This window comes from Flavobacterium sp. AG291 (assembly GCF_003350375.1).
Taxonomy (GTDB): domain Bacteria; phylum Bacteroidota; class Bacteroidia; order Flavobacteriales; family Flavobacteriaceae; genus Flavobacterium; species Flavobacterium suzhouense.
Genome location: NZ_QQAR01000006.1, coordinates 113,307 through 161,608, shown reverse-complemented (window position 1 = coordinate 161,608; position 48,302 = coordinate 113,307). Strand labels below are relative to the sequence as shown.

39 protein-coding genes (1 of these 39 only partly in view) are annotated in these 48,302 nt (G+C 37.5%); 19 read left to right on the top strand and 20 right to left on the bottom strand.

Going from position 1 to position 48,302, the window contains the following annotated elements; genetic code table 11:
* Positions 1-14 precede the first annotated feature (14 nt).
* Positions 15-6,074, top strand: coding sequence for a putative Ig domain-containing protein (locus DEU42_RS08680; protein WP_114757898.1), 6,060 nt, complete (start codon positions 15-17; stop codon positions 6,072-6,074).
* A gap of 1,411 nt (positions 6,075-7,485) precedes the next feature.
* Here the strand turns inward: DEU42_RS08680 and DEU42_RS08675 are convergent.
* Positions 7,486-8,196 carry a LytTR family transcriptional regulator DNA-binding domain-containing protein gene (locus DEU42_RS08675; protein WP_114757897.1) on the bottom strand — a complete coding sequence of 237 codons (711 nt, stop codon included), beginning with the start codon at positions 8,194-8,196 and terminating at the stop codon, positions 7,486-7,488.
* Between the two features lie 1,213 nt (positions 8,197-9,409).
* Here DEU42_RS08675 and DEU42_RS08670 point away from each other — a divergent pair.
* Together DEU42_RS08670 and DEU42_RS08665 are read left to right on the top strand one after the other, a co-directional pair.
* Entirely contained in the window at positions 9,410-10,090 is a 681-nt protein-coding gene (locus DEU42_RS08670) for a hypothetical protein (protein ID WP_233506646.1), read from the top strand.
* Between the two features lie 71 nt (positions 10,091-10,161).
* Complete coding sequence (locus tag DEU42_RS08665) at positions 10,162-11,247, top strand: glycosyltransferase family 4 protein (protein ID WP_114757895.1); 1,086 nt, start codon at positions 10,162-10,164, stop codon at positions 11,245-11,247.
* A 43-nt stretch (positions 11,248-11,290) separates the two neighbouring features.
* On the opposite strand, the gene DEU42_RS08660 is transcribed toward DEU42_RS08665, so the two are convergent.
* The 10 genes from DEU42_RS08660 to DEU42_RS08610 all read right to left on the bottom strand — a co-directional run bounded on the left by DEU42_RS08660 (position 11,291) and on the right by DEU42_RS08610 (position 24,817).
* A complete protein-coding gene (locus DEU42_RS08660; protein ID WP_114757940.1) occupies positions 11,291-12,265 on the bottom strand; it encodes an SDR family oxidoreductase in 975 nt (324 codons plus the stop codon).
* Positions 12,266-12,359: 94 nt separating this feature from the next.
* Positions 12,360-13,514 (bottom strand): glycosyltransferase, encoded by a 1,155-nt coding sequence (locus DEU42_RS08655; RefSeq protein WP_114757894.1) that lies wholly within the window; start codon positions 13,512-13,514, stop codon positions 12,360-12,362.
* Positions 13,511-14,041 carry an acyltransferase gene (locus tag DEU42_RS08650; RefSeq protein WP_114757893.1) on the bottom strand — a complete coding sequence of 177 codons (531 nt, stop codon included), beginning with the start codon at positions 14,039-14,041 and terminating at the stop codon, positions 13,511-13,513. Before DEU42_RS08650 ends, DEU42_RS08655 begins: the two co-directional genes overlap by 4 nt.
* A complete protein-coding gene (locus tag DEU42_RS08645) occupies positions 14,004-14,927 on the bottom strand; it encodes a glycosyltransferase family 4 protein (protein ID WP_158537864.1) in 924 nt (307 codons plus the stop codon). Before DEU42_RS08645 ends, DEU42_RS08650 begins: the two co-directional genes overlap by 38 nt.
* A 262-nt stretch (positions 14,928-15,189) precedes the next feature.
* Entirely contained in the window at positions 15,190-16,272 is a 1,083-nt protein-coding gene (locus DEU42_RS08640) for a glycosyltransferase (RefSeq protein WP_114757891.1), read from the bottom strand.
* 1,184 nt (positions 16,273-17,456) lie between these two features.
* Positions 17,457-17,990, bottom strand: a complete 534-nt coding sequence (locus DEU42_RS08630) for an acyltransferase (protein ID WP_114757889.1) — start codon at positions 17,988-17,990, stop codon at positions 17,457-17,459.
* Positions 17,974-19,404, bottom strand: a complete 1,431-nt coding sequence (locus DEU42_RS08625; RefSeq protein WP_114757888.1) for an oligosaccharide flippase family protein — start codon at positions 19,402-19,404, stop codon at positions 17,974-17,976. Before DEU42_RS08625 ends, DEU42_RS08630 begins: the two co-directional genes overlap by 17 nt.
* Positions 19,391-20,662: a nucleotide sugar dehydrogenase gene (locus tag DEU42_RS08620; protein ID WP_114757887.1), complete on the bottom strand. Its 1,272-nt coding sequence runs from the start codon at positions 20,660-20,662 to the stop codon at positions 19,391-19,393. Before DEU42_RS08620 ends, DEU42_RS08625 begins: the two co-directional genes overlap by 14 nt.
* A gap of 106 nt (positions 20,663-20,768) precedes the next feature.
* Positions 20,769-23,129 (bottom strand): GumC family protein, encoded by a 2,361-nt coding sequence (locus DEU42_RS08615; RefSeq protein WP_114757886.1) that lies wholly within the window; start codon positions 23,127-23,129, stop codon positions 20,769-20,771.
* A gap of 2 nt (positions 23,130-23,131) precedes the next feature.
* Positions 23,132-24,817 (bottom strand): polysaccharide biosynthesis/export family protein, encoded by a 1,686-nt coding sequence (locus DEU42_RS08610; protein ID WP_158537863.1) that lies wholly within the window; start codon positions 24,815-24,817, stop codon positions 23,132-23,134.
* A 380-nt stretch (positions 24,818-25,197) separates the two neighbouring features.
* On the opposite strand from DEU42_RS08610, the gene DEU42_RS08605 reads away from it, so the two are divergent.
* Positions 25,198-25,926: a LytR/AlgR family response regulator transcription factor gene (locus tag DEU42_RS08605; protein WP_114757884.1), complete on the top strand. Its 729-nt coding sequence runs from the start codon at positions 25,198-25,200 to the stop codon at positions 25,924-25,926.
* A gap of 762 nt (positions 25,927-26,688) precedes the next feature.
* On the opposite strand, the gene DEU42_RS08600 is transcribed toward DEU42_RS08605, so the two are convergent.
* A complete protein-coding gene (locus tag DEU42_RS08600) occupies positions 26,689-27,417 on the bottom strand; it encodes a tyrosine-protein phosphatase (RefSeq protein WP_114757883.1) in 729 nt (242 codons plus the stop codon).
* 341 nt (positions 27,418-27,758) lie between these two features.
* On the opposite strand from DEU42_RS08600, the gene DEU42_RS08595 reads away from it, so the two are divergent.
* The 13 genes from DEU42_RS08595 to DEU42_RS08540 all read left to right on the top strand — a co-directional run bounded on the left by DEU42_RS08595 (position 27,759) and on the right by DEU42_RS08540 (position 40,774).
* Positions 27,759-28,310 (top strand): hypothetical protein, encoded by a 552-nt coding sequence (locus tag DEU42_RS08595; protein WP_233506645.1) that lies wholly within the window; start codon positions 27,759-27,761, stop codon positions 28,308-28,310.
* A gap of 3 nt (positions 28,311-28,313) precedes the next feature.
* On the top strand, positions 28,314-28,949 hold the full coding sequence (locus tag DEU42_RS08590; protein ID WP_114757881.1) for a hypothetical protein: 636 nt from the start codon (positions 28,314-28,316) through the stop codon (positions 28,947-28,949).
* A gap of 15 nt (positions 28,950-28,964) precedes the next feature.
* Positions 28,965-29,759 carry a hypothetical protein gene (locus DEU42_RS08585; RefSeq protein ID WP_147278089.1) on the top strand — a complete coding sequence of 265 codons (795 nt, stop codon included), beginning with the start codon at positions 28,965-28,967 and terminating at the stop codon, positions 29,757-29,759.
* A gap of 5 nt (positions 29,760-29,764) precedes the next feature.
* Positions 29,765-30,763 carry a hypothetical protein gene (locus DEU42_RS08580; protein ID WP_147278088.1) on the top strand — a complete coding sequence of 333 codons (999 nt, stop codon included), beginning with the start codon at positions 29,765-29,767 and terminating at the stop codon, positions 30,761-30,763.
* Complete coding sequence (locus DEU42_RS08575) at positions 30,763-33,519, top strand: carboxypeptidase-like regulatory domain-containing protein (RefSeq protein WP_147278087.1); 2,757 nt, start codon at positions 30,763-30,765, stop codon at positions 33,517-33,519. The genes DEU42_RS08580 and DEU42_RS08575 overlap by 1 nt, the downstream gene beginning before the upstream one ends.
* 506 nt (positions 33,520-34,025) lie before the next feature.
* A complete protein-coding gene (locus DEU42_RS08570; protein ID WP_114757877.1) occupies positions 34,026-34,691 on the top strand; it encodes a winged helix-turn-helix domain-containing protein in 666 nt (221 codons plus the stop codon).
* A gap of 851 nt (positions 34,692-35,542) precedes the next feature.
* Complete coding sequence (locus tag DEU42_RS17615) at positions 35,543-35,728, top strand: hypothetical protein (RefSeq protein ID WP_233506644.1); 186 nt, start codon at positions 35,543-35,545, stop codon at positions 35,726-35,728.
* Positions 35,721-36,014: a hypothetical protein gene (locus DEU42_RS17610; protein WP_233506643.1), complete on the top strand. Its 294-nt coding sequence runs from the start codon at positions 35,721-35,723 to the stop codon at positions 36,012-36,014. Before DEU42_RS17615 ends, DEU42_RS17610 begins: the two co-directional genes overlap by 8 nt.
* 761 nt (positions 36,015-36,775) lie before the next feature.
* Positions 36,776-37,051, top strand: a complete 276-nt coding sequence (locus DEU42_RS08560; RefSeq protein ID WP_114757876.1) for a helix-turn-helix domain-containing protein — start codon at positions 36,776-36,778, stop codon at positions 37,049-37,051.
* A 401-nt stretch (positions 37,052-37,452) separates the two neighbouring features.
* Complete coding sequence (locus tag DEU42_RS08555) at positions 37,453-38,010, top strand: hypothetical protein (protein ID WP_114757875.1); 558 nt, start codon at positions 37,453-37,455, stop codon at positions 38,008-38,010.
* A gap of 190 nt (positions 38,011-38,200) precedes the next feature.
* Positions 38,201-39,019, top strand: coding sequence for an alpha/beta fold hydrolase (locus DEU42_RS08550; protein WP_114757874.1), 819 nt, complete (start codon positions 38,201-38,203; stop codon positions 39,017-39,019).
* Positions 39,020-39,079: 60 nt separating this feature from the next.
* The gene (locus DEU42_RS08545) at positions 39,080-39,826 is read left to right on the top strand and encodes a DUF434 domain-containing protein (RefSeq protein WP_114757873.1); all 747 of its coding nucleotides are present in this window, start codon (positions 39,080-39,082) and stop codon (positions 39,824-39,826) included.
* Between the two features lie 156 nt (positions 39,827-39,982).
* Positions 39,983-40,774, top strand: a complete 792-nt coding sequence (locus tag DEU42_RS08540; RefSeq protein WP_114757872.1) for an alpha/beta hydrolase — start codon at positions 39,983-39,985, stop codon at positions 40,772-40,774.
* A 63-nt stretch (positions 40,775-40,837) separates the two neighbouring features.
* Here DEU42_RS08540 and DEU42_RS08535 read toward each other — a convergent pair whose 3' ends face one another.
* From DEU42_RS08535 to DEU42_RS08500, 8 genes are all read right to left on the bottom strand, one after another.
* Entirely contained in the window at positions 40,838-41,674 is an 837-nt protein-coding gene (locus DEU42_RS08535) for a GIN domain-containing protein (RefSeq protein WP_114757871.1), read from the bottom strand.
* Between the two features lie 81 nt (positions 41,675-41,755).
* Positions 41,756-42,244 (bottom strand): nuclear transport factor 2 family protein, encoded by a 489-nt coding sequence (locus DEU42_RS08530; RefSeq protein ID WP_158537862.1) that lies wholly within the window; start codon positions 42,242-42,244, stop codon positions 41,756-41,758.
* A 52-nt stretch (positions 42,245-42,296) separates the two neighbouring features.
* The gene (locus tag DEU42_RS08525; RefSeq protein ID WP_114757869.1) at positions 42,297-43,025 is read right to left on the bottom strand and encodes a head GIN domain-containing protein; all 729 of its coding nucleotides are present in this window, start codon (positions 43,023-43,025) and stop codon (positions 42,297-42,299) included.
* A 16-nt stretch (positions 43,026-43,041) separates the two neighbouring features.
* Entirely contained in the window at positions 43,042-44,799 is a 1,758-nt protein-coding gene (locus DEU42_RS08520) for a PspC domain-containing protein (RefSeq protein WP_114757868.1), read from the bottom strand.
* A 2-nt stretch (positions 44,800-44,801) separates the two neighbouring features.
* On the bottom strand, positions 44,802-45,134 hold the full coding sequence (locus DEU42_RS08515) for a PadR family transcriptional regulator (RefSeq protein WP_114757867.1): 333 nt from the start codon (positions 45,132-45,134) through the stop codon (positions 44,802-44,804).
* A 60-nt stretch (positions 45,135-45,194) separates the two neighbouring features.
* On the bottom strand, positions 45,195-45,962 hold the full coding sequence (locus DEU42_RS08510; protein WP_114757866.1) for a GIN domain-containing protein: 768 nt from the start codon (positions 45,960-45,962) through the stop codon (positions 45,195-45,197).
* Between the two features lie 183 nt (positions 45,963-46,145).
* The gene (locus DEU42_RS08505) at positions 46,146-46,538 is read right to left on the bottom strand and encodes a hypothetical protein (protein ID WP_114757865.1); all 393 of its coding nucleotides are present in this window, start codon (positions 46,536-46,538) and stop codon (positions 46,146-46,148) included.
* Positions 46,538-46,990, bottom strand: a complete 453-nt coding sequence (locus DEU42_RS08500) for a DUF4870 domain-containing protein (protein WP_114757864.1) — start codon at positions 46,988-46,990, stop codon at positions 46,538-46,540. The genes DEU42_RS08505 and DEU42_RS08500 overlap by 1 nt, the downstream gene beginning before the upstream one ends.
* A 145-nt stretch (positions 46,991-47,135) precedes the next feature.
* On the opposite strand from DEU42_RS08500, the gene DEU42_RS08495 reads away from it, so the two are divergent.
* Positions 47,136-47,588, top strand: a complete 453-nt coding sequence (locus tag DEU42_RS08495; RefSeq protein ID WP_114757863.1) for a DUF4442 domain-containing protein — start codon at positions 47,136-47,138, stop codon at positions 47,586-47,588.
* 77 nt (positions 47,589-47,665) lie between these two features.
* A protein-coding gene (locus DEU42_RS08490) for a TIGR01777 family oxidoreductase (protein ID WP_114757862.1) crosses the window boundary here: on the top strand, positions 47,666-48,302 show its 5' portion. It continues 272 nt past the right edge of the window; only the first 637 of its 909 coding nucleotides appear in the window; the start codon lies at positions 47,666-47,668; its stop codon lies beyond the right edge, outside the window.

The following is a 48,302-nucleotide window of genomic DNA, read 5'->3' as shown; positions in this document are numbered from 1 at the left end:
GTAGGATAACACCGATGGGTTACAGTATTACCCCGTCACTTCCTTCTGGTTTAACATTTAGTGGTGTTACGGGTCAGGTGTCAGGTACACCTACGGCGTTAAAAGCCTCAACAGAATATACTATAACTGTTGATAATAATGGAGGAAGCGCTACAGCAAAAGTAATTATCGGAGTATTCTCAGCAACAGCAGTAACAACTGATGCTATAACAAACCTTACCTCCAATCAGGCGAAAATTGCAGCTACAGTGACCAATGCTGGCGGCTCATCCCAACTTACCAAGGGAGTTTGTTACGGATTTAGCCTCAATCCAACTATCAGTGACAGCAAGGTGCAAGATTCTAATTATGGGGCAGGTAGTTTTGAGGTAATTCTTAGCGGACTGGCAACAAATTCTCACTATTACATTAGAGCTTATGCAACCAATGAGCTTGGTACTAACTATGGCAATAATATTGAAATCAGGACATTTATGGAAGCACCAACATTAAACTATACAGGCAGTTCGGATTATACTATAAATATGACCATGGCGGAGCTATCTCCAACGGTTACAAGTATCCCGGGCTATGGGCTTCCGCTAACCCCCGAGAATGCATTGATAAGTACTTTTGCGGGTACTGGAAGTTCAGGTACAGCAGATGGTACCGGTACGGCGGCTAGTTTTGATACAATGAATAAAATAGTGTTTGATTCTTTGGGTAATGCTTATGTTGCCGATGGTAATAACAATAAGATCCGTAAGATTACCCCATTTGGTGTGGTTAGTACTTTTGCAGGTAGCGGATCTCCGGGGTCGGCTGATGGTATAGGTACAGCAGCGAGCTTTAATCGCCCTTTTGGATTAGCTATTGATGCTTCAGGCAACCTTTACGTTACTGATTATGATGGCAATAAGATCCGTAAGATTACCCCGTCGGGTGTAGTAAGTACCCTTGCAGGTAGCGGATCTCAGGGATCAGTTGATGGTACAGGTACTGCAGCTACATTCTATAATCCTTCAGGAATAGCCATTGACCCTTCGGGCAATTTATATGTTAGCGAGTATAGTAATAGAAAGGTTCGTAAAATTACCCCTTCAGGGGTTGTAAGTACCCTTGCGGGTAACGGGAGTTCCAGTTCAACTGATGGTACTGGTACAGCAGCAAGTTTCGCTATTCTGTTTGACATAACTTATGATGCTTTAACGAATAGCCTATATGTTACAGAAGGCGGCGGCTCACAGAGGATTAGAAAAGTAACGTTAAACGGTGTTGTAACGACCCTGGCAGGAAGCAGTGCCGGCTATGCTGATGGTACAGGCAGTGCCGCAGCATTTAATACCCCATTGGGTATTGTGTCGGATTCCAATGGTAATTTATATGTTAGTGATAATAGTAATAGAAGGGTAAGGAAAGTAATCGCTTCTACAGGCGTGGTAAGTACCATAGCGGGTAACGGTACTAATACCAGTACAGACGGAGTGGGTATTGCAGCACAGTTCTCTAATCCACGAGGTATTGGAATCAACCGTAGTGGAGAACTGTACATTGCGCAAAATTTCATTATCCGAAAGGTTACTCCTATGGGATATAGTATAACACCTGCACTTCCTATAGGCCTCAGCCTGGACAGGTTGACGGGTAAAATTTCTGGAACTCCTACACTTGCGTCTCCTATGACTACCTACAGTATAAAGGCAGAAAATAATGGAGGTTCAGCGACAGCAACGGTTAGCTTTAGGGTATCAGACGCGCCATCTCTTGCTTCATCGGTTTTCTGTGGCAGCAAGACAATTGCGGATCTTAATACATACTATGCTAATACGTCACTTGTTTGGTATATTTCAGAGGACGCTACTATAGCCCTTGAACAGGATTACAGCCTTACAAATAATACCTCTTCGTACAGTAAGTTACATACCCTTTATGCAGCCACGGTTTCTAATGGAGTAGAGAGTCAGCGTACAAAAGTAGAGGTAACTATAAACTCTCTTTTTGGGGTTTCTCTTGGTTCAATATCGGAGAGTTTTGTAGCAATTAATGTTAAGAAGTTCTCGATAGCATTTTCACCTTCAGGTCAATATAAATGGACGGTTCCGTCCGGCCTTACGGTCTTATCAGCTAATAGCCTTGGAAATGAGATTACAGTACTTATACCCGAGGGATTTGTTTCAGGGCAGGGAGTGGTTACGGTACGGGTTTATGATAGCTGCAGTGAGTCCTTGCTTTCGACCAGGACCATTACCGATGCAGTACCAGCATTAATAGGCACTGATATTGGGTGCTCATCTACCGCTGTTACCTATACGGTTTCCGCTGTTGCAGATGCAGCTTACAACTGGAGCCTGCCTTCAGGGATGTCTATTAATGGTTCTTCCTCTGGAAACAGTATTACTGTTGCAGTAGCAGATGGCTTTATATCGGGTACAGTAAGCGTGTCTATCACCACTCCTACAAAAACCTACAGTGCTTCCCTTGCAGTTAGTAGAGTTCAGATGCCTGCGGCTATCTCCGGCCCTGCAAATATCTGTGGAATAACTACTGCTAATTACAGTGTACCGGCAGTTAGCGGCGCCATTTCATATGTATGGACCCTTCCTGCAGGTATGACCGCCTCAGGGAACACGACAGGGAACAGCATTTCCGTTTCTATTGACAATGCGTCATTCTCTCAGGGTACTATAACGGTAAGAGCCGTAGGGGCATGTGGTAACAGTCCTGTACGTTCGCTCATCGTATCTAAAAATATACAGCCTGGAGCTATCAGGGGCGTCCAGAATATTTGTACCATGGGAACCAATGTGATCACTTTTTCAGGATCCCCTCTAACACTGTCTTCATCTATGGAAAGCTACATGATGTATGCCTGCGGCAGTATTAATGGCATCAGTACCTACAACTGGACAGCGCCAAGTGGGGCAAGTATCGTTTATGGTCAGGGTTCAAGCGTTATAGGAGTAGTTTTTGACAGTTCATTTGCGGGAGGGCAGCTTTCTGTTGCAAATGGATCAGCGTGTTCAGGAACTCCTTCTGCACGTACCTTGTCACTTACTTCTGCCTCAGGGGTAATTGCGGGTCCATCTGACCTTTGCGGCCTGACTACAGGTACCTATAGCGTGGATGCCGCAATAGGTTCTGGTTTTGTATGGACTGTTCCTTCATGGATGAGCATAGTATCTGGACAAGGTACTAACTCGATTAATGTTGCCTTTACCAATGTAGAGCAAAGCAATAGTGTTACTGTAAACTTTAGCCCTGCTTGCGGTACTTTAACTTCACTTTCAAAAGCCATTGGCTGCGCGTACGTTTCTTACATTGAGTCACCTGTCTGCGGTACGACTCTCCCTGGGGTTAATACTCTTATAATCGCCAAGTCGGTTGCGGGAGCGGAATCGTATAAGTTTACGGTAAATGACTCTAACAGTATCAGGGAGTATGTCTCAGCTACCAGAAGCTTCAAACTGACCAATCTGGCTGGGGAAATCCTGCTTGATACCGCGCATAATATTATTGTTTCGGTAAAAGTTAACGGGGTATGGTACCAGTCAGCGAAAGAATGTGTACTGAAAACTCCTTCACTTCCGGCATTAGTCAGCGCACAGTGCGGCTTCACGATGTCATCATTTGACCAGGCTATCACTTCAAATGTTATCCAGGGTGCTGAAGCTTATAGGTTCAAGGTTACAAGTGGAGAGCAAGAGGTTACTTATGAAACAGCAGCCAATAGTTTTGCGCTTTTGGAACTCCAGGGAATCAATATTTCAGCAGGAGCAACCTATACTGTTTCTGTTGCAGTGATGATCAATGGAATATATTCGGACTATGGCACTGAATGTGCTATAAATACTCCTGAACCATTATACACTCAACTTATAGATTCACATTGTAATGCAACTTTGAGTACTATAGATGCATATATTACTGCCACTGCTGTCCAAAAAGCTACTACTTATAAATTTAAGGTTATAGGCAATGGAACCAGTGGAGAATATGTGAGCGCAACCCGTCAGTTCAGGTTGAGTGACGTTAGTGGACTTTCTGTTAGTTATGATGATGATTATCAGGTAAGTGTAGCTGTAGGGGAGAATGGTGTCTATCATCCTTTTGGGTCTGTTTGTGTTGTAACTACTCCAGGTGTTGCGGTAACCAAACTTGTAGATTCCCAATGTAATGCTACTATGGCTTCTTACAATTCTTTTATTACTGCCAATAGTGTACCTCTGGCGACTTCATACAAGTTTAAGATAGTCGGGGGCGGAATAGATACCGAGTATACCAGCTCAGTGCAGCAATTTAAACTAACTGATATTCCAAACATAAATATTGTCCACGGCGCTAGCTATCAGATTAGTGTTGCGGTTGAACAAAATGGAGAGATGCTTGACTATGGTCCTGCCTGTACGATTACAACGCCAATGCTTTACACTCAACTTATCAGTGCGCATTGCAATGCTACGCTCGCCTCTAGTGATGCCTTCATTACTGCTAACAGTGTAACAGGAGCTACTACTTATAAATTTAGGATTGTTGGTTCGGGTTCTGATGTTGAATACATTAGTACGGTACGTCAGTTTAAGCTGACAGATGTACAGGGTCTGTCTCCGGCTCCCGGACAAACTTATCAAATTAGTGTTGCAGTAGGGCAGAATGGCAGTTATCATCCTTACGGTTCTGCCTGTACAGTTCAAACCCCAAATATCCTATATACCCAGCTTATCAGCGCACATTGTAACTCAACCCTTTCTGCATTTAATTCCTATATTACAGCCACTGCTGTAAGCAGTGCTACAGCGTACAGATTCAGAATTGTTGGTGAAGGTGTTGACAAAGAGTATACGAGCGCTATCCGTCAGTTCAGGCTGACCGATGTTGCAGATCTTGCGATAACATATGGACAGACTTTACAGATTAGCGTTGCGGTGGAGCAAGAGTCTCAATTCCAGCCATATGGCCCAGCCTGTACGGTAAGCACACCGCCAGCGGTCTACACTCAGTTAATCCCGTTACATTGTAACTCCACACTTTCAGCGGTAAATGCTTACATTACAGCTACAGCTGTAACCGCAGCCACATCTTATAAATTCAAGGTTGTCGGCGACGGCATTAACACAGAGTATATCAGCAGTGTAAGGCAATTTAAACTAACAGATATACCTAATGTTCCGATAGCAATGGGTGTAACTTACCAAATCAGTGTAGCTGTAGGTCAGAATGGTATATATCATCCATATGGAAGTACATGCAGTGTGACTACACCTGACTTATATACGCAGCTCATCAGTTCCCATTGTAATGCTACCTTAACGGCTATGAATGCATATATAACCGCGAATAGTGTATCCGGAGCTACTTCATATAAATTCAGGATTACCGGAAATAACATCGCTACCGAGTATATTAGCACGGTGCGCCAATTCAGGCTTACTGACATTGCGAATGTAAGCTTTGCTGGGGGCACAACTTACCAAGTTAGCGTAGCAGTAGGGCAGGCAGGTATCTATAATGATTTTGGTATAGCCTGTGCTATTACCACCCCTGCGGATACAGCAGCGCGTACATCGACATGCTTAAAGTATCCGGGAACTCTTGATAGCAGCATTTATTTTGAGAATATAGAGCAGGGTGACAGCTACCGCTTTATTGTCTTTGACGGTAGTCGGGAATATACATTGGAATCTTCAGTATTAGACTTCATCTTATCAGAAGTACCTGAGCTCGAAGTCCAATACGATATGGAATATAAAGTGAGTATATCGGTTCTCAAAGACGGTCAATGGAGTGATGTTATGGGAAGCTGCATCATAAGAACACCGGCGAAGGATGTTTTAGGAATGAGTCCGTCTGATGGTCAATACGATATCCAGATATATCCGAATCCTTATCAGTCTGAATGTACAGTCGCCATCCATACCGGGAGTGATCAGATGGTAGAAGTGACAATATTCGATACTGCAGGTAGGCTAATCTCGGCACAACATTTAACTCCTGCTAAAGAGATAAAAGTTGGAAATGGTCTCCCTTCGGGTGTATATACCTTTATTGTACGACAAGGTGAGTTGATAAGGATATTCAGAATCGTCAAAATAGAATAATTTTTAGTTTGTTTGTTTTATAAAGGCTATCCCTTTTTGGATAGCCTTTTTTTTTTAGAATATCGCATAGGATTAATATATCCTTGTTATTTAGGGCTTGGTGTTGGTTTGAGCAACATGATCAATAAATTTATAGTACTGTAATTCAGATTATTCCTATATAGTCTTTCCTTTTTAAAGCCTGACTTACAATTGGGATTATAATGGTTAGTAGCTTCTCTCCCTTTGCTAAACTTTTGTACTTTCTCAAAAGGCATCTGTTGTTCCAAATTTGATTGAATTGATGAATTTAGGATTTTAAACCATTTATTTCTCTGGAATGATCATTTATATCTTTAAGAATTCCTTTTGTTTATTGTTAAAACAATTTCTTAGTTATTAGTAGTAAAGCCTTTAATTTTGTGTCTAATGACTACGATCTATATCTTTCGGAAAATTCGTATTCGCAGATTTTATAAAGAGAGTTATTATTTATAGTTATGGCTATTTTTTCATTATTGAAGGTAATCTGTTGTAACTAGTTAAAAACCTCTATGGCTTAAATACTTTATGGAATCATAAGAAGTTTCTAATATATATATTAAATACTTGGTACGTCTTGACTAGTCATATGTGTGGGATGGCTGTAGGCTGTGTACCGATACTCCTCCTACAAGACAAATAGAATGATTTTAAAAATTTTTTAAAAGTTCCCTTCGGATGTCTTTTCTCTGTAAATCTGTAAAAGATTTCCCCCCGGAGAACAAGAGTAACGAAGCAAGTCTGTGGGAGGATGTTATTTACATGGTAGCTGATATATTTATAATTTATAAAGGGAAGAATCCAGTAATGGAAATCTTCTTTATAGTCTGATAATAGCTTTCTGGATTTTAATATTAGATATGAAGCGTTATTGAGATCTTTATAATTATGTTGTTTTTACATATTCCTGTTTACATGATACGTTATAATGGTTTTGGTGTGAAACTTCCTGGAAAAATAACTGGTGTAATATCTGCTTTTACAATCTTGCCTGCGTCAATCAAAATTCAGAATAAATTTTAATAGTTTTATTGATGTTGTTTTAAACTTATTTAAGTTGATTGCTACATATATTAGTATCTTTTAGGGATATACTAAAAAGAATTTATTTTATGTCCTTGATATGATTCTGTGATTGTATTCTAAGTAATTTGTCCGAAAACTGTTTGCTATTACGTCTCTTTTTCTTTACTTTAAATTTCATGTGAAGTAGTGCTACTCTAAAATTTATAGCTTACACATATTTTTCATTTATTTGCTGTTAAAAAAGGGTCATCTTATAGGACGATGACCCTTTGGTAATTAGTGATTCAGATCATAAGATATAGCAAATCAAATTAAATCACTTCGATTTTTGTTATTAGGTCATTTTTTAATAAATAAAGCATAGCTAACAGAAACGTTTGATGAATTGTTCGTAACCCAATTTTGACAACGCGAGTCTTTCACCTGAAGCTAAAATCATTTCATAACCTTCACTTCGAGTGATCTTATTTACCTGACCAACATTTACAATAAGAGTATTACTCATTTTTATGAATTTATTTTCAGGTAAAATTTGTTGAAATTCACTTAAGTTGCCTAACATATTTATGGTCTTTCCGTTGGATTTATGTATTTCGATGGACTGATCTATAGCTTTAAAATAACTTATTTCTTCGAAAGTTACGATTTCCAAATGTTGCTCTGACTCTGCAACAATATTCTTCTGTATCCCAAAAATTTGATAGTCCCTTTTTTTATATTCGGTTAAATTTTCACTATCGATATCCATATAGGCAAATGATATTAGTCTTAATAAGTCAATTAGTATGAGAGGTTTAACCATAATATATCGCAGGTTAGGTACCGGCCTGAGTATCCTTTTTGATGTCGTGTAAATAGTTTTGTTATTGACATCTTCATTAAAAATTTGAAAATCTATATTAGTAGTATCTAAATCTACAATTTTCATTACGTGTTCAGGCATCTTTTCCTTTAGAAAGCCGGGTACAGACGGATCGTAAAGAATTATTTTGAAAAAATATTTTTCCATTTCCATAACTTTTCTTTGAAGTTTTTTGTCATCACTGTAGATTAATAAGTTGTTTTCTTTTGGCATTTGTAATTATAAATTAAAGATTTAAGATTTTCGGAGTGCTTACCTTTAAATTAATATAGTACTATTAATTGATGATTAAGTTAGTTATAAATGCTGTTTAATACTATTTTTTTGTGTTACTATATTTATTTTTTAGTTATTTAAATTATAAATATATACACAGTCAGCTTTTTATAGAAGTAACTGGTTGCTATTATTTTGAAATTGTAAACTGTGCCTTGTTTGTTGTTTTTTAAAAATGAATTTAAATGACCAATTGTTAAATTGGTAAAAACTAATCTAAAAATGGGGATTGTGTTACTGCTGGTAGCAGCATCCGGTGGTAAAAAATAATATATGCAAATCTTAAGGCTTTTAACAATACTGTTTCCTGTTTTATAACATTTATTGATTTAATACTTTAAAGAAAGGATCCAATCTTTATATCACTTTATCACATCATTGTTACTTGTTATTAGCGATAGGCAAAGCGGGTGTCACATATTACAAAGGCGATGATTGTGTTTATTGTAACTGATAGTCATTACAATTGATATATTTTTACTGGATAATTAATAAAGTATCGAAAAGGTTCAGAAAATTAATATTTCAGGTATTTTAAGATTTTATTCAATAATTGTACAAGCAGTAGGAAATACATTATACATGACTCTTCTATGATTAATTGACCTTATAGTAATTATGTTGGAAATGTAATTAACAGTAAATGCTAGTTTATTTATAGGAAAATATTATCTATGGAATAACCTTTTGGCTCTATAATAACTGAGAGCAGCCAGTTGTAGGTTTCGTATTTCATTAGCTAGTCCTTATGTTAGCGTACTCACAGAATTTTGGGTCAACCACTCTGGTATTAATTGTCAGAGTAATTACTTTCGTATCACTCTTATTTTTAGTTTGTTCTTAGATAGCATAGGTGGTAACACTATACTCATCCATAGCAGCTATGATTCTCATATAAGATATATCATTAGGAAAAATTGTTGTTGATAATCTTAGATTTTCTTGTGGTAAACTCTTTTTTATTGCTGGAGATGTTACGATAATTAAAAGCAATTAATTTTCCGGTGGCTGTTTAATGCCAATTCATAAACTTTGCTACATCTCTATATACTCAAGAGATTTCTGTTGTTTACTGGCTGCATCCAGTTGTTTATTTCCAATATGGGATACCATAGAATATATGTTTTTTTGTTAAAAAAATGTGAAAACCATGTATTCGTTATTATTCAAAATCTTTCTGTTTTTTCTTTTTGGTAGTTTTACCGCCCAAGCTCAATTTTGCTTGGGCTCTTCTTTAAAATCTGACTGCAGCTGTTCCACGGTAGCTTTACCACGGAAGATTTGGATATTGGAAATCAATACTGGGCAAAGCATGCTTGTGGGAGGTTTTGCTAATGGCGTTTACGCTACTGAACGCTCTGGTAAACTTAATAGTGTAAAACCAAACTATGTAAGGGTTGGCGCAATGATTTTTCTTACGCAAAAATTAGGCTTAAAAGCTGATTTTTCTTTTGATAATATTGAGACCAAAAACAAATTGACTTCGTGGGATTCTCAATATTACCGACTTTCATTAAGGGGATGTTCTGATGTTTCAAAGGTGTTTGGTGTTAAAGAAATACTTAACGATTTTGGGATTCTTGCAAACGCAGGTTTTGTTTTTTCTCATTTCAATTCGTCGCATTATTCTACTAATGAGTTTGACCTTGGATTTGTCTACGGTATTACACCTTACTACAGAATCAACAACGCGCTTGCAGTCAATCTTGATTTTAATTTTCAAAAGACTTATAAAAAGCATCTTAACTGGGATGGTTCAATGGCGGATAAAAACGAAAACCTCTTCGGTGCGATCGATAGTGTATCTCTTGGTTTTTTAATCTATTTATAGTGTATAGCTAAGTATGGGACTTAGGTTTTTGATAATAATTGCCCAAGGGCTTCCAATAAATAAAATTAACAATGGGCTTTGATTTTTTTATATGCTTTTTTTGTGCTTTGTTCTGTTTTCTATTTACGTATTACTCAACAAGGGTTATTTTAAATATCTCAATTAAGAAACGATTATTTGCATCTACAAATCACAGGAGTTCTCATATTTCCAATGTAACCAATTTGGGAGGGATTCCTATTTTTCTTGGCGTTGTTTCCGTTGCCTTTTTCAATGACCTTCTGCTAGGTGATTCCGGTTTCAACAGGCTGTTGCTATCCTTGCTTATGCTTTTTTTTGTGGGTATTAAAGATGACCTTATTGCAATGGAGGCTTATCCAAAGCTTTTAGTACAGATGCTGGCATCGGTTTTTGCGATTGTATTATATAATCTCTTTACTGTACAATTTTATTATTTTGTCGTACCATCGCTGAATATTATTTGTTCGGTTACGCTCTCGTTATTGTTTTTTGTTATGATTATCAATTCGTACAATTTAATTGATGGTATTGATGGCCTGGCGGGTCTGACAGCAATACTAATAGCTTTGGTGTGCGGTTTTGCTGCCATTATATCCGATAACCCCTCACTTTTGCTATTATGTCTTGGTATTATTGGTTCAGTTGCAGCATTCCTGCTCTTTAATTTTTCGGACAAAAGGAAGGTTTTTATGGGTGATACTGGATCGCTTGTTGTTGGCTTTTTGCTTTCTTTTATTGTTGTCGTTACTATTAAAAGATCAGTTGCTTTATCGGATAAGGGCATCAGCACATTATCAATATACATACCAATGGCCTTATCGGGGCTACTATTCCTGACGATATTTGACACTGTAAGGGTAATGTGGATCAGGATTTTCCGGTTAGGCGTTAGCCCATTTAAGGCCGATAAGAACCATTTGCATCATCATCTCCTTAGAATGGGCTTTTCCCATAAGAAGGCGTCAATGCTTCTTACCCTTTCAAATATTCTTTTAGGCATCCTGTTTGTGGTTCTTCATATTGACTATCATTATATTTTTTATGCCCCGATTTTAATATTATTGCTTATGGCTTTTTACAGGCTGCGTTGCCTGTTATTAAAATTGTTAGTACATGTCATCACCCTTTATAGATAGCTAGTACCCGTTTAATTTTGTTAAGTTCAGTTTTCATAGATTGTTATGGACGCTTTAGGTTATTCCAATACCATGCTACTGCTTCTTTCAGGCCCTTTCTGATGGAGAATTGTGGATCATAATGTAATAATCTTTTTGCTTTATCTATACTTGCCAGTGAATGTGGAATATCTCCCAACCTTTCCGGACCGTAAATCACTTCAACGTTTTCTATTGCGCTGTCGTATTCCGACAAAAACTCTTTTAGATAGCCTAAAAGTTCATTCAGCGTAGTTCTGTCTCCAAAAGCGGTATTGTATACTGTATTTACAGCTGCAGGATTTTGTGATAGCATCGCCAGCTCATTCATGTGTATCACATTATCTATGTAGGTAAAATCTCGGGAGTAATCACCTCCGCCATTTATAATCGGGCTTTGATGATTCATGAGCTGAAGAACGAACCTGGGGATTACAGCTGCATAAGCTCCTGCCGGATCCTGCCTTCTGCCAAATACATTGAAATAACGAAGCCCGATAGTTTCCAGCCCGTAAGTCCTGTTAAAGACATCGGCATATAATTCATTTATATATTTGGTGACAGCATATGGTGACAGAGGCTTTCCTATTTTTTCTTCTTCTTTTGGCAAAGCATCCGAATCGCCATAAGTTGATGAGCTTGCCGCATATACAAACCTCTTTACTCCGGCATCACGGCTTGCAGTAATCATGTTCAGAAAACCACCAACATTGACATCGTTGGAGGTTAATGGATCTTTTACAGAGCGCGGTACCGATCCCAGCGCTGCCTGGTGCAAAACATATGAAACCCCTTCCACGGCCTTCCTGCAGTCCTCAATGTTCCTGATATCGCCCTCAATAAGTGTAAAATTAGGATTTGATAAATGGTCTTCGATGTTTTTTCTGAATCCTGTCGAAAAATTATCAAGACATATCACTTTGTAACCCTTTGCCATAAAATGGTCACAAAGATTTGAGCCAATAAATCCCGCGCCTCCTGTAATGAGTACTTTTAGCATTCTTTCATTCATAGTATAACGTGTTTTTTGTTGAGTGATTTGTGGGTTTTTCATTATTTCCCCTTTATTATTTTACGTTTAGTAACCGTTGCTGTTATCTCGGTCTTTCCTTTTTGAGCAACATCTTGTACAGGTTGAGTTGCCCCTGCCATATATGAGAACGGTCGAAACATTTACGTGCACGCAAGGCGGCATTTTCACCATGTAAAGGTAAGAGACGCTCCTTTTCTTTTATGTAAAAGCGCATAGCATGTTGTAAGGCTACCGTATTTTTTTTGTCAACATGAATTCCTGTATAGTAATTAATTACAGTATCCCTCAGGCCGGGAATGTCGGCAACAATTGACGGTGTTCCCATTGCTGCTGCCTCCATAACGACATTCCCGAAGCCCTCACGGTGGGAGAAGAGTATCAGTGCATTAGCGGCCGCATAGAGGATTTCGACCGTTTTTACTTTACCGAGTTGAATTATGTTGTTGTTCCGGGCTATCAACTGCCGGGTATCATCTTCCAACGGATCCGTATACTCCGGCGGACCGGCAATAATCAGTGTTGCATTTTCATCGTTGAGAGCTGTAAAGGCCTTACACATTTCATTAATCCCTTTATCTTTAGCGACACGCCCAATATAAAGAAAAACAAAGGTGCCTTCTCCTATTTTTAGGCGGCTTCTAAAGCGCTTTGCTTTCAATAGCAATTCCTTGCTTTTGGAAAATCGCTTCGTATCTATACCGTTGCTACTGCCACTACCAATTACAAGGCTTTTCTCCAAACTAGTAATTCCTTTTTGTATTGCATGTTCCCTAAGTGATGGGCTGATAACTATAACCTTATCGGCCAGGCGACAGGAAAGGTATTCGCAAAATCTCACAATAGTTCCCTTTATGCCTGGCATCGTATCGGAACGTAACCCACGAAGGGTAAAAACAAATCTCGTACGTGGAAAGAGCAGCAAGGCTATGGCGAACAACAGGCCTGGTTTCGGATTTCCGGCATTCACAATTTCCGGTTTTTCTTTACTTATTAAAATGATAATTCGGTAGAGGCAGTAAAGATCCCTGATGACAGAGATATCCTTTGCAAAATCCACGGCAATAGAACGGCATCTTTCTGTTTTTGCTAAATGCCTTATTTCCGGTCCATCTCCTGATACCAGTAGTACACCGAGGCCATGGTCATGTAAAAAAGCGGCCTGTCCTCTAATCAGATTGGCACAATAGGAATCAGTAACGGCAATCATTATTTTCATCTGTCTGCAAGTTTTGTAGTTTTACCGGGAACACCCGTGATAAAGCAGCCATCCTCAGAATCTTTAATTACAAAAGAGTTGGCCCCGACCAGATTGTAGCAGCCAATAGTAACTCCGCACTTAACGGAGCTGTTTGCAGCCAGCCAGGTTCCCTTTCCGATCCTGACCTGTTTTTGCAGACTTTTTCCAAACCTGAAGGATTTACCATCTAAGGTATGCTGTAATGAACTGATCACTACATAAGGAGCTAGCATCACTTCGTTTTCCAGAATGATGCCTGCTTTTGCATTTAGCCAGCAGCCTTTTCCAATGAATACGTCGTCACCAACTACAAAATTTTGAGGGCAGAGTAGGGTTACGTCCCTGCCTATCTGAAAGTTTTTACCGCAGCGCAATATAAAAGGTCTGGCAAGAAAACCCCTCAACTTTACGGTAATGGTCAGATCCGGTAGCCACTGGGTCATGTACATAACCCATGCAAAAGGGATATTATACCGGAACTGCCAGTAAATTTTTTTTGCTAGCATTTTTCAATTCGTTTAATAGTTCAATTCGTTTCTTTTTTAAAATGATGCTTTGGTAACCCTCGGCGACTTCGATGTTCCTGGCCTGGATCTTTGCGATATCGTGATGATTCCTGATATCAACGATCTTTTTGAAAATGGCGTCTACATCATACGGTTCAAATGTGAATTCGGGATCCAATAATTCTTTGATTCCTCCACGTGCCGATCCAAGGCATATAAGACCTCTTGCCATGGCTTCAATCAAAGAGCGGGGTTTCCCTTCCGATAGGGATGGGATTATAAAAAAGCTGTTTTCATCTAATAGCGCAATAATATTTTTCCTGCCAGTTACCTGTCCCCTGAAACTCACATGCTGACATACCCCCAAGTCTACCGCCATTTGGAAACATTTGTAGTCTGTAGGCCCTGAACCTACAAGGGTGAGTTGGCAATCATAACCGCTGTCTCTTAATTTCTTTATGAGGCGTATGAGTGTCTTTTGATTCTTTAGTTCGATAAAAGTACCTACGTGTATTATGGTAAATTTTACTGAGGAAGGATTGAGATCACATTTGGATTTGATATCTTCTGCATTGAGCCTGATAGAGGAAATTAAATTTGCTTTCCTACCCTTTGAAAGCGGATATTTTTTCATCAACTCTTCGCTGACGTAGCTGCCCACTATGCTGTCCCTTACTATCTCGCGAATTTGTTTCCTGATAAGTGTTTTCAGAGGCAGGGTTATTAATTTGGATATAAATGATTTTTCGCGGGACTGAATTGAATCCAGAGGATCACCTACCATCTCAAAAAGTGATGGCTTACCGTTCTGAAGCCGATGCACACGGTAACAGGCTATTGCCGGAATACGGTAGCATATAGCATCGTAGTTATTTAGGGATGGCATTTTCTTGAGGATGACCCGCTTGGACTGCAGCAGCCATTTGATTCCTTTTGAGCAGCCAAGGCTAACAAAATTTACATTATCGCCTGAGGTCAGTAAGAGATTTTGTTCAGATTTACTCTCGGCAATACGAGCCAAGACCGTAATGGTATCGAAAACAGCTAAATAATCCCGAAAATAATTATAGTCGTAAACGTATTTATCATAGATTTTTCCATTATAGTGAATGAATTGATGATCGGTAACTAAAAGTAAATGTGCCATGTTATAAAATATCATAAAAAATGTTAAACCAAATATTACAATCGTACATCTCGATTATGAGCGATGGTTCGGCTTTATAGCCTTCTTTATAAATCTTTGTAATCATTTCTTCTGCTTTCTCATAATCGTAAGGATCAATAAGAAAATCATAATAGCTTTGGGGTATACATTCTCTTATGGGTTTTATATTACTAGCCACAATCGGCTTTCCACATGCCATTGCCTCAATCAGGGCATTAGGGTTGCCTTCAGTAACAGAAGGGAAATAAAAGCAATTAATGGTATTGAAAAACTCAATAGCGGGGGAATGGTTCTCAAGTATCAATACTTTATCTGAGAAGGCGCTGTTGGTAAATATTCTTTCAGAAGCAGCTTTAACCCCACTGCCGCATAAGAGAAAATATATTTTTTTGTTGTTGCATGCTAATGCCCTGGCTACCTTAAAGATTGTATCATGATTTTTTGACGCGTCGTACCTTCCTAGGTGCCCCACGACAAATGCATCTGCAGGAATTTTGAGTTCAGAGCGTAGGCTTTTGATAGAGCAGTTAAACTGTTTGTAATCCAGTCCGTTATATACTATTCTATACCTTTGTTCATTGCTGTAAAAGTTTGGGAAGTAATATTCCCTCCCGGATTTTGAATTAAAAAGTATTGCTGAAGCATAGCGCTGCACCAATCCCTTTGCTAGCCTGTCGTAAAAATTCCTGACAAGTGAGGGGCTGTACCTTCGTGAGGCATTTCTGTAAAAAGTTATACGATTAGCAATTCCGGCAATACTGGCTAATGCTACAATCGGGCCTGCCATATTACCTGAAAAGTCACATAAAGAATAATTTCGATGTTTCTGCAGGAACTTAAATATCCTACAGAAATCAAAAATGCTGGCATATCCAATTTTATTTATAATCACCGTAACGTTACCAATATTTAGAAACTGGTCATGCAGTATACCGTTTCTGCCGCTTTTCACATAGATGTATACGTGGTTAAAACTTTGCTTTTTGAATGTTAAAAACCGCAAAAGGTAATTTTCTATACCTCCCTGACCTAATGAGTTGATAAAAAAAATAGTATTTTTCATTATTATCTGCTGCTTATTAGGGTTGTGATTAGTAAGTTTTCACTTGAAATGAGGCTTTTTGAAAGGTTGTTCCTCATCACAACGATATTAAAACAAAACCCAATGAAATATAAACCCAACAAAATCCGTGTAGCATAGCTTTTTAGGTAGACATGCTGTTCCCGCACATATAATAAGGCAAATAAGAATTTTATGATTATTATGTATCTTATAAATACAGTAGGTACACAGAACATTAGATTGACGTAGGATATCATCAGTAGTACCAAATTTCTAAATTTACTGCTTTTCCTATAGGTAATAATCAGATAGATATAGGCAAAATATATCCATAACGAAGAAAATACAACACTATATAAGGAATTTTCAGATCCTTGGTTAAACCGCTTCAAGACTGTGTCCTCTCCGGCCAGATAAATTTGAGTCTTGTTATTATAAACCTCAATAGGATTTAAATACGCTATTATGCTTATCAGCGAAGTTTTTGAGATAAGTAAGAAAGAGAGTGAGCAATAGAAGATCCACTTGTAACTGTTCTTGTTTGGGAAAATGCTATTGACAACGAGTATAAGGCCGAATACCATCAGGCTAAAATGCGTACAGACTGATACGATAACTAAAAGTGCTCCAATAGTATATTTCTTCTTATCCAGGTACAGATAGGCCCACATAAGTGTGGCCGAACCAAAATAGAATTTTATACCAGAGAACAGGTCGGGTAAAGAAAGTGATAGTATAGCAAAAAGTAGGTAAAGGCTGTAGTTTTCTGGTATAGTTTTCGCTTTATGGGTAAAGAGCCAAAGCCATGAAAAGACCGTATAAGTGGTAATTCCCAGAAAAAAGGTATTAGAGTTTATACCCATTTTTGCAAAAGTGAATAAAAATAGGTGCAATATAAAGTCCGGCCTGAAGGTGCGCCTTAAATAATTAACGAAGCCATCAAAATCATAGTTTAAGAAAGTCTCATACATAAGCTGGTATTTTGCTTTGTCATTGGTTATCCCTGGGATATACAGATAGCTGATGAAACCAAAGAGAAATGCTAAATACAGCACACTCTCACTTTTGCGCTGCCTGATACCGGAAAGCAGTATGGGCAGATATAAAAAAGGGCTGCTGAAGAAAAGAATGGTATTTTCCAAACGGGGAATGCTGCGATTGCCGGATTTGTAAGTATGCATATTCTAGTTAAGGTAGGATTTATAGCTCTTGTCCATTATGATACTGACCTTTTCCCTTAAGGTCTTGGCCTTGTCTACGTCTTTGTCACTTCCGGCATTTGACAGCAGATCTGTAATATAGCTGTCATAGCTTTTGATATATCTGGCGGGGTTTCCACCAACAACCGATCCGCTTCTTATCGATTTGGTTACGACACTTCCGGCTGCAACTATAACATTGTCTTCTATTTTTACCCCCGGCATTATAATGGAATGTGCACCAATCATGACATTGCTTCCAATTGTGATCCTTTTATACACATATCTACGGCCCTTCATATCATTGGCCAGCCATGCAGCCCCGTCGTGGGTTATAAACAGTACATCCCGTGAAACGGTTACTTTTGAGCCTATCGTAATGAGCCAAGGCTCTGTACTAAAAGAACGGGTATAAATCCTACATTCATTTCCTATACTTACCCCAAGCCTTCTCGCATAATCCAACGGGCTTTTGCAATACTTGTAATAAAGGGTAATCAATTTATTGATCAAATTCATAGGAAGAGGTTTTGATGTTTTTAGAGAATATAAAGTAAAACCCACAAAGTGCTGGGATACAGGCCAGCTGGTAGGCTTTGTTGTTTATTATATTTTGCATTCCCATAAGCGTAAAAAGAGCAATCAGCATTGATGAGAATAGTATTACCTTACCGGTAAAAAAGAAAATATGGTTTAGATTGTGGTCCAGAATTTTCCTTGCAAGTATCAGATTTACCGTAGCGCCCAGAAGATTATTTACGATTATGGCCATTATTAGCAGTTCGATGTTTTTTTGCATTATCGCAATTAATATCATCACGCCCTGAAATATCTTTTTAGCAATCTCAACATTCAGCAGTATTCTGGTTTTATCATAAATCTTAAATACAAGCCGGATTATAAGGTCAATATAAAGAAAGAAGGAGCCAATAGTGAGAAGTTTTATGTAATATACCGATCCCTCCCATTTTTCCCCAAAAAGCGTTACAATTACAAATTCCGCATTGATAAAGAGGAAGGTCGATAAGAAACCAAGCAAGAGGGTTGTATGGTCAAGAACCCTCGTAAATAAGGTAATGAACTTATTCATGTCGTCCTGTATCCTTGAAAGACGTGCATAAAATACATTTTGGGTCAGCATATTAATCAGGTTGCAGGGGACATCCTGTAATTTTTTGGCCTGATAATAATAGCCAACTTGTACAAATGAGAAATAACGGGCCATAACAAACTGAAATATATTCTCATACAGTGCGATTAGCAATGATGAGAATGTGGTATTTACGCCAAATGGATAAAGCTCCTGAAAAGCTTTGTGACTGTAACGGATAGTGATCTTATTTTCTTTTTTTATTATATGGTTAATAATGAGAAACATAGGGTTTGCGATCATGTAAGTTATCACCGACCATATTCCGCCAACAGCGAGGGCAAACACTATGGCTATCACGGAAGCCAAAAGTGCTGCAATAAGGCGTTCGTATGCCCTTTTTTGGAACTGGAGCTCTTTTATCTGATGTACATTTATTGTAAGATAAAATGACTGTAAAAGTATCACTACACCCGAGGCATTTATAAGGTATTTCATATCGGCCTTGCCATAGAGCGATCCATAAAATGGGGAGAAGACCAATAGTAGAATTTGTATAGCCAGGGCAACTCTAACGTTTACAGCTAATACAGTAGCGTATTCCACCTCTCCGGCATTCTTTTTTCGGACTAAAGCACCTGAAAGGCCGCAATCACAAAGAACACTACCAATTGATACCAACATCGCTAAGACGGCCACCATACCAAAATCTTCCGGTGTAAGCAGCCTTGCAAATAAAATGTTGGTAAAAAAATTTATAAATATGGTTCCCCCGTGCCCGACTATAGACCATATAATGTTGTTTATAAAACCGTTATTGATGTAGCTTTTAAAGAATTTCATCCACGCAGATCTTTAAGAAACCCTTTACATCGTAAATTACATGTCTCTGGCTGAGCAGTTCCTTTATATTAATCGTCAGGAAAACCTCATGTGCAACCGCCAGTATGATAGCATCGTATTTTTTGCCAGTCAGGTCTTCCTCGAGCTTTAAAGAATATTGTGTCCAGAAATCCGTAGCATTGGCTAAGGGATCGAAGAAATAGGGTTTGGTACCGAAGCTCTCTAGGGCGCGAAACACGTCAACCACTTTGCTGTTCCTTACATCCGGGCAGTTTTCTTTAAAAGTTGCTCCAAGTATTAATATTCTGGAATCCAACACCTGTATTTTTTTGCCAATCATAAGTTTAACCACTCTGGTAGCGATATATTCACCCATACTCTCATTTACCCTACGTCCGGCGAGTATTATTTCGGGCATATGACCAAGTTTTTGTGACTGATATGCCAAGTAGTAAGGGTCGACGCCAATGCAATGGCCACCAACGAGCCCCGGAGAGAATTTCTGGAAATTCCATTTTGTAGCAGCAGCTTCCAGTACCTCATTGGTATCAATGCCAATTTTGTTAAAGATCTTAGCCAGTTCATTTACAAATGCAATATTAAGGTCGCGCTGTGTATTTTCTATCACTTTTGCAGCTTCAGCCACTTTTATAGAAGAAACCCTATGTGTTCCCGCCTTAATAACACTTTTGTAAAGATTATCTATGTTTATAGCGGCTTCAGGTGTTGAGCCCGAAGTAACTTTAATAATATTTTCAATTGTATTTTTTTTATCCGAAGGGTTGATACGTTCTGGAGAATATCCCACAAAGAAATCGATATTGTACCTAAGGCCACTTATCTCCTCCAGAAGCGGTACGCAAATCTCTTCTGTAGCGCCGGGATATACTGTCGATTCATAGACAACAGTTGCTCCCTTTTTTATCGAAAGAGCTATGTTTTTTGTAGCTGATACAATTGGAAGCATATCAGGGACATTGTTAGTGTCCACCGGCGTGGGAACTGTTACGATATAAAATGTACAATTTTTCAGGCTTTCAGGGTTGCTACTGAAGTATACGCCTTTCATATCATCATTATCACGTTTGATGATTGACATGAGTTCTTTGCTGGTGAGTTCATTGGTTGAATCTGTAAATGCGTTGAGCTGCATTATTCTATATTTGCTGATGTCAAATCCGACAACAGAAAACTTCTTGCTGAAGGCTTTAGCCAGGGGCAGCCCGACATAGCCTAATCCGATTATAGCGATCTTCATTTATTTGGAATTAATTGTGAACGAAATTATAATGAAATGTATAGGTTTATTATTTAAAATGTTGACTGATGATATATGGACGCCTGCCGTCAATAACTTTGCTTCATCATTGTCGCCAGGTTTTTCCCCTAAGTTTTTTCTGTTGAATTTTACTTAGCCAACACATTAGAAAACCCTGTTTTTTTTCGGTTTTCTGATAGCCATTGTAGTATGTATCATATTTGACGCCATTTACTTTGTTGGCATAATTAAGTAAATATGCCATATTCTTTATCTTTCCATCTTTGGCCAGGTCATTAGAATACTGGACAATGTCAGTATCAGTATAACCTACCCGCGTCAAGTATATGGTCAGGTTAGCCAGATCGCTGATCAGGAATGTGTCGTTGATGTAGACTGTTGGAGGACAGTCAATAATGATGTAATCGTATATTTTTTTAAGTTCCTGCACAAGATCTTTAAATTTGCCGTTAGAGAGTAGTTGTGATGGATTTGGCGGTATTACTCCTGGGAATATGATATCCAGGTTATTAAAATTTGTGCTATCCTTTTTTATAAGAGTATCCGCTTCCAGCGACTTGGAATTAAGATAATTTGATAATCCAAAACCATTATAGCTGATACCCAGTTCTTCTTCAATTTTGGGTCTGCGAAGATCGGCTCCAATGAGCAGGACTTTCTTGTCATAGCTGGCGTATGCAAAGGCAATATTCTTAGAAGTGAAGGTTTTACCTTCACCTGCAATGGATGATGTAACTAAGATTACCGACCCAGCTTCTTGATTATTGTCATCCAAAAGAAAATTAATATTGGTTATCAGGATCCTGAAAAGTTCAGAACTCAGCGAACGATCATTCTTATCGTTAAAAGCACTAATTTCTTCAAGTTTTGGTATATAGCCTAAAAGAGGAATACCGGAATGCTTAAATACGGGATCGGTAAAACTTTTTATTTTTGTTTCGAGAAGATCCTTTAGCTTTAGATAGGCTGTAGGGAGCAGTAAACCCAAAACAAATCCACTTAAGAGATATATTTTTTTATTGGGTTCTATAGGTTGCGGTGTCGTTTCTGCATAATCAATGATTTTTACCGAAGGTGATACCGCTGCATAAGAAATGGATGCTTCTTCTTTTTTTTGTAGCAAAAGCAAGTAAAGATCCTCCTTTGTTTTTTGTTTACGCTCAATTTCTCGTAGTCTTTTTTCGTTGGCGGGTACTTTTTTTACTTTTTCACTTTGTATCCTGTCATTGCTTTTGAGTTGTAACAATTTTACTTTTAATTGCTTTAGATAGGATTCAATGGAAACGTAGATTTCACGGCGTAAGGTTTCGATTTCTTTATCCATAGCAACAATCAGGGGATGCGAAGAACCTGCGGTAAGTGCCGTTTTTGCTTTTTTAAGCAGTGTTTTGTTATAAATAGCGATGAGCCCGTTCAATTCGATATTCTCCAGGCCAATGTTTTCCGGTATCAAACTTTCTGATGGATTATTTCTGGCAGCTTCCATAAGCATGGCTGACAACTGTATTTGTGTTTGGGTATTGAAAACCAGATCTTCAGAGCGGGACTTTTTGTCGATGTATTGGCCTGCATCAGCTTCCAGATAGCTAAGTAATTGGTCTTCTTTATATTCCTTTTTCTGATTATCCACATTAGTCACCTCGTCTCCAAGGTAAAGTAGCCTGCTATTTATAAACTCCAGTGTTTTAGACAATACAATTCGCTTATCGTCCTGAATGTCTTTGTTAAAGATATCCACCATTGCATTGAGTACAGCTTTTGATTTGGCTATATTGTTATCTTTAAGCGTGATTGAAAGAATATCACTGTTCTCACCTACTGCATGTACAGCAATTTTTTGAGAAAGTTCATTTATCGTCTTGTCGGGCGAATTAATGACAGCAATATATGTCTTCTTGCTTAGAGGATATGTACAATCGATATTACGAGCGAATTCGATTTTAATCCCTTGTATCTCAACTATGTTTTTTCTCGAGGTCAGGTTATATTCATCTGCCCCGTCACTCAAGATTATATTACTATCAGTCCAACGGATTTCCAATGTAATTGGTTCTTTAGTATGATTAAATGTTAGAGGCTTTATCCTGAATGGTATGTTCCATACCTCGACGTTTCGAGTTTCGTTTTCTACAAAATACTTAGTGTATAAATTTAAGCTATCCGCAACTTTTCGAAGTAGTCGTTTTGATTTGATTGTCTCTACATTGTTCTCTATGTTTATATTAGAGGTTTTAAAAAGAAAACTGTTAACAGGAAGTTCTGTACCATTATCTTTTTCAATCAACTGTATCTTGGTTTCTGTGAAATATACTGGATTTTTAATTTTAGACAGTATAAAGGAAAGCGCAAGGCAGATAATTAATGAAATGGAAAAAGCTTTCCAATTGTCCAAAATTCTGTCTACCTGTGTTTTAAATTCAGTATTTTTTGGTTTGGTAATTTCCATAGTTACTTTGTCAATAATAGTGCGGAAAGAAGTAGCGAAGCTGCAGATAGCAAAACTGATGTATTTCCTATCAGACCGGCTGATTTAATTTTTGCTTTATTAGGATTTACGATAACTATATCATTCTTTTGAATATAGCCGATTTCGTTATTTAGTACATCGGCTGATGTAAGGTCAAATGTGTAAACTTTTTTTATCCCATCTTCTGTACGTATCAGACGCAGATCCTTCCTGTTAGCGTTTATGGTGAGGTCCCCGGCAGTTCCTAAGGCCTGAAAAAGCGAGAGCCTGCTTTCGCTAAAAGAAAATGTCCCAGGATTTTTAACCTCGCCAAGAATCGTAAATTTTGAATTTAAGATTCTTATAATGATATCACCTTGGAGGAGCTGTCCGTTCTCGTCCAATTTTTGCTTTATCTGCTCTTCAAGTTCTTTGACTGTTTTACCTGTTACCGATAGCTTTCCCAAAAAAGGAAAAATAATATATCCCTTGTCATCAACCAGGTAATTTGTTAGTCTGATAATATCCTGGTTTTGAGATCCTGAAAATTCGGAAATTCCTATATTATAGAATTTTGCCGCCTCAGGGTCTTGCGAAATAACCTTTATACTTAAAATATCGTCTTTATCTATTAACTGGTTTTTAGCAGGTTTTTCGTTGTAAGACGGGGCCGCATTCTGGATGTACAATACGTCTTTTGCGCTTGTGCAGGAAACGGCTAAGCTTCCCAAAAAAAACATGTGTACAAACTTTATTGCATTTTTTATCATAGTATGGTATTTAAAGTATGCTGATAGAAGCAAGTCGTTGACCAAGAAAAATACCAGCACTATCGTCAGCGCTGGTAGGAGATGAATATTGTACATCCAATCAATTACAATAATTATAATTAGTAAAATACTAGTTGCGATATATACATTGATACCGTAGTGATGTGATAAAGTGAGATTATTTGACTTAATTCTCTTTGCTTTGTATACCCTCATTGCTTCCCATCTTCTGGGCAGCAATTTGAAGCACTGCCCGGCTATTCGATATATTGGAAAAGCGACTATAATCAATGGAAGGTATGCTATCATACCAGATTGGTGAATTTTACAGGAGCTATCATTTAATAGGATACACCATATAAAGCCAAACACATAGCTTATGAACAGGTAATTTTTCTTTGAAAGGTAATTTTGCTGGGAAGACAACTCCTTAATGAATAGTGATAATACTAAGCCAACCAAGGCAAAATTCAGTAGGCAGAGTGGGATATTACCCCAATAACAGCTTATTAGTCCTGCAACTATAAAGAAGTTTAAAAATAATAGGCATGGTAAATATTTTATCTTATCAATAACGAAAAAACAGCTTGCTGTTAAAATAAATATAGCGGTATTGCGGACCATTGCGACAGATACAATATGCTGCCCTTTTGGTAATGCTGTGAAAGCCATTGCTATACAAAACAATATACACATTGTTTTGTAGCCTTTAGTTGTGCGGTTAAATTTTAAAATATTAAACGCAATCAAATATGTAAGAAAAAAATTGTAAAATTGACTTATGTTTGTTGTCAGTATAGCTGTGAAAAAAGGTAGTCCCCCCAAAAAAAAGTCACTACCCAAATCCCCAATATTGTCAGACTCTTTGTTATTTCCTATGTAGCTGATTTTACGTCTCCATGATAATATTTTGGGCATTAGCGAGTGATTAAAGTGAAGCGATACCAATACTGTAAATAATATTAGCATTAAATTTTTTAAATAATACATTTCATCCATATCTGTCGGGTAGATCTTATCCGACTTCAAATCTAATGTGATACTTTAATAAGGGTTGATGAGTTTAATAATTGGTAGTAATTGGTTAATAAATGGTAATCTTCAGCTGATTTACATAATTACAGGAAAAGGTACTTTTGACAATTATGACAAGAATGTTATCAGTTATTTATTTCCCCGTTTTTTATGATTACAAATTATCAATTTTATCAACGCTTTCCCCGCGCTCAACACTTAAGATCGGCGCCAGGATTCGAGCATTATCAAAATTGTTAATTCACTATACTAAAAATTTCTAGATGACCGACTTAAATGTCATAGCGCTTTATCTCCAATATCCGGAGGTTAATTATTTTAAGGATTATTTTGGTAAAAGCGACTTGGGAGCTAGTTTTGTCAGCCTTGATAGTGTAGGGGAAATTAAGTCCTATATCAAAGCCGGCTATAATAATGTTGTTATTGTTGATTTTGATTTTAAGTATACAAGGATTTTTGATTTTATTGAGATCAGCCTCCTTAAGGATGTTGTTTTTGTTGTATTGGCCAACCCTGAAGGGTTTAGCAATTATAGTTTTAAAAAAATCCATATCCTCCACCGTCCTTTTTCAGGAAAAAAAATTTCAATTTTATTAGGCTGTATCATCGAATATTTCAAAGAAGAACGTTTTAATAGTGATAGAAGCGAGCTTCGTGACAAAAATGTGCTTTGTATTCCTTCGCTTGACAGGATAGATCTGGTAAAGATTGATGATATACTTTATTGTGCGGCTGATGGTAAATATACTACTTTTCATTTGCTGAGTGGTCAAAAGTTAATTTCCAGCAAAAATATAGGGTTGTATGAAAAAAAGCTTGGAAGCGATTTTTTAAGGGTTCATCATTCCTATCTGGTAAACGGCAAACACATAACTTCGCTAACGAAAAAGAAAGGTTTTTTTTGCGAATTGAGCAACAGCGTGGTAATTCCTGTCTCAAAAAGAAAACAAGGTTGTTTTAATAAATATTTTGACATTAATAGTTTAAAATAATTATTACACTATTCCTTTTGGGCTATTGGAGAATAAAATATCTGCACTAAACACTTTGTTTTACTTAATTTTACTATTAATTCTGCTTACAGTTGGTTGTGGTGGCTGGATAATCTAGAATTTTTTAATGTGATTTATCAGTACACTAACTGTTTATAATACAAATTGGTATTTAGCGAAAGTAATATTCCCTACAGGAGTTCTGGTCTTTGATTTTGGTTAAATTCCTTAATTCTTTATACGGTTTTTTATCCTGTCTATAATATGTATGTGGGCTAATATATAGTTACGCGACCGGACTAGGTAGCAAGGCTAAAACAAGTAATTGAAGATAATAAATCTGATGATGATAATCTTTTTAGGATTTTTTTTAAAGAGTATTTGATGCTCTTATTGTTACGATTAATTTTTAGCCATTACATCAACAGAAAAAAAAGACTGCCTAATCAGGCAGTCCATAAATGGTTCATTTGTTCCTACCCCCATAGTTTTCAAATGAATACATTGCAAATGTATAACTTATAAACAATTAGAAAGGAGGTAATCAATAAGTGGTAACGTTTGAAGACAGTTGATTCTATTTTTGTTAAAATGTTAATTTTCAGTGTGAATTTAAAGATCTATTCAAGTTGTAGTCCAGTCAAAATATTAGTTGTAGATAAAATTGCTGGATCTGCATTAATAACGAACTGCACATCCGTGCCAAGTAGTTTATACAGATGTTTGAAGCTGGATCGATGTCAGCGTCTTCAATGTCCGGATTTAGAAATCAAAGAACATGTTGTTCTCCAAAATTCTCCGAATCAGTTTTTCTGTTATTGAGAATGGTTTGTTTAATGCCTCAACCTGTTGCATATTATGGACATCGGTTCCTGAATAGTCAATAAAACCTTCACTTATGAGGTTCTGTGCCACTTTTTGGGTGCTTTTGCCGTAGTAACCGGTCAGGGAAAGGAGATTGAGCTGGAATTTGCAACCAGCATGTTTTAGTTCTTGGTATACTATTGGGGTTTTGTGATAATACCTGTACCTCTCTGGATGTGCTAAAACAGGTACATACCCGAAATGTTTCAATTTGCGGATTGCTGAGTGCAGGCAAAGTGGGGGCATAGCATAGGAAAGCTCTACAAGTACATGTTTTCCGTCAAGTGTTATTAGGCTATCTTGAGCAATTGATTTTTCAAAGTGTTCATCTATAAGATATTCTGCTGCTGATTTAAGGCTGAAGCCCTCATTGTAATTGCTTTTAAACCTTGAGGTGGTACTTGTGATAATAGACAGGCAATTATCATATACTCCGTGCATAATGTGCGGTGTTGTGATAAATTTTGAAATACCGAATGTTGTAAGCCTTGACAGTATTGCAAGGCTTTCCTCAAAATGCTTCGCGCCGTCATCTAACCCAGGGAGTATGTGGGAATGAATGTCTATATATCCCTCAGGAAATACATCGGTAAGGTTTGTCTTTTTTTTAAATATGAAATGGATCACCTATGCGTTCTTTTTTGTTTTAGATAATAGATAAGACCGTCAGCACGATTAATTGTTATTTTATACAGCTGTAAAGTTATCTGTAATTTCTTTATTTGATAATGGTAGGTTATAAACGGTGCCGATGCGGCAATAAAGGTATCGATTTATTATTTTTTTTAGTTTTTTGGGTTCTTCTCTTCAAAATCGGCTGATGCGGTTGTTTCTCGGTGGCAGCCACTTATGTACTATGCTCTTAAAAGAATTTAATCTTTCATAGTTTTGAGGCTTAGCTGGATTACTAACGTGGATTGTCGAATTCACGAATTAATCAGGCAAATAAACCTCAAAAACCCCAAAAAATGAGACAAATGTTTAAGTCAGTTTTGCTGGCAGCACCGTTTTTTACTGTGCCTTCGATTTTAGCCCAGACAACGGGTACAACCAATCTTAATGTGAACCTTGCAAGTGTCCTTGCGATCGAGGTTAGTGATCCAACGGTTGTCATACAAATGAACACACCTGCGCATTTTTCGTCAGGCAGCACCACAGGAACACTTTCTGATCATCTAAAAGTTACCGCAAATGAAGGGTTTACAGTGACAGTTGAGGCGGCAGGAAACCTTTCAAATGCCGGTGAGGAAATACCGGTTTCAACAGTTGTTGTAAGTTCATCGAGTGGTTCATACCTGGGAGCTTCGGGCAGCACTGCCCCAACAACAAATCCAACATTTCCTTCGTCGGCTCTGGCACTAAGTAGTTCTGCTCCTGTAACGATAATTAGTTGTGCCACAGGTGACCTGCGTGGTTATGATGTAGCCTATAGCATCCCTGCGGCTAATACGCCTTCTTATCTTGATAAGACCCCTGGGGTGTATACGACTTTGCTTACTTACACTATTGTTGCGGACTAACCAATGTTAGGCCCTTTGCACACCTGTAAAGGAAGAAAAGTTATTATGGTAATTGAGGCCTGGTTTTTAAATCGGGCTTTTCGACTGTATAATCTCCCGGCGATAAATGCTTTTTTATTCCTGCTACTGAATCTTCCGTTAAGAGTCGTTTCGCAAATCGGTTTTGCTGAAACGAATGTTAATATTACGATTGCTCAGTTGCAGAGTATTGAAGTCAGTCACTCGTCGGTTAGCATTAATATGAATCAGGCCTCGCATTTTATTACCGGGAGTTCAACAGGTGTCCTCAATGACCATGTGCGGATTGTCAGCTCAACAGCCTACCAGGTTACTGTACAGGCAGATTCGCAATTCTTTTTTTATAACGGCGTTTTATCCACTCTTCCCATTGGGAGCGTGTTGCTTGGCATATCTTCACCTCAGGGATTATCAGGACCCCAGCCAGCTACAGTTGTAATCGTAAGTCCTGAGGTAGATTTGCCCTCACAACCGCTGACAATTATTTCTGCTGCCAGCCAGGGGCTTAACACCAGTTATGCTATGGAATATAAGATACCTGCTAAGAACGCAGTACTTTACTTGAATAGGCCTCCGGGCACCTACAGCTCTTCCATTACCTATACATTGCTGCCTCAATAATTAATTTATACTACCATGAGAATGTACTTATTGCATTTACTCCTATTATTACCCTCTTGGGTTATAGGACAGGCTGGCCTTGCGGTTTCTCCTTCCAGATTATATTATGAAGTTAGTCCCGGAGGAAGTGCAAGACAATTTATTTCAGTAACGAATCCGGGAGAATCACCTCTTGAGGTTGGTGTATCAGTCAATGACTGGTACTATGACCGATTGGGTACCAATCAGATTGCTGCGCCGAACACGCTTGTCCATTCCTGTTCGGACTGGTTACAGATTTTTCCGGGTACATATTTTGTCGTGCCCGCCAAAGGAACTACAGAGGTTGAGGTATCCTTCAAGGTTCCAGTGAATGCTGCATCGGAGCCTCCAGTACATACTGCCATCATTTTTTTTACACAGCTCAATCCTGCCAAGCCGGTGGGTAGTAACGGTGCAGCTATACAGGTTACCGTCAAAAGCGGAGTGAAAATCTATCACAAGCATCAGGGGCATTCCGTCCCTGTTTTAGAAGTTACTAACTTTAAGGGTAATCATGACGCTGATAATAATTTCATTGCCGAGTTGGAATTTGAGAACCAGGGTACTGTATGGGGAGACGGTAAAATAAAATGGGAACTTTTTAACACCGCCGATGCGAGCAGGAAAAATTTGGGGGAGAGCCAGTTTTTTACACTCCCTGGTGACAAAAGGGCTGTGTTGCTAAAATTACCTAAGGATCTTCCTGGCGGCAATTACATACTCTCCGCTGTTATGGCTTTTGGTCAAGACAGTGTTATAAAAGTATCTGAACTCGAGTTTCAATTATGAGATGGATGCTGAAAATATTCTTCTTCTTATTATTTGGTGGAGCTTCTGCCCAGTATTCACTTGGCTCTTATAACAATGGGCAGTCGATTTTTAATACCTATGCGGAATTGATGTCTGGAATGACGTATGTCAATCAGGTTTCCATACCTATTCAGTATTATGGTACCTCAATTGGGGTAAACGAATGGAGGCTTACTGCCCGGCTTACTCAGGATTTTATTAATGATAACAACCCCGCCTATGCTGTTGCAGCTGAATACGCTTATCTACAGTATAATTCACAAAGTAACAGTTCTTCCAATGCTTCTCCTGTCAATGTACCCTTGCAGGCTATAGCGTTAAATAAGTATAGTGAAACTACTCTAATACATTCGAATGTGGGTCTTAACCCACAGTTAAACAGGTTGTTTAGGTATAATCTTTATATCAAAGGCGGAAATCATCTGCTAGCCTGCACCAACGGAATGTATAAATCAGCTTATGAATTCCGTCTATATAAGATAACAGGGCAAACCCAACAGCTCATAGGTTCCTTCACCTCTGTTATGGGGGATGCTCGCTTTCAGATTAATTATGCCGGGAATTTCGGAGACCAGAGCGTCACATTACAAAACGGTGCTCAGCAATTTAATATTTCTTATACAACTGCTGCGGATTATCTCAGCGAACGGTCAGCGGTTATTAACAATGCCTTAAAAATCAAAACATACAATTATCAGTTGGCTGTGCAGGCCTCGGGCGATTTTCAGAGCAGTTTGTCGCCGCAAATACTTCCGTTGTCCGTATTAAAGCTCGATATTTCAGTCAATCAGAGCTACAATGGACTTCAGATACTGACTCCTGTCATTTTAAGTACAACAGCTCAACCGATCGTGTACAGGAACAGTAGCACGCCGCAGGATATTACCTTTAATCTAAAGTTTTATATACCGGCTAACAGCATACAGGCTGTACCTGCCGGAACTTACACTACCAGTGTATTTTTCTTAATTATCCCCAACTAATGTTTTTCAGTAATTATAGCATTTTAACCATCTTGCTACTGATGATTGGTTTTGCCGTTACCGCTCAGGATGCCGAGGTTTCTTTGTCTTTTTCTTCAACGCAGATCGAAGCCAGTGTTACCGGTAGTACGCAGGCCTATGTCAGGGTAAGCAACATTTCCGTAAGTGATATTGAAGGGACTCTTGCAGTTACAGGTAATAGGGAGGATTTTTACATTTCGCTGGATAAGGGGCGGGAAATCTTTTTAAAATCAATGGATAGCGTTTTTATTCCTCTTATTATAAAAGCCCTGCCCAATGCAAAAGCAGGAGGTATTCATTATGCCACAGCGACTTTCCGGCCTAAAAAGGGGAATGTAGCCTCTGCCACTCTTATCATGCATGTAAGGCAAATTAACCAGTTAAGAGCCTTACCTGAGGGCGGTCAGCTTTATTACCAGCCCGAAGATGGAATAGTGTATGTGCCAATGCATATTTACAATGATGGTAACGCAGCCCAAAACCTTACCCTTGCAGGGTACTGCAGCGATTGTCCTTTCAAGGTTTCGACGTCAATACAGGAGGTAGCTATTCCGGCCTTTACAGATACAGTCGTGAGCCATGGAGTTAAAATTGATAAATCCTTTATCAAGAGTGATAATCTTACTATTACCTTAACTACGATTTATAAAGACGGGACCCTGATAAGCAGACATGTTGTAAGGGCTAATGCTGTAAAAAACAAGCACAGGTATACATGGGTCCAGCCTTTCGATGTTGATGCAGAGGCACAGCAAAACCAAGTGTCCGCGAGTACACAATACTCAAGGGGAGTTTTTTCCTATTATCTGTCAGGCAATACGAAAATAAAGGGCCTTGGTGGGGTACTTGAGGCCGCTACCGACATGAGCATTTGGAATGATCATGATTTTTTTCTTCGCAATGCCAAAATCGGATACAGGAATAAGGAATATGGCGGCACATTAGGATCTGTTTCTAGATTTTCAGAACTCAGCCTAATCGGTCGTGGAGCAGATTTTTTTTATAATACCGATGCTAAAAATAAAATAGAAGCAGGCTTGCTTGACAAATCTTTTAGCCTTTCTGACCCAATAAAATCATCATCGGGAAAATCTCTGTGGTTGTCGCTTTTCCATAATACGGGGTCGTCGTGTCTTGGCGGGTATGACGTTGAAGCGTTATATGATTATGACAGCCGTCTGGGAGCAAGAAAATATATTGTTTCGGGCGCTCTATCGATTTGTCGCAAAGACTACCTGAATTTAAGGGGTGCGATGGCTGTTAGCGGACAATCACCGGGTTATGATATGAATTTTTTCAAAGGAGGGTCTCTGGAGTTGGAGGGCAGTGGTAAAGCAGGTAGGTTTTCCTACACAAGTGCAACTTATTACAGTTCTCCTTATTTCTCTGGTATCCGCAGCGGTGTAATAAATACTAACCAACGGATAACTATGTCGGGTGACAACTTTAATCTTTGGTATGCTTTCAGTTATTTGTCGGTACTATCCAAGTCAATATATGGATTTGAGGATGGATCGAGTTTTTTTACTGTCCGCCACGATGCCGGCTGTTCCGCAGTATTTGGATGGTTAACGGTGGCTTTGGCTCCCTATCTTTATAGGGAAAAGCGCAGTGTTTTGCTAGGTAACGGCGTTGTTGGGTCGTATTCATTATCGGCTGCCCGGGTTAACTTACAGTTAAATTATCAGAATCTTCAGGCGGAACAAAACTTTCGATTATCTCTCGAAGCAGGCAGGTTCAGCTCAACCAGCTTTGATATGCCTAGATTCCACTACCGGCTTAATGGTACAGGTAATTGGAGTATACTCAGTTTGTACATTTCGTATCAGTACAATAATTTCTATGTAGGGGAGGCTATAAATGCTGGAGTATTAAATAGCAGTGATACCTACAGTCAGTTTACCATACTGCCTGCCATTTCATATAAGTTTTTTAACAACAGGCTGCAGCTGAGTGGAGGTGCGGCTTACAATAATATTAGTAATGCCTTGAAAACACTACAGCTAAGCTTGCGAACAGAATATTCCCTCACCGATGATTTTAGTGTTTTCGCAGCTAAGCAGTACAGCGAAAGCGGAGGGGATTATCAGGCATTGACTACATTTCAGCTAGGTCTTGTCAAGCGTTTTAAGACTATTGAAACTGCGAGATCCTATAAGCTTACCGTGCAACTACTTTTTAATGGAAGTAATAATATCCCAGCAACTGCTGCAGCTGGCGAAATTGTTATTATAGGGGATAATGTCTTTAGGACTGACGGAAACGGAACGATTGTCTATAAGTCGCTTCCGCCGGGCAACTACACCATTCAGGTTTTAGGTGGCAATGGCTGGTATGCACCTAAACGGACACTATTTATTGATAGTGACACGAAAGAGACGATATTTTTAAACAGTATGTCTACAATACGAGGCAAGCTTAAGTATTTGCTAAGTGAGAACAGTTATGAAATATCTCATAAAAATAATGGCATAACAGTACATGCTATAGGTAAGGATGGAGAGCTTTACAGCACTAAAACTGATGAAAGCGGCAACTTCAGGCTGTTTGTACCTGCTGGGGACTACCTGTTAACCCCCGAAGGCAAAGATCTTTCAAAATATGTTGATTATAAAGGTGTTATGTTGCATTTGGGCGACACACAGGTCATGGAGGCTAATATTTTACTAAAAATACGAGAACGGCAGATCGAGACAAAAAAATTTAGCGCTATAGGATTTTCTGCTAAAAAATAGCATTATTAGCGTTTCATTTGTGGTAAAAGGTACAATAGAGACTAGTTAATGTGTTGCAACCGGTCCTGCTTCAGATACAGAAGAGAGCGTACGGATATTAAAATAACAACTTTTAATGAATTTGTCTGGTTTTATTCAGTTGTTGATTAAAAGTGTATGCTTATTTATTTTTCAGAATTTATTTATAACTCACTTTCTAAATTCGCCTGATATACTATAACAGTGTGAAAAAAAAATCCTAAAGGCAAATCTTATCTAATTCACTTAATAGGAAAGTTAGTTAAAACAGGTGGCTATGTGATATTCATTAAGGAATTGTAAGTATTTTAAATACTTACGCCATAAGAAAATGGTATGATAAAACCATAACTCATCGATATGTTTTAAATTACTGCCAGTATTGTAAAGCAGTTTTTTTCAGTAGTCGGTGAAACTGATGTGTGTTGCCAGTCTTAGCGCAAGATTTATGTATCGGGACGAATAAATTAAATTGTCAATTTTAATATATGAAAATAAGGAATATCCTAGTACAGCAAAAATACAATGATCCCAGGAATAAATATGAGTATACTGTAAAAACGGCTTTTGAAAAAGCAGAGGTGCCAACTGCTGAGAAAAGCAATATTAAATTTATAACAAATTATAAAACTTACGAAGACCTAATGAGGTTACTAGAACAATCAAACTCTTTTTATGATGGAAAACCGGATGGTGGGGAGTACTTCGTTTTAAAAAAGATCAACCGCCACGAGGTTGGTGAAAATGACTTGTTTTTGCCTTTTATCGATGTTACAGACCCTGAAGATTCAATTGTAACAGTTAGTGTTATAGTGCAGCATTTTCCATACGATTTCGATCTTTCGCTCAGCGAGCAAGAAATTGGAAATTATCGTTATGATAGTAAAAATCGTTTACTAACCTACAATGGCTCAGAGGTAATTAAGCTTACTAAAATTGAGTCAATGATTTTAAAAATACTGGTTAAAAACAGGGGTAATCTTGTTACGAGGGATCTTTTACTAGAACAGATTTGGAAGAAAAATGATTACTTTTGTTCAAGGTCACTGGATGTGTATATATCTAAAGTACGCAAATATTTCACGAAGGACAGTCAAGTCAAAATTGAAAATATCAGGGGTGCGGGCTTTCGTTTGAATGTTTCAAAAGAATAGAGTTTACAGCATTTAGTTAATCTATTGCTTCGTATCAATTCGATTGAATAATGATAGAGAAGGTATCTTATGTTATCTAATCTGTTTTCGATGGTATATCTTTCTCACAGTTATTATAAGGCTTAGCTTATGGTTTGCTATGTTGGTAGATTATTCATTATTAGCGCATTTAAGATTAGGTAAAGCTGAACAACAATTTTATTTTGGAATATTGTTAAAGCATAAAAACTTTACTATAATCACTATATAAATAAAATATAAACTAATAAATTCAATAACGAAATATTTTCATAAGGATAAGAATATAAATCCAGTAACCCATTAAATGGAAGATTGTTTTTTTGTTGATTTTTAAACGTTTAATATAAATAGCAATTAAAACATCAAAATTACTTCATTATTCTATTTGACTATTACCTGTAAGGCGTATATGAATCGACATACTAATAAACAACAAGCGCTAGGTGTATCAAGCACCTGAATTTTAGTGAGATATTTCCTTTACAAGGCTTCAGGCACACTTCCAGGGCGTATGCATTCAACTAATTTAAAACCGCTAAGATGAAAAGCCTATACGATGACCTTTCACTACAGTTCAGCAGAATCACCACTAAAAAATACAGCACGAGCTTCTCTTTGGGTATTTTGGCATTAACGCCTCTATAAGACCAGCCATTTATGCCATCATGGATATGTAAGGTTGGCTGATGAAATTGTTGATAGCTTTAATAGTTTTGATAAGCGTTAACTTTTGTAACTGTTTATAATACAGGTGTTTGATGTGCTGTATGAGGGTGTATCAATCAACCCTATCCTGAACTCATTTCAGCAAGCAGTCCACACTTATGGGATTGACAGGAATCTTAATCAAGCAATTCCTTAAAAGCATGGAGATGAATCTTACCACATTAAATTATGATAACGAACTTTACAAAGAGTATATCCTGGGCTCGGCAGAAGTTTTAGGACTGATGTGTCTACATGTTTTTACAGAAAATGATATGGCAGCCTACAAAAGGCTCAAACCATATGCATGAAACTGGGGTCGGCATTTCAGAAAGTCAATTTCTACGCGACCTTAATCAGGATTATGCCGAACTGGGCCGTACCTATTTTCCCAACTTAGAGATTAGTGCATTTGATTACCCTTCTAAAAGAGGTATAGAAAAAGAAATAACTGCCGAATTTGAAGAGGCTCGAATGGGCATCAGGGTGCTACCTTCTTCTTCTCGTTTCGGTGTTTATCTTGCCTGCCGCTATTATTATATGGTATTGGCAAAGATTCAGCGCATACCCCCACACAGCTCCCGCAAGCAAGGGTAAGGTTAAGTAACGACGGTAAAATAACTGTTATGGTGCGTAGTTATGTGCGATTTAAACTCTCATGTATATAATCGCACCGCGAAAACTAAAGACAAAGAATATGAATTAAATCATCTCATATATAACTATTGCTAACTCACACTCTAGTATCAGTAAAACTATTAATTAGATATATTCTTTAAATGATAACTTTTTTTGTAGCCTGCAGATATTTAAAAAAAAAAATTAAATTTTTATTGAGGGTTTAGATTTAAATTTTTCTTTTATTTATTCATTTTACGCCACTTATTTTAATCTTATTTACCACAATAAATACTTCACATACAGTTTTTCTACTATTTGTATAATTTTCACAGATTTATACAGCTAAATTTGATGGTATCACGATCTGCTTTGTAAATATAGTAAATGTCTTCCCACTGCTTGAATATAATAGCTAAATCCTTTTTACGAAATGTAGTGAAGCATTTAATATAGTTTAGACCTGATTGCATGTTATATATAAATAAAACTTTAAATACTTATTCCTTAGCAAAAATATTGGTCCTTAATGATTAAAAATATATTAATCAATACTTTAATCAATACTTTAATCAATACTTTAATCAATACTTTAATCAATACTTTAATCAATACTTTAATCAGTAAATACATCTGCGTAATCTAGCGCCAAACCGTTTCAGGGTTAACCATTATTTGTTCTGTTTATTCCTAAATATTTATCTTATCAGCTTAGAGTAAATAATAAAATTGTGATTAGGATGAATATTGAGATTATTACCAAAAAGGACTTAGAGCAATTCAAGCATGAAATTATTGAAGCGATACACAAACTAGAAATTAATTATAGTTTAAGTGCTAATCCAAAAGTTTGGCTTAAAACTATGGAAGTTCGCAAATTACTGGGCATATCGTCTGGAACCTTACAAAGTATGCGAATAAATGGAACGTTACCATACAGTAAAATCGGTGGTCTCCTTTATTATAAATATGAAGATATCCTTAAGCTGATGGAAAGTAAAACTGGCATAGATTAATCAGTAAAAAAGTAATTATAATAGCATGCTGTCCATGCAAAAAAAATCACTATCTTTGCTTTGAAATTACCGTTAAAATTCATAAGTGAGTTATTCGGTGAGCATGATATCGAGTTCAGTTGCAAATTATTGATTTAAAGATATTTATGGGAGAAGGTTAAAATCCTGCCACCCCGACAACAAAATCCTTTCTGCTTTGCAGGAGGGATTTTTTGTTTTAGAAAAATTAAGCTTGCTTAAAATTTCTAAAACAAAAAATACTGGCAGTTGAAAACCGTAGAAGGATTTTATTGTAACAAATCCCAACTACAGAATCATGAAATAATCCTGCCACCCCGACGTAAAGCAAAGCAGAAATGTTCTGCTTTTTTTATTTAATTTAGGTGGTAAATCTAAATTATATGAAAAGGGTAGTATCTCTGTTTTTATTAGCAATTATAGCATCCTGTCAAGAGAAAGGATCTGTTGGTTCTTCACGAATGAATGATAATGCTTTTAAAAGTCCGCATAGCTTACTTATAAAGGAATCAGACTCCACAGAGAATCCTGATAAAAATAATGATATGGGTACTTTTTATGTTGTGGAGGTTGCTGAAGGTAATGATTTTGCCGAGCTGTATCAAATTGCTCAACAAACGGCTTCTTTACTCAGTTCTAAAACCGATATGATGAATCGTATTTATAGGAAAGATAAAGGAATAATTATTCAGGAAAACTCTGATGATGATATTTATAGTGGTGAATACTATCCCAGACGACCTTTTGATGACCAGAATTTTGTTAGTATTGAGATGGCATACGCCTACAAAAGGAATGAGAAAGATACACTTAAAATGACGGTTTTAGCTAATATTTTTGAAAACAAAGCACAGTCTGATAGTGTTGTTAAACTGTTACTTCCAAGTTTTAAAGATGCAAAAACATTAAAAAATGAATTGTTTTTAGGCTGCATGCATTAAATGGAATATGTTTCCACGATATCCTGCAATTCTTAAAAGAAATCACGATATATCGTAAAATAAAAATAAAAACTTTTTTTTAATATTTTGATTTTCATTGTTTTATCTTTTGAGGAATATTAATTGCTTAACTTTAAGTGCATTTAGAAAATATTTTTTCCAATTAATAATCTAAAAAAATCTTAAAGACATGAGTACAATTAAACTTAAAGACGGAACTGAATTTTACTACAAAGACTGGGGAACAGGACAACCTATTGTTTTCCATCACGGATGGCCATTATCAGGAGACGACTGGGATGCTCAAATGATGTTTTTCCTAAAACAGGGATACAGGGTTATTGCTCACGACCGTAGAGGTCATGGCCGTTCAGGACAAAGCGCTGAAGGGAACAACATGGATACTTATGCAGCAGATGTTGCAGAACTTACCACAGCTCTTGATCTAAAGGATGCCATTCACGTAGGGCACTCAACAGGTGGTGGAGAAGTTATTCGCTATGCGGCTAGATACGGAAAAGGCCGTGTTGCGAAAGCAGTTATCATTAGTGCTGTGCCACCAATCATGGTGCAGAGCGAAACGAATCCTGAAGGTATTCCTTTGTCAATTTTTGATGAGATTCGTAACGGAACTGCCTTTACAAGATCATCTTATTTTTACGATTTCCCAATCCCGTTTTACGGCTGGAACCGTGAGGGTGCTAAAATAGACGAAGGTATCCGTCACAACTGGTGGCGCCAGGGAATGAATGGCTCTGTATTGGCTCATCATGACGGAATAAAAGCATTCTCTGAATCTGATTTCAGGGAAGATCTTCAAAGTCTTGATATTCCGGTGTTAGTGCTTCACGGTGAAGACGACCAGATCGTACCGGCACATCAGGCTCCAAAATCGGCAGCTTTACTTAAAAATTCTAAATTGATTACTTATCCCGGATTCCCTCATGGTATGCCAACTACCGAGGCAGAAACAATTAATAAAGATATTCTGGAGTTTATCAGATCTTAAATTTGAATTTATTGAAACTAAAAAGCCGGGCATTTTGTCCGGCTTTTCTATTTTTGGCTTATGGAAGAACAGAATTCGGAAACAAGACGAAACAGAGGGAAAAGTTCAGAAGATGAAGGCCTTTTTGCTTCTGCTCATGAACAATTGAAACTCGAAGAAGCTTTAAAAGATTTGTATTACCTGCTAAGCAGAGGATATCCTATGAAATCTTCTTTAGCATTATCAGCGAATCGTTACAGGCTTAAAACGCGTCAGCTTCTAGCGCTTCAGGGTATGTCTTGCTCAGAAAAAGAAATTGAACTCAGAAAGACAAAAGAAATTAATAGTAGCGAGCTAAAAGGAAAAACGGTTCATCTCGACGGATTCAATGTTTTGATATTATTAGAAACACTTTTGTCAGGAGGTTATGTTTTCAAAGGTCTTGATGGTTGTTACAGGGATATTTCTTCGGTACATGGCACCTATCGTAAAGTAAACCAGACAGAGACGGGACTGATTATGATAGGAAAATTATTTGAAAGTCTCGAGGTTGAAAAAGTAATCTGGATATTTGATACACCAGTGTCTAACAGCGGAAAACTTAAGGTGCTGTGTTATGAGATTGCGGAAAACCATAGTTTTAAATGGGATTGCTATCTTGAAAATTCGCCGGATAAATTCCTTGTTCAGGAGCAGAGACTGGTTTGTAGTTCCGATGCCTGGATACTAAATGAATGTGCAGAATGGTTTAATCTCGGTGCTTTTATCATTACGACATTTTTAGAGGAGAATAGTTCTGATAGTATAATTGAGTTTACCCTATTATAAAATGTATATGACGGGATAAGCGTATAATGTGTGTTTTTACTTCATGTCGTGAAAATTAAAATCTGAATAAAATATAATGTATTGATATTCAATATTTTATTTTTAAGGTGTTGTTTTTGGATTTAATAAAGGAATCAACTTATTAAAATAAATAACATGAAAACAACAGATCTTATTAAGCAGCTAAAAAGAATCTTTTTAGTAACAGTAATGGCTTTAATTGCCTTATTTGCTACTGATACAGTGGCACAAACTAAAAGCAAAGTGAAAAATATCGTACTGGTACATGGTGCTTTTGCAGATGGTTCGGGGTACAAAGGTGTTTATGATATCCTTGTTAAGCAGGGGTACAATGTTAGTGTAGTTCAAAACCCACTGACGTCTTTAAAAGACGATGTAGCGGCAACCAACAGAATTATAGACAGACAGGATGGACCTGTAATACTTGTTGGTCACTCATGGGGCGGCACAGTAATTACCCAGGCAGGTAATAACCCTAAAGTTGTTGGGCTGGTTTATATTGCGGCATTTGCACCTGATAAAGGTGAGGATACACTACAATGGGTAATGTCACTTCCACCTGCTCCTGAAAACGGTATTCTTCCACCTGATGCGAATGGAATGGTGTATTTTGACAAAGCTAAATTTCATGCAGGTTTCGCAGCCGATGTAAGTGATGACCTTGCAGGGTTTATGTATGCGTCACAGGGGCCAATAGCCGGGCAATGTTTTACAGATAAAGTAGAAACTGCAGCTTTTAGAAACAAACCTGCTTATGGCATTGTAGCTACAGAAGATAAAGGTATTAATCCTGATATACAACGTAATATGTATAAAAGGGCAAACATGAAAGTGACAGAAATTAAAGCGAGTCATGCTGTTTTTATTTCTCAGCCTGCAAAAGTTGCTAACGTTATTATAACTGCTGCCACAAGCGCAGTAAAATAATATCCTCCATATAATAAAAAAGCATCCGCCAGGGCGGATGCTTTTTTATGGGTAATGTATTAATTACATTTCTTTCTTGTACAATACTGCACTGTCGGCAAAATTGGTTACCTGTACTTTAGGTTTTCCAAAGAGCTCAATCTCTGCTTTGCCTGATGCAGCAATGGTAATGTTTTCGGCAGCATTAATGTTGCAGTGAGTATAACTTTCGGCTGTCAGGTCAAGATTTTTAACAGTGAATTTTTTTCCTGTAAACGAAGCATTGTTATCTACACGGATTTTAGCTTCAGCCGCATCTCCTTCAATAGTGGCCGTTGTTTTTTGGTAAAGGTCAAGTTTGGCAGTCATGCTTGCTGCGATTAGAGCTTTTAATTGCGCATTCTTGCTTAGTTCTACGACTACATTGTCGCCCTGATAGTTTAGTTCAGCTGTTGCTTTATCATTCATTACCAGTGTGAAGTTCTTAGATTTCACATTTAGGTAGGATTTAGAATAATCAAGATTTTTGATGGTAATGTTTTCCAGCTGCAAATCTGCAAGGGCATTAATTGTAGCTTCATTTTTTGCCGTTATTGTTTTCAGGTTATCAGTATAGGTAACTCTAATGCTTATTTTTTTAGCAGAAGTTATTTCTTTGTCAGTATAGATGCGAAGGGTAGTGCCATTCAGCTCGGCTTTAAAAGTTTCATGAAGGTTATCATCGGCTTCAATTTCCAGGCTTTGTGTTGCGCCTTTAGAAAGGAAAATTTCAATGTTGTCTTCTACTTCAAGACTTTCAAAATTATCAACTTCTTTTTGGGTAACGGTAACAATCTTAGAACCTTTAATCTTTTCTTTTTTCTGAGCGAACGTAATAGACGTAAAAAGTACTGCCAATAGTAGCAGGAAAGCTTTTTTCATGTTATTTCATTTTTTATTGGTTATCGCAAATATATAAAAAACACCGGCGAAGACCCGATGTTTGATGATGTACAAATGAATTTAATGTGAAGGTTTGTGGTCATAACTAAGCACGCGCGACATTTTCCAGTAACCGTTTTCAAGTAGCCACATGTTAATGAATTTTGCAGTTCCTGTTTTCTTTTCTACTCCGTTTTCGATCTGATAAAAATCATGGTCGCCCATAAGTATAGCGCCATAACCTTCAAGTGGATAAACCTTCAGGCTTTCTTTTACAGGCTTTCGTATTACTTTTGGCTTAGGTTCGTTACAGATATTTGCTTTGAACGTTTCGATGAATTTCTCAATCCCTTTAGAGTAGCCACCTTTGTCGTGGTAAAATTCAAGGTCGGTTGTAAAATAAGTCCTGAATGCCGCTACATCGCAGGTATTGTAGGCATCAAATGCCTTAGCATCCAGATTCAAAATCTTCTCAGTCAGGACTTCTGATGATGGAGGGTAAACTTCATTCTGAGCATGTATGGATACAGTAATACCAAAAATTAATGCTAATAGATATATTTTTTTCATAATTGGTTTCATTAAAAAAAAGCCTCCAAAAGGAGGCTTTGAATAGTATAAATTACAGTTGAGATACATTCCCGCCTGAACTGGCATTTTGCTTTAGTTTAGCAGGAGTAGTAACATACTTTATATTTCCGCCACTTGATGCATCTGCAGATAGATGCTTGATTGGATTTACAATTATATTACCGCCACTCGATGCAGTAGCATTTACATTTTCCGCTTTTAATGCCTGAGCGTTGATATGGCCGCCACTTGAAGTTTGAGCATCAAGATCATTTGTTTTTCCTGAAACGCCTATTTGCGATCCGCTACTGGTTTCGCATTCTAGCTTGTCAGCATCTATTGTCAGGTCAATACTGCTTCCGCTGCTTGATGAAAACGACATTGAGTCCCCTTTAATCGCACCGTTGGCAGTAATCTTCGCGCTGCTGGAAGTAGAAAGCGATTCAATGGTAGGCATAACCACAGTAATCCTTTTCATGTCACTATCAAGATTTGCATCTGAGGTAATCTTAAGTTCATGGCCTTTAACTTCAATCTTAATATGCTCTACAAGATTTTGGTCAGTTTCAAGTGTTACTGATGGTTGGCTCCCTTGCACAATTATAACTTCAAGGTCTCTTTCAACAGACACTGAATTAAAGTTTCCTGTAACCGGAATTTCTTTTTTTACAACATTTCCGTCTCCGTCAACCGTTCTTATATCAAAACCGCATGAGGCAAATAATAATGAGACTACTATGGCAACCATAGCTTTGGCAATATGAACTATAACTTTTACCATGAGAAATATATTTAAATTATTTTTTCGTTTTGGCAGTAACGTTAATACTGTCTACACTTAAGTGCAGGTTTACTTTTTCATCAGATATATTTATCTGGCCTTTACCTGCACCGTTAATATGAATATCAGCGGGCGGAGCAGGAGGAGCTGGGATATCTTCCGGTGCTTCCTCATCATGAGGGCAAGTAAGACATTCTACCTTGTCCTGTTTCATTTTATATACCCATTTGCTGGCATCATCCCACCAAAGGTTAAAGAACCAGTCTTCGGTATTATCATACTCTTTTACGCTGTCGTCACATTTAAAAATTGTTCCTTCAGGCAGGTAAAGATAGATTTCAACTTTTTGGTTACGATATTTGTTTGTAATATCAGTTAACAGATAATTGTCTAAAATTAAGGTATTTCCCTCAAATTTGAAATTATATTTAATTTTTTCCGCTCTTTTGCGCGCTTCTGCCGATGTTCTGCCATTAGCTATTTTTTCAATCTGAATAAATGGCTTTGTTCCATCGGTTTTCAAGAGTACAAATGATACATCATTTGAATAGATCACATCGTTACCTATAGAATCCTGTGTAAAACGGAAATCATTATGGTCAGGGTAAAATGATTTTGCAAAATAATCGTTGTATCTGAATTTTATGAGAAGCGTATCATTTTCAGGAGCTGCCTCATTTTCAAAAAGATTTATGTCCTGTTTGAATACGGTTTTACCTTCATCGTTTATTTCTTTAGTCTGGCTTATACCCAGGTAAAGTACACTCACAAAAGATAGTACCCATAATGCCAATAAGGTAAATTTAGTGATGTTTCCTATAGGTTTTAAGTTGTCAACCAATATCTTAAGTCCTAAAAGGAATATCATGAAAAGAGGTATGGCAATCATAAAGAATACTGCTGTACCCATTAACCATATCGGAGCATCGGTATAATTAAATCCATCTACCCAGGGATGCCACATTGAGTTCTTTAGTGATGAGGTAAATAACAATGAGAAATAAAATACAACCACTACACCCAGCATTATTGCTGCACTAACAGCAATTAATGCGCCTATTACCTTTGCAAATCCTGTAAACAGTGCAGAGAATACAGCTCCTATACCACTACCTATTTTTTGGGCTCCGTTTTTGGCATTATTACCCAACCTGTCATAGTCTACATTCTGAAGTTTTCCGGTAATTGAATCAATCTCTTCCTTTACCTTTTTTTCGATATTAGAGATATTTATGGGTTCGCCCGTCATTTCCAGTTTTTCGGTAGTGGTAATTGCCTTTGGGATAAGTACCCATAATAAGATATATATGAATATACTTGTTCCAAACGAGATAAATAATGATATGACGAATAATATTCTTATCCATAATGGATCGATCCTGAAGTAATGTGACAATCCTGCGCATACACCGCTAATCATCCCTTTCTCGCCATCCCTATAGAATTTTTTGTTTCTTGGAGCATAGTTATAATCTGGGGCTGTGTATGTGTTTTTTTCGCCTGTAGTCTCTTCGTCTATCCTGTAGTCTTCAGGCTGGCCCATTATAGCCATAATCTCATCAACTTCTGCATTGCCTACTACCTGTTTGTCGCTTTTTAGCTTTTCTGAAAGCAGTTCGGCAATCCTTCCTTCAATGTCGCTCATAATCTCATCTTTCCCATCAGGAGAAAGTGAACGTTTGATCGCGTCAAAGTAGCGGTTTAACTTTTGGTAGGCATCTTCATCGATATGAAAATAGAAACCTCCTAAATTTATACTGACTGTTTTGTTCATGGCTATGCTTTTTGACTGGTTATTATATTTACTGCATCGGATAATTCCGTCCAGGTTATATTAAGTTCTTTTAAAAATTCCCTTCCTTCATCGGTCAGGCCGTAGTATTTTCGCGGTGGGCCCGATGTTGACTCTTCCCAGCGATAGCTAAGAAGTCCATCGTTTTTTAATCTTGTGAGCAATGGGTAAACAGTACCCTCAACCACAAGCAGCTTTGCGTTTTTCAGCGTGTCCAGGATCTCCGATGTGTATGCATCTTTTTCTTTTAATACACACAAGATGCAGAACTCAAGGACGCCCTTACGCATCTGGGCCTTAGTGTTCTCAATATTCATTAGTCATCATGTTTTTAATTCACTTTCTTTTTTCTGTGTCTTACGCTATAGTCTTAAGGCCTAATTGTTTAAGGCTAATTTAAGGTTATCTCGTTTTATAGCATACATATTGTTGCCTAAATTTACTTCTGCCGGTTCTCCATAATAGGTAATTGAAGATGAGTTATCGGCATCCGCACTTATCGATTTAATTGCATTTATAAAAGCAGTTGAACCGTTTGTTGTTTTTATATCAGCATTTTGGCTTAAAAACTTACCTGCTATCAAAGATCCGTTGTTGCATGCTACTTTAGTGATATCTGCATTTCCGGTAATTTTTATTGTCGATCCGCTGGTAGTTTTTCCTTCAAACTCCACAGTCTTTACTATTCCTCTGAACATAGAGCCTGACTCCGCTTTAATTATACATTTTTTACTGCTGTTTAGCTCTCCCGTAAAAGAGGCTCCCGATGCCAGCTTTACACTCAGTTCTTCTCCTGTAATTTTACCGTTTGCTTTTATTGTTGCTCCGGTAACTGCTTTAAAGTTTTTTACATGTGCTGCAGAAACATATACTTTAGCGACTCCAAGTACAGGTCCTTTGTTTTCATTGTCTCTCATGTACACTTTCAAGGAGCCTTTGCTGAATTCCGTAACGATGTTTTCAAGAGTTTTAATATTGTCGGATTCCACTTTTAAAGAGGGTGCGTCACTTTGTGTGAATACCACTTCAATTCCGTTCTTTACGTCAAGTGTTGTAAAATTTTCACTTTTACGCGTCTCACTTGTTTGTGCCTGTGCGCTAAGCCCGATTACGACTAAAAGCGCTGTTGTTAAAAATTGTTTCATAACTGTTCGTTTTTGATTTGATTTGATTTGACCTGCCTGCCGGCAGGCGGGTTGATGATGATTGAACTCTGATGATTGAACTCTGATGATTGAACTCTGATGATTGAACTCTGATGATTGATGCCGTGATTAAGGGCAGAATTGGTTGATTGATTGTTTTTTGATGATTGAACTCTGAGACGATTATTTATGTTTTTGCTGCAATTTCTTTATATGTGTTATGGCTTCTTTAATTATTTCCTTACCGGTGTCGCTGGTGGCGGATATTTTACTGTTATTTTTTTCAATACTTATTTTTATCCCTTCTTTTGATGAGGCTGCGGTAAGTTTGGTGTCCTTGTTTCTGTAGTTTATGCTTCCTCCGGGAGTTAATTGGGTTATTGCCGTTTCATCATCGTTAAATGTAGCATTACCTTTCATTTCTATGTCTATGTCATTTTTGTTGTTTTTTACGGTCATTTCCCTTTTTATGACACCATCGCTATTGTATGAATAGCTATATTTTACGTTGCTGTCGTTAGAGTTGCACGAAACAATCATTAATAGCACTAACAGCGTTGTAGTTATTGTTTTCATTATTTTATGAATTTTATAGTTAATGGAAAATCATATCGTTGACCATTGTTGTTTTTTACGGCTGCATAAAGAATAAGAAACAACTCTGCTGTTTTTAGAAGTATTACAATACAAACCGCTATCACTGCAATAAGTACCAGCCAGGTAATGTTGCCAAGGCTAAATTGCTCTATAATCCATTCCCCGTCAGAATTTATTATCAGGTCCATGTTGCTGAAAAATGTGCAAAGGAAAATTGGTATAGCGATTACAGCCAAAAGGAAAGAATAAAGAAATAGGCTTAACTGAAAATTGATAGCCTGTTTACCATTATAATCTACAAATTCTGAATCATTTTTCTTAAGACTCCATATCAAAGCCGGAAATATAAAGTTACCTAATGGAATAAAATACTGTGTTAATGCGCTTAACTGCAGTATTGTAGAAGTGTTTTTGTTTGCTATAGTTTCCATAGTATAGGTTTATATCAATTAATATTCTATGCAAATATATGTCTATTGTCAGGTATTGTGCAATACAAAGTACTGTATTTTAACAAAAAATTAACATTTCTAAATTTGGTTAATTATCTGTATTTTAGCAGAAAATCAAATGTTAATGGAATTCACGCCTTCTAAACTCAATACTTTCCTGTTTGCTAAGCTTCCTTCGGCCTATTGGAGCGGGGTAAGGGTAAAAGCTATATCTGCATCTTCATGTGTAGCTACGGTAAAGCATCGATGGTTTAACCAAAACCCTTTTAATTCTATGTATTTTGCGGTGCAGGCTATGGCTGCAGAACTTACTACCGGGGCACTGGTTATGTATCATATTAAGAAGAGTGGAAAGAAAATCTCAATGTTGGTCGCTAATAATAAAGGCAACTTTACTAAAAAGGCACGTGGCAGAATTACTTTTACCTGTAATGATGGGAACTTAATAGAGGATGCTATATGTAAAGCCATAGACACAGGTGAAGGGCAAACTTTCTGGATGACCTCTTTAGGGAAAGATGAAGCAGGAGATCAGGTTTCGTTCATGGAGTTTGAATGGAGTATAAAGGTTAAATAAGTTCTTCCTTAAATATAAGTTAAAATCGGGTGTATTCGGCTACGGCTTTTTATATTTGATTAACCAAAAAAACAGATATGAAGGTATTATTAACCGGGGCTACGGGACTTGTAGGCACTGAATTAGTATCGTTGCTCCTAAAGAACGGTATATCTGTTAATTATTTGACTACTTCAAAAGATAAGATACAGGATGAACCTAACTACAAAGGGTTTTATTGGAGTCCTGAATCGGGTGAAATTGACAATCATTGTATAGAAGATGTAGATGCTGTAATTAATTTGGCAGGATCGCCTATTGCAAAACGGTGGACTGACAGTTATAAAAAACAGATACTAAATAGCAGGGTAGCATCTGTAAATGCAATTTATAATCTGCTTAAAAATAATCCTAATAGTGTACATCAGTTTATCTCGGCATCTGCAATAGGTATTTATCCCAATAGTCTTGATAAAGTGTATTCTGAAGATGATACTTCTTTTGATACTTCTTTCCTTAGTACTGTAGTACAACAATGGGAAACTGCATCTGATAAAATGGAAACACTAGGTGTAAAAGTGGCAAAAATCCGTACAGGTTTGGTTCTGTCAGGTAAGGGGGGGGCTCTTAAAGAGCTTGCAACTCCTATCAAATATGGTTTTGGGGCTGCGTTTGGTAGTGGTCAGCAAATGCAGTCATGGATTCATTTAGACGATCTTGCGGGTATTTATGCTT

What these genes read in the sequence shown, in the direction of transcription:
- DEU42_RS08680 (WP_114757898.1), top strand. Translation starts at nt 15, where the DNA reads ATGGGTTACAGTATTACCCCGTCACTTCCTTCTGGTTTAACATTTAGT.
- DEU42_RS08675 (WP_114757897.1), bottom strand. Translation starts at nt 8,196, where the DNA reads ATGCCAAAAGAAAACAACTTATTAATCTACAGTGATGACAAAAAACTT.
- DEU42_RS08670 (WP_233506646.1), top strand. Translation starts at nt 9,410, where the DNA reads ATGTATTCGTTATTATTCAAAATCTTTCTGTTTTTTCTTTTTGGTAGT.
- DEU42_RS08665 (WP_114757895.1), top strand. Translation starts at nt 10,162, where the DNA reads ATGGGCTTTGATTTTTTTATATGCTTTTTTTGTGCTTTGTTCTGTTTT.
- DEU42_RS08660 (WP_114757940.1), bottom strand. Translation starts at nt 12,265, where the DNA reads ATGCTAAAAGTACTCATTACAGGAGGCGCGGGATTTATTGGCTCAAAT.
- DEU42_RS08655 (WP_114757894.1), bottom strand. Translation starts at nt 13,514, where the DNA reads ATGAAAATAATGATTGCCGTTACTGATTCCTATTGTGCCAATCTGATT.
- DEU42_RS08650 (WP_114757893.1), bottom strand. Translation starts at nt 14,041, where the DNA reads ATGCTAGCAAAAAAAATTTACTGGCAGTTCCGGTATAATATCCCTTTT.
- DEU42_RS08645 (WP_158537864.1), bottom strand. Translation starts at nt 14,927, where the DNA reads ATGCCATCCCTAAATAACTACGATGCTATATGCTACCGTATTCCGGCA.
- DEU42_RS08640 (WP_114757891.1), bottom strand. Translation starts at nt 16,272, where the DNA reads ATGAAAAATACTATTTTTTTTATCAACTCATTAGGTCAGGGAGGTATA.
- DEU42_RS08630 (WP_114757889.1), bottom strand. Translation starts at nt 17,990, where the DNA reads ATGAATTTGATCAATAAATTGATTACCCTTTATTACAAGTATTGCAAA.
- DEU42_RS08625 (WP_114757888.1), bottom strand. Translation starts at nt 19,404, where the DNA reads ATGAAATTCTTTAAAAGCTACATCAATAACGGTTTTATAAACAACATT.
- DEU42_RS08620 (WP_114757887.1), bottom strand. Translation starts at nt 20,662, where the DNA reads ATGAAGATCGCTATAATCGGATTAGGCTATGTCGGGCTGCCCCTGGCT.
- DEU42_RS08615 (WP_114757886.1), bottom strand. Translation starts at nt 23,129, where the DNA reads ATGGAAATTACCAAACCAAAAAATACTGAATTTAAAACACAGGTAGAC.
- DEU42_RS08610 (WP_158537863.1), bottom strand. Translation starts at nt 24,817, where the DNA reads ATGCCCAAAATATTATCATGGAGACGTAAAATCAGCTACATAGGAAAT.
- DEU42_RS08605 (WP_114757884.1), top strand. Translation starts at nt 25,198, where the DNA reads ATGACCGACTTAAATGTCATAGCGCTTTATCTCCAATATCCGGAGGTT.
- DEU42_RS08595 (WP_233506645.1), top strand. Translation starts at nt 27,759, where the DNA reads ATGAGACAAATGTTTAAGTCAGTTTTGCTGGCAGCACCGTTTTTTACT.
- DEU42_RS08590 (WP_114757881.1), top strand. Translation starts at nt 28,314, where the DNA reads ATGTTAGGCCCTTTGCACACCTGTAAAGGAAGAAAAGTTATTATGGTA.
- DEU42_RS08585 (WP_147278089.1), top strand. Translation starts at nt 28,965, where the DNA reads ATGAGAATGTACTTATTGCATTTACTCCTATTATTACCCTCTTGGGTT.
- DEU42_RS08580 (WP_147278088.1), top strand. Translation starts at nt 29,765, where the DNA reads ATGCTGAAAATATTCTTCTTCTTATTATTTGGTGGAGCTTCTGCCCAG.
- DEU42_RS08575 (WP_147278087.1), top strand. Translation starts at nt 30,763, where the DNA reads ATGTTTTTCAGTAATTATAGCATTTTAACCATCTTGCTACTGATGATT.
- DEU42_RS08570 (WP_114757877.1), top strand. Translation starts at nt 34,026, where the DNA reads ATGAAAATAAGGAATATCCTAGTACAGCAAAAATACAATGATCCCAGG.
- DEU42_RS17610 (WP_233506643.1), top strand. Translation starts at nt 35,721, where the DNA reads ATGCATGAAACTGGGGTCGGCATTTCAGAAAGTCAATTTCTACGCGAC.
- DEU42_RS08560 (WP_114757876.1), top strand. Translation starts at nt 36,776, where the DNA reads ATGAATATTGAGATTATTACCAAAAAGGACTTAGAGCAATTCAAGCAT.
- DEU42_RS08555 (WP_114757875.1), top strand. Translation starts at nt 37,453, where the DNA reads ATGAAAAGGGTAGTATCTCTGTTTTTATTAGCAATTATAGCATCCTGT.
- DEU42_RS08550 (WP_114757874.1), top strand. Translation starts at nt 38,201, where the DNA reads ATGAGTACAATTAAACTTAAAGACGGAACTGAATTTTACTACAAAGAC.
- DEU42_RS08545 (WP_114757873.1), top strand. Translation starts at nt 39,080, where the DNA reads ATGGAAGAACAGAATTCGGAAACAAGACGAAACAGAGGGAAAAGTTCA.
- DEU42_RS08540 (WP_114757872.1), top strand. Translation starts at nt 39,983, where the DNA reads ATGAAAACAACAGATCTTATTAAGCAGCTAAAAAGAATCTTTTTAGTA.
- DEU42_RS08535 (WP_114757871.1), bottom strand. Translation starts at nt 41,674, where the DNA reads ATGAAAAAAGCTTTCCTGCTACTATTGGCAGTACTTTTTACGTCTATT.
- DEU42_RS08530 (WP_158537862.1), bottom strand. Translation starts at nt 42,244, where the DNA reads ATGAAAAAAATATATCTATTAGCATTAATTTTTGGTATTACTGTATCC.
- DEU42_RS08525 (WP_114757869.1), bottom strand. Translation starts at nt 43,025, where the DNA reads ATGGTAAAAGTTATAGTTCATATTGCCAAAGCTATGGTTGCCATAGTA.
- DEU42_RS08520 (WP_114757868.1), bottom strand. Translation starts at nt 44,799, where the DNA reads ATGAACAAAACAGTCAGTATAAATTTAGGAGGTTTCTATTTTCATATC.
- DEU42_RS08515 (WP_114757867.1), bottom strand. Translation starts at nt 45,134, where the DNA reads ATGAATATTGAGAACACTAAGGCCCAGATGCGTAAGGGCGTCCTTGAG.
- DEU42_RS08510 (WP_114757866.1), bottom strand. Translation starts at nt 45,962, where the DNA reads ATGAAACAATTTTTAACAACAGCGCTTTTAGTCGTAATCGGGCTTAGC.
- DEU42_RS08505 (WP_114757865.1), bottom strand. Translation starts at nt 46,538, where the DNA reads ATGAAAACAATAACTACAACGCTGTTAGTGCTATTAATGATTGTTTCG.
- DEU42_RS08500 (WP_114757864.1), bottom strand. Translation starts at nt 46,990, where the DNA reads ATGGAAACTATAGCAAACAAAAACACTTCTACAATACTGCAGTTAAGC.
- DEU42_RS08495 (WP_114757863.1), top strand. Translation starts at nt 47,136, where the DNA reads ATGGAATTCACGCCTTCTAAACTCAATACTTTCCTGTTTGCTAAGCTT.